General features: G+C 66.5%; 46 protein-coding genes, 1 tRNA gene and 1 pseudogene (1 of these 48 only partly in view). 31 read left to right on the forward strand and 17 right to left on the reverse strand.

Annotated elements, in window-relative coordinates:
• Window positions 1–164: 164 nt before the first annotated feature.
• Complete coding sequence (locus ACGVWT_RS12550; RefSeq protein ID WP_315462725.1) at window positions 165–3,131, forward strand: ligand-binding sensor domain-containing diguanylate cyclase; 2,967 nt, start codon at window positions 165–167, stop codon at window positions 3,129–3,131.
• A gap of 82 nt (window positions 3,132–3,213) precedes the next feature.
• On the opposite strand, the gene ACGVWT_RS12555 is transcribed toward ACGVWT_RS12550, so the two are convergent.
• Both ACGVWT_RS12555 and ACGVWT_RS12560 read right to left on the reverse strand, forming a co-directional pair.
• A complete protein-coding gene (locus ACGVWT_RS12555; RefSeq protein ID WP_116460688.1) occupies window positions 3,214–4,215 on the reverse strand; it encodes an inorganic phosphate transporter in 1,002 nt (333 codons plus the stop codon).
• A 4-nt stretch (window positions 4,216–4,219) separates the two neighbouring features.
• Window positions 4,220–4,879 (reverse strand): annotated as a pseudogene (locus ACGVWT_RS12560) (DUF47 domain-containing protein); the annotation flags it as partial.
• Window positions 4,880–5,176: 297 nt separating this feature from the next.
• Between ACGVWT_RS12560 and ACGVWT_RS12565 the strand changes: the two are divergent.
• Entirely contained in the window at window positions 5,177–5,704 is a 528-nt protein-coding gene (locus tag ACGVWT_RS12565) for a biliverdin-producing heme oxygenase (protein ID WP_315462726.1), read from the forward strand.
• Between the two features lie 143 nt (window positions 5,705–5,847).
• Window positions 5,848–6,690 carry a hypothetical protein gene (locus ACGVWT_RS12570; protein ID WP_315462727.1) on the forward strand — a complete coding sequence of 281 codons (843 nt, stop codon included), beginning with the start codon at window positions 5,848–5,850 and terminating at the stop codon, window positions 6,688–6,690.
• Here the strand turns inward: ACGVWT_RS12570 and ACGVWT_RS12575 are convergent.
• Together ACGVWT_RS12575 and ACGVWT_RS12580 are read right to left on the reverse strand one after the other, a co-directional pair.
• A complete protein-coding gene (locus ACGVWT_RS12575) occupies window positions 6,670–7,887 on the reverse strand; it encodes a diguanylate cyclase (RefSeq protein ID WP_315462728.1) in 1,218 nt (405 codons plus the stop codon). The genes ACGVWT_RS12570 and ACGVWT_RS12575 overlap by 21 nt on opposite strands.
• A 171-nt stretch (window positions 7,888–8,058) precedes the next feature.
• A complete protein-coding gene (locus ACGVWT_RS12580; protein WP_315462729.1) occupies window positions 8,059–10,239 on the reverse strand; it encodes a histidine kinase dimerization/phosphoacceptor domain -containing protein in 2,181 nt (726 codons plus the stop codon).
• Window positions 10,240–10,394: 155 nt separating this feature from the next.
• On the opposite strand from ACGVWT_RS12580, the gene ACGVWT_RS12585 reads away from it, so the two are divergent.
• Both ACGVWT_RS12585 and ACGVWT_RS12590 read left to right on the forward strand, forming a co-directional pair.
• The gene (locus ACGVWT_RS12585; protein ID WP_315462730.1) at window positions 10,395–11,495 is read left to right on the forward strand and encodes a catalase family protein; all 1,101 of its coding nucleotides are present in this window, start codon (window positions 10,395–10,397) and stop codon (window positions 11,493–11,495) included.
• 19 nt (window positions 11,496–11,514) lie between these two features.
• Complete coding sequence (locus ACGVWT_RS12590) at window positions 11,515–12,267, forward strand: metallophosphoesterase (protein ID WP_315462731.1); 753 nt, start codon at window positions 11,515–11,517, stop codon at window positions 12,265–12,267.
• Here the strand turns inward: ACGVWT_RS12590 and ACGVWT_RS12595 are convergent.
• The 4 genes from ACGVWT_RS12595 to ACGVWT_RS12610 form a co-directional block, all read right to left on the reverse strand.
• A complete protein-coding gene (locus ACGVWT_RS12595) occupies window positions 12,264–13,034 on the reverse strand; it encodes a hypothetical protein (RefSeq protein WP_315462732.1) in 771 nt (256 codons plus the stop codon). The two genes, ACGVWT_RS12590 and ACGVWT_RS12595, sit on opposite strands and share 4 nt — an antisense overlap.
• Complete coding sequence (locus ACGVWT_RS12600) at window positions 13,031–13,249, reverse strand: helix-turn-helix transcriptional regulator (protein WP_017978131.1); 219 nt, start codon at window positions 13,247–13,249, stop codon at window positions 13,031–13,033. Before ACGVWT_RS12600 ends, ACGVWT_RS12595 begins: the two co-directional genes overlap by 4 nt.
• Window positions 13,249–13,785: a DUF2975 domain-containing protein gene (locus tag ACGVWT_RS12605; RefSeq protein ID WP_315462733.1), complete on the reverse strand. Its 537-nt coding sequence runs from the start codon at window positions 13,783–13,785 to the stop codon at window positions 13,249–13,251. Before ACGVWT_RS12605 ends, ACGVWT_RS12600 begins: the two co-directional genes overlap by 1 nt.
• Window positions 13,786–13,927: 142 nt before the next feature.
• The gene (locus ACGVWT_RS12610; RefSeq protein ID WP_315462734.1) at window positions 13,928–14,536 is read right to left on the reverse strand and encodes an NAD(P)-dependent oxidoreductase; all 609 of its coding nucleotides are present in this window, start codon (window positions 14,534–14,536) and stop codon (window positions 13,928–13,930) included.
• A gap of 55 nt (window positions 14,537–14,591) precedes the next feature.
• Here ACGVWT_RS12610 and ACGVWT_RS12615 point away from each other — a divergent pair, with 55 nt between their 5' ends.
• Window positions 14,592–15,002, forward strand: coding sequence for a helix-turn-helix domain-containing protein (locus tag ACGVWT_RS12615; protein ID WP_315462735.1), 411 nt, complete (start codon window positions 14,592–14,594; stop codon window positions 15,000–15,002).
• A gap of 124 nt (window positions 15,003–15,126) precedes the next feature.
• Here the strand turns inward: ACGVWT_RS12615 and rpoC are convergent, their stop codons facing one another.
• Window positions 15,127–19,416 (reverse strand): DNA-directed RNA polymerase subunit beta', encoded by a 4,290-nt coding sequence (gene rpoC, locus ACGVWT_RS12620; RefSeq protein WP_116460700.1) that lies wholly within the window; start codon window positions 19,414–19,416, stop codon window positions 15,127–15,129.
• Between the two features lie 164 nt (window positions 19,417–19,580).
• Entirely contained in the window at window positions 19,581–23,735 is a 4,155-nt protein-coding gene (rpoB, locus tag ACGVWT_RS12625; RefSeq protein ID WP_116460701.1) for a DNA-directed RNA polymerase subunit beta, read from the reverse strand.
• 393 nt (window positions 23,736–24,128) lie between these two features.
• Here rpoB and ACGVWT_RS12630 point away from each other — a divergent pair, with 393 nt between their 5' ends.
• The gene (locus ACGVWT_RS12630) at window positions 24,129–25,322 is read left to right on the forward strand and encodes a hypothetical protein (protein ID WP_315462736.1); all 1,194 of its coding nucleotides are present in this window, start codon (window positions 24,129–24,131) and stop codon (window positions 25,320–25,322) included.
• A 46-nt stretch (window positions 25,323–25,368) separates the two neighbouring features.
• Here ACGVWT_RS12630 and ACGVWT_RS12635 read toward each other — a convergent pair whose 3' ends face one another.
• From ACGVWT_RS12635 to ACGVWT_RS12645, 3 genes are all read right to left on the reverse strand, one after another.
• Entirely contained in the window at window positions 25,369–26,436 is a 1,068-nt protein-coding gene (locus ACGVWT_RS12635; protein ID WP_315462737.1) for an NAD(P)-dependent alcohol dehydrogenase, read from the reverse strand.
• 96 nt (window positions 26,437–26,532) lie between these two features.
• Window positions 26,533–27,018 carry a Holliday junction resolvase RuvX gene (gene ruvX / locus ACGVWT_RS12640; RefSeq protein ID WP_315462738.1) on the reverse strand — a complete coding sequence of 162 codons (486 nt, stop codon included), beginning with the start codon at window positions 27,016–27,018 and terminating at the stop codon, window positions 26,533–26,535.
• Window positions 27,015–28,130 (reverse strand): DUF3089 domain-containing protein, encoded by a 1,116-nt coding sequence (locus ACGVWT_RS12645; RefSeq protein WP_315462739.1) that lies wholly within the window; start codon window positions 28,128–28,130, stop codon window positions 27,015–27,017. The genes ruvX and ACGVWT_RS12645 overlap by 4 nt, the downstream gene beginning before the upstream one ends.
• Window positions 28,131–28,370: 240 nt before the next feature.
• Here ACGVWT_RS12645 and gatC point away from each other — a divergent pair, with 240 nt between their 5' ends.
• The 6 genes from gatC to ACGVWT_RS12675 all read left to right on the forward strand — a co-directional run bounded on the left by gatC (window position 28,371) and on the right by ACGVWT_RS12675 (window position 33,205).
• Window positions 28,371–28,673: an Asp-tRNA(Asn)/Glu-tRNA(Gln) amidotransferase subunit GatC gene (gene gatC / locus ACGVWT_RS12650; RefSeq protein WP_315462740.1), complete on the forward strand. Its 303-nt coding sequence runs from the start codon at window positions 28,371–28,373 to the stop codon at window positions 28,671–28,673.
• Window positions 28,673–30,154 carry an Asp-tRNA(Asn)/Glu-tRNA(Gln) amidotransferase subunit GatA gene (gatA, locus tag ACGVWT_RS12655; RefSeq protein ID WP_315462741.1) on the forward strand — a complete coding sequence of 494 codons (1,482 nt, stop codon included), beginning with the start codon at window positions 28,673–28,675 and terminating at the stop codon, window positions 30,152–30,154. Before gatC ends, gatA begins: the two co-directional genes overlap by 1 nt.
• On the forward strand, window positions 30,148–30,564 hold the full coding sequence (locus tag ACGVWT_RS12660; protein ID WP_315462742.1) for a hypothetical protein: 417 nt from the start codon (window positions 30,148–30,150) through the stop codon (window positions 30,562–30,564). Before gatA ends, ACGVWT_RS12660 begins: the two co-directional genes overlap by 7 nt.
• Window positions 30,561–32,027, forward strand: coding sequence for an Asp-tRNA(Asn)/Glu-tRNA(Gln) amidotransferase subunit GatB (gene gatB, locus ACGVWT_RS12665; protein ID WP_315462743.1), 1,467 nt, complete (start codon window positions 30,561–30,563; stop codon window positions 32,025–32,027). The genes ACGVWT_RS12660 and gatB overlap by 4 nt, the downstream gene beginning before the upstream one ends.
• Complete coding sequence (locus ACGVWT_RS12670; protein WP_315462744.1) at window positions 32,027–32,425, forward strand: GFA family protein; 399 nt, start codon at window positions 32,027–32,029, stop codon at window positions 32,423–32,425. Before gatB ends, ACGVWT_RS12670 begins: the two co-directional genes overlap by 1 nt.
• 186 nt (window positions 32,426–32,611) lie before the next feature.
• Window positions 32,612–33,205, forward strand: coding sequence for a peptidylprolyl isomerase (locus ACGVWT_RS12675; protein WP_315462805.1), 594 nt, complete (start codon window positions 32,612–32,614; stop codon window positions 33,203–33,205).
• Window positions 33,206–33,257: 52 nt separating this feature from the next.
• Here ACGVWT_RS12675 and ACGVWT_RS12680 read toward each other — a convergent pair whose 3' ends face one another.
• Both ACGVWT_RS12680 and ACGVWT_RS12685 read right to left on the reverse strand, forming a co-directional pair.
• The gene (locus tag ACGVWT_RS12680; RefSeq protein WP_315462745.1) at window positions 33,258–33,509 is read right to left on the reverse strand and encodes a hypothetical protein; all 252 of its coding nucleotides are present in this window, start codon (window positions 33,507–33,509) and stop codon (window positions 33,258–33,260) included.
• 1 nt (window position 33,510) lies between these two features.
• Window positions 33,511–33,672 (reverse strand): hypothetical protein, encoded by a 162-nt coding sequence (locus ACGVWT_RS12685; protein WP_017978150.1) that lies wholly within the window; start codon window positions 33,670–33,672, stop codon window positions 33,511–33,513.
• A 152-nt stretch (window positions 33,673–33,824) separates the two neighbouring features.
• Here ACGVWT_RS12685 and ACGVWT_RS12690 point away from each other — a divergent pair.
• The 7 genes from ACGVWT_RS12690 (at window position 33,825) to ACGVWT_RS12720 (ending at window position 40,509) form a co-directional block, all read left to right on the forward strand.
• Window positions 33,825–33,909 (forward strand) — tRNA-Leu (locus ACGVWT_RS12690).
• 71 nt (window positions 33,910–33,980) lie between these two features.
• The gene (tig, locus tag ACGVWT_RS12695) at window positions 33,981–35,672 is read left to right on the forward strand and encodes a trigger factor (RefSeq protein ID WP_315462746.1); all 1,692 of its coding nucleotides are present in this window, start codon (window positions 33,981–33,983) and stop codon (window positions 35,670–35,672) included.
• Window positions 35,673–35,850: 178 nt separating this feature from the next.
• On the forward strand, window positions 35,851–36,792 hold the full coding sequence (locus ACGVWT_RS12700; protein WP_315462747.1) for a glycosyltransferase family 2 protein: 942 nt from the start codon (window positions 35,851–35,853) through the stop codon (window positions 36,790–36,792).
• Between the two features lie 55 nt (window positions 36,793–36,847).
• Window positions 36,848–37,537 (forward strand): ATP-dependent Clp protease proteolytic subunit, encoded by a 690-nt coding sequence (locus ACGVWT_RS12705; RefSeq protein ID WP_116460714.1) that lies wholly within the window; start codon window positions 36,848–36,850, stop codon window positions 37,535–37,537.
• Between the two features lie 112 nt (window positions 37,538–37,649).
• On the forward strand, window positions 37,650–38,921 hold the full coding sequence (clpX, locus tag ACGVWT_RS12710; RefSeq protein ID WP_017978154.1) for an ATP-dependent Clp protease ATP-binding subunit ClpX: 1,272 nt from the start codon (window positions 37,650–37,652) through the stop codon (window positions 38,919–38,921).
• Window positions 38,922–39,250: 329 nt separating this feature from the next.
• A complete protein-coding gene (locus tag ACGVWT_RS12715; RefSeq protein WP_315462748.1) occupies window positions 39,251–39,787 on the forward strand; it encodes a hypothetical protein in 537 nt (178 codons plus the stop codon).
• A 74-nt stretch (window positions 39,788–39,861) separates the two neighbouring features.
• Window positions 39,862–40,509, forward strand: a complete 648-nt coding sequence (locus ACGVWT_RS12720) for a hypothetical protein (RefSeq protein WP_315462749.1) — start codon at window positions 39,862–39,864, stop codon at window positions 40,507–40,509.
• 45 nt (window positions 40,510–40,554) lie between these two features.
• Here the strand turns inward: ACGVWT_RS12720 and ACGVWT_RS12725 are convergent, their stop codons facing one another.
• On the reverse strand, window positions 40,555–41,415 hold the full coding sequence (locus ACGVWT_RS12725) for a manganese catalase family protein (RefSeq protein ID WP_315462750.1): 861 nt from the start codon (window positions 41,413–41,415) through the stop codon (window positions 40,555–40,557).
• Between the two features lie 219 nt (window positions 41,416–41,634).
• Here ACGVWT_RS12725 and ACGVWT_RS12730 point away from each other — a divergent pair, with 219 nt between their 5' ends.
• Together ACGVWT_RS12730 and ACGVWT_RS12735 are read left to right on the forward strand one after the other, a co-directional pair.
• Window positions 41,635–42,762, forward strand: a complete 1,128-nt coding sequence (locus ACGVWT_RS12730; protein ID WP_315462751.1) for an ionic transporter y4hA — start codon at window positions 41,635–41,637, stop codon at window positions 42,760–42,762.
• A gap of 4 nt (window positions 42,763–42,766) precedes the next feature.
• The gene (locus ACGVWT_RS12735) at window positions 42,767–43,351 is read left to right on the forward strand and encodes a GNAT family N-acetyltransferase (RefSeq protein ID WP_315462752.1); all 585 of its coding nucleotides are present in this window, start codon (window positions 42,767–42,769) and stop codon (window positions 43,349–43,351) included.
• Window positions 43,352–43,397: 46 nt separating this feature from the next.
• On the opposite strand, the gene ACGVWT_RS12740 is transcribed toward ACGVWT_RS12735, so the two are convergent.
• Window positions 43,398–44,582: an acetyl-CoA C-acyltransferase gene (locus ACGVWT_RS12740; RefSeq protein WP_315462753.1), complete on the reverse strand. Its 1,185-nt coding sequence runs from the start codon at window positions 44,580–44,582 to the stop codon at window positions 43,398–43,400.
• A 151-nt stretch (window positions 44,583–44,733) separates the two neighbouring features.
• Here ACGVWT_RS12740 and ACGVWT_RS12745 point away from each other — a divergent pair, with 151 nt between their 5' ends.
• The 9 genes from ACGVWT_RS12745 to ACGVWT_RS12785 all read left to right on the forward strand — a co-directional run.
• Window positions 44,734–44,946, forward strand: coding sequence for a hypothetical protein (locus ACGVWT_RS12745; RefSeq protein WP_315462754.1), 213 nt, complete (start codon window positions 44,734–44,736; stop codon window positions 44,944–44,946).
• A 1-nt stretch (window position 44,947) separates the two neighbouring features.
• On the forward strand, window positions 44,948–45,700 hold the full coding sequence (locus tag ACGVWT_RS12750) for an A24 family peptidase (protein ID WP_315462755.1): 753 nt from the start codon (window positions 44,948–44,950) through the stop codon (window positions 45,698–45,700).
• Window positions 45,697–46,140: a hypothetical protein gene (locus tag ACGVWT_RS12755; protein ID WP_315462756.1), complete on the forward strand. Its 444-nt coding sequence runs from the start codon at window positions 45,697–45,699 to the stop codon at window positions 46,138–46,140. Before ACGVWT_RS12750 ends, ACGVWT_RS12755 begins: the two co-directional genes overlap by 4 nt.
• On the forward strand, window positions 46,137–47,552 hold the full coding sequence (locus ACGVWT_RS12760; RefSeq protein ID WP_315462757.1) for a coniferyl aldehyde dehydrogenase: 1,416 nt from the start codon (window positions 46,137–46,139) through the stop codon (window positions 47,550–47,552). The genes ACGVWT_RS12755 and ACGVWT_RS12760 overlap by 4 nt, the downstream gene beginning before the upstream one ends.
• A gap of 156 nt (window positions 47,553–47,708) precedes the next feature.
• Window positions 47,709–49,895, forward strand: coding sequence for a BamA/TamA family outer membrane protein (locus tag ACGVWT_RS12765; protein WP_315462806.1), 2,187 nt, complete (start codon window positions 47,709–47,711; stop codon window positions 49,893–49,895).
• Window positions 49,895–54,151: a translocation/assembly module TamB domain-containing protein gene (locus tag ACGVWT_RS12770; RefSeq protein WP_315462758.1), complete on the forward strand. Its 4,257-nt coding sequence runs from the start codon at window positions 49,895–49,897 to the stop codon at window positions 54,149–54,151. Before ACGVWT_RS12765 ends, ACGVWT_RS12770 begins: the two co-directional genes overlap by 1 nt.
• A 55-nt stretch (window positions 54,152–54,206) precedes the next feature.
• Window positions 54,207–55,691, forward strand: a complete 1,485-nt coding sequence (locus ACGVWT_RS12775; RefSeq protein WP_315462759.1) for an NAD(P)/FAD-dependent oxidoreductase — start codon at window positions 54,207–54,209, stop codon at window positions 55,689–55,691.
• A 474-nt stretch (window positions 55,692–56,165) separates the two neighbouring features.
• Window positions 56,166–57,395 (forward strand): EAL domain-containing protein, encoded by a 1,230-nt coding sequence (locus tag ACGVWT_RS12780; protein ID WP_315462760.1) that lies wholly within the window; start codon window positions 56,166–56,168, stop codon window positions 57,393–57,395.
• Between the two features lie 37 nt (window positions 57,396–57,432).
• Window positions 57,433–57,671 carry the beginning of an ATP-binding protein gene (locus tag ACGVWT_RS12785; protein WP_315462761.1) on the forward strand. It continues 2,161 nt past the right edge of the window, so 239 of the gene's 2,400 nt are visible here — the first part of the coding sequence; it begins with the start codon at window positions 57,433–57,435; the stop codon falls past the right edge of the window.

Consider the following 57,671-nt stretch of genomic DNA (forward strand, 5'->3'; position numbering starts at 1 on the left):
ACTGAGCGCTCGCCGCATCGCGTCGACAGCGTTGCCATCGCGATAATCCGCCAAAATGGGCACATGCGTGAAGCGGCCGGTTCGAGCCTGTTAATATCCTTGCGTTACATCGCGTTCGTCATCGACCGGAGTGGGTAGTGCGGCGCGGAGTGAGGTTTGGACGGGTGTTGGCGTTCGCGCTGATCGGCATGCTGGCGATGGCGTCGGTGGCCGTGCCGGCTGCCCCGCCCGCCGCGCATAGCGAATCGATCGAAGGATTCGCCAAGGATGCGTGGTCGACGTCTGCGGGTCTGCCGCACAATGCGGTCCATGCGATCACGCAGACCGGGGACGGATATCTGTGGTTCGCGACATGGGAAGGCGTGGCGCGCTACAATGGCGTCGGTTTCACGACCTTTTCACGCATGTCGACGCCTGCTTTGCCGGACAGCGCCATCGCGACGATCGCTGTCGACCGGTTCGGCAACCTGTGGACGGGCGATACGCGCGGCAATCTGGGGCGGCGCGATCCTGCCGGGCGCTGGCGCTTCTGGGGGCGGGCGCAGGGCATGCCGCGTGCGGCGATCAACCGGCTGGCGGTCGACCAGGAGGGGCGCGTCTGGGTGGGTTTCGACCGGCTGGGGATCGGGCGACTCGATCCCGACGGTCGCTTCACGGTGTTGCGCGGACCGATGGGGAAACCGATCACGGTCTTGCGGATCGCCATCGACGCCGAAGGGCGGCCGTGGCTGGGGACGCTCGACGGCGCGTATCGTGTCGATCGTGACGGTCGGCTGCGCGCGATGTGGGCCGAGCTGGGCCTGCCGCCGGGGCAGGCGATGCCCTTCCGTGACAAGGCGGGACGCATCTGGCTGACGGCGGGATCGTCGCTGTACCGGGTTGAGGAAGGGCATGCGGTCCTCGTGTTCCAACAACCCGACGGCAAACGCTTCAGCGACTTTCTGCACGCCACGAACGGCGACCTGTGGCTGGGCACGGAGAATGACGGTCTGCTGCGTGTGAACGGCGCACGCGTCGATCACTTTTCGACGCGCAACGGCCTGCCCGAGGGGCGGATCACCGCACTGTTTGAGGATCGCGAACACAGTATCTGGGTCGGCGCCAATGGCGGGCTGTTCCGGTTGCGCAAGGCGCTGTTCGCCAATCTGCGGGCCGAGGACGGCCTGTCCGGCAACTACGTCCGGGCGCTCGCCGAGACGCGGGACGGCAGCCTGTGGGTCGGATCGAGCAAGGGGCTGGACGTCGTGCCCCCGTCGGGCGTGCCGCGGCCGGTGCCGCTGGGTCCCGCGGCCAATCGCGTATCCGTCATGGGCCTGTCGGCCGGGCCGGACGACCTGCTGACGATCGGCACGTTCGGCGATGGCGTGCTGCAGGCGCGGGGCGGGCGGGTCGTCGCCCGCATCACCCAAGCGCAAGGTCTGCCGGCGAACCACGTCCGTGCGCTCGCGCAGGCGCAGGGCGGGGGCGTCTGGGCGGGGACGCAGCGCGGGGTGGCACTGATCGATTCCGCCGGCCGCGTCCGCCTGCCGCGCACGCATGATCTGCCGGCTGAGATCGTCTATGCGCTGTCGGAAACGCCCGAGGGGCTCTGGGTCGGCACGGTGAGCGGCGCGTGGCTGTGGAACCACAGCGGTGTGCACCGGATCGATATCATGCGCGCGGGCCAGGCCAACAGCGTCTTCGGTTTCTACCATGACCCGGAGACGGGCGACACCTGGATCAGCACCGACCGTGGCCTGTTCCGGCATCGCCGCGACGGCCAGCTGGACCATATCGGCATCGAGCGTGGCATGCCCGTCGACGGGCTGTTCCAGATGACGGTGGGGCGCGGCGGATCGGCCTGGATCGGCAGCAACAAGGGCATCGTCCACGTCTGCTTCAAGGCGTTGCGCCTGGCTGCGGACGGCCGGCTCGCCCGCATCTCCCCGGATCTGTTTACTGCGCTGGACGGGCTCGCCAGCGCGCAGAGCAATGGTGCATCGGGACCGACGACGTTGCGGCGGCGCGACGGAACGATCTGGATCGCCACGGCGGAGGGGGCGGCGTTCGTCGATCCGCGCCGGCTCGCCCATTTCCACTTCATGTCGCCGCCGGCGGTCGCGATCGAAAGCGTCGAAGCCGATGGCCAGGTGATGACGGCGGAACCCGACGGAGCGTTCGTGCTGCCGGCCGGAACGCACCGCCTGACGATCGCCTATGCAGGCCTCAGCTACCTGCTGCCGCAGGGCATTCGCTATCGCACGCAGATGGAGGGTTTCGATACCGGCTGGGTCGACCGTGAATCGCAGCGGACGGCGGAGTTCACCACGCTGCCGCCCGGCACCTATAGCTTCCGCGTCCAGGCGGCGCAGGCGCGGGGCGCCTGGGGGCCGGTTAAGACGATCACGGTGCGGCTTGAACCGTTTCTGTGGCAACGCGCGTGGTTCCAGCTAGCGTGCGGCGCGCTGGTCATCCTGGCGCTGTGGTGCCTGCACCGCTGGCGGACGCTGGCGATGGCGCGGCGCGAACGGCAGCTTGCGCGGCTGGTCGACGCGCGCACCGCCGAGCTGCGGCAGCAGAGCCATGTGCTGGAAGAGGTGGCGCAGGAGCGCGAGCAATTGCTCGATCGCCTGCGGGGGCAGGCCGACGCGCTGGAGCAATTGGCGAACGAGGACCCGCTGACCGGCGTCGCCAATCGCCGGCGGTTCAACGACATGCTGTCGGACGTTGCCAGGATCAGCGGGCAGGAGGGGCGCCATTGGTCGCTGGCGATCGTCGACATCGACCATTTCAAACTGGTCAACGACCGCCACTCGCATGTCGTCGGCGATCTGGCGCTATGCGCGGTTGCCGAGGTGCTGCGCCATGCGGCGCCCACGGATCATCTCGTCGCGCGACTGGGCGGCGAGGAATTCGCGCTGCTGATGCCCGACACCGATGCCGTGCAGGCGGCGCGTATCGGGGAGCGGATCCGGACGGCGGTGCAGCAGCGCGACTACCGGGGGATCGCGCCCGGCCTTGCCATCACGATCAGCATCGGCGTCGCGACCTGTGCGACGCGGGGTGTGGACGCCTCGGTCATCTTCCAGGCGGCGGACGCCGCCCTGTATCGCGCCAAGGCATGCGGGCGGAACCGCGTGGTGGCAGACTGATCGGACGATCGGGAAAGGGGAGGCACCCTCCCGTCCGGTAGCGCGGCGGGCGAGGCCGGCTCGCCCGCGTTGGGACGGCGCCTTACCGCCCCAGCAGCACCGCCGCTTCGTAGAAAGCCGCACCGATCAGGCCGGCGGCGGGCAGGGTGACGACCCAGGCGACGACGATGCGGCTGGCGACGTTCCAGCGCACCGCCGACAGACGCCGCGCCGAGCCGACGCCGACGATCGCGCCGGTGATCGTGTGTGTCGAGGAGACGGGAATGCCGCCCATCGTCGCCATGAACAGCGTGATCGCGCCGCCGGTTTCCGCGCAAAAGCCCTGCGCGGGCGTCAGCCGCGTGATCTTGGACCCCATCGTGTGGACGATCTTCCACCCGCCCGACATGGTGCCGAGTGCCATCGCGGCCTGACAGGAGAGGACGACCCACAGCGGGATGTTCAGATCCTTGCCGACCATGCCCTGCGAGTAGAGGAGGACGGTGATGATCCCCATCGTCTTCTGCGCGTCGTTACCGCCATGGCCGAGGCTGTAGAGCGCCGCGGAGACGAGCTGCAATTTGCGGAAGCGCTTGTCGACGCCCATCGGCGTGAGCTTGATCGAGCTCCACGCGACGACCAGCACGAGAGCGAGTGCGAGGACGAGGCCGAGGGCCGGCGACAGGAAGATCGCCGAGACCGTCTTGATGACACCCCACCAGACGATGACGTCGAACCCGGCCTTCGACATGCCCGCACCGATCAGGCCACCGATCAGCGCGTGGCTGGACGATGATGGAATCCCGAACTTCCAGGTGATGACGTTCCAGACGATGGCGCCCATCAATGCGCCGAAGATCAGCTGGGGATCGATGATCTGCGCGTCGATGATGCCTTTGCCGACCGTCTTGGCGACCGCATGGTCGAACACGGCGAAGGCGATGAAGTTGAAGAAGGCGGCCCATAACACCGCATGATGCGGTTTCAGGACGCGGGTCGAAACCACCGTCGCGATCGAATTGGCGGCATCGTGCAGGCCGTTCAGAAAGTCGAACAGCAGCGCGACGCCGATCAGCGCGACCAGCAGCGTGAAGGAGATCGTCATCGGATCACGCGTGATCGATCACGAGACCCTGGATCTCGTTTGCGATATCCTCGAACCGGTCGGCGATCTTTTCCAGATGGCTGTAGATTTCACGATCGACGATGAAGCGCATCGTCTGGTTGTCGCCGCATTCCTTGAACAGCGCGCGCAGGCCCTGGGCGTGATGCTTGTCCACCTCGCCCTCCAGCGCGACCAGTCGTTCGGTCAGCTGGTGCAGGCGGGGGGCGTTGCTGTCGAGCTTGCGCAGCAGCGGGATTGCTTCGGCGGTGACGCGGGCGGCCTCGGCGGCGAGATCGGCCATCGCGCGCATGTCGGGCGCGAATGCGGTGACGCCGTACAGGTCGATCGTCATCGCCGTCTGGTGCATCTGGTCGATCGAATCGTCCATCACGCCGATCAGGTCGGTGATCGCGGACCGGTCGAACGGCGTCACGAAGACGCGACGCACGTCCTGCAGCACCGCACGGGTGATGTCGTCGGCCTCATGCTCGCGATTCTCGATGTCCGCGATGTGCTGCGCAATCGCGCCATCGCCGCTGAACAGCTGTTGCAGGGCATCCGCACCGGCGACCAGCGTGGCGGCGTGCGCCTCGAACTGTTCGAAGAAGCGACCCTGCTTCGGCATCAGCGCCTGGAACCAGGCAACCATAAAAGACCTTTCAGTAATGGCGCGGCGCGCATGGAGCCGGGAGAGGCGGCACGCAAGCCGTTTCTGCCCGTTGCGCCGGACCGGGACGGATGGGTGACGCGCGGGGAGCGGCCACTTGTCCGGCGGAAGACACATCGGCCATGCCGAGTTTCCGTGACGATAGCATGACTCCTTGGGGATTGCGCCAGTCCGCGTGAGGGGCGGGGCCGAGGCGCCCCAAATCGGGATCGGTGACGGTTCGGCACAGCCATCGAACGGCCGCGGCTCTCATGCTCGCTCGACAAGGGCGACGGCACGGGGCAGGGCCGTGGCATGTCCTTCGTCGCCACGCTCCGCGCCGCCACCGCCGTCGATCACGAGCGGGTGGACGCCGCCTTTGGCGCGATGCGCCTCGACGAGCGCGACGATTATCGCCGCATGCTCACCGCCCATGCGCGCGCCGTGCCGGGGGTGGAGGCGGCGCTGATCCGGGCCGACCCCGCCTGGGGCTTGCCTGCCTGGACGCCGCGCACGCCGTTGCTGGTATCGGACCTCGCCGCGCTCGATGTCGGCATGCCGGATCCATTGCCCTTCGATCTGCCGGAGCAGGAGGCTGCGACGTGGGGCGCGCTGTATGTCGCGGAAGGATCGCGGCTGGGCGGGCAGGTGCTGGCGCGCGGCATCGCCGCGGGCCTGCCGCATGCCTATCTGTCGGCGCGTCATGCGCCCGGCGCGTGGCGGGCCCTGCTGGCAAGCCTCGATGCGCGCGCCACGCTTGCGCCGCCGGCATGGCATAAGGACGTCGTGGACGGCGCCAAGGCGACCTTCTCGCTGTTCATGGCCGCACAAACCAAGAGATAGCGGCGAATTGACGTAGATTTAACCGTCATTACTCATTTTGGCGTAACATAAGTCCAAAATGCTACGCTTTTGCCAGCGTACCTGTCATTCGCGAGCCGGGGTGAAAGGGGGGTCGTGGACCAATGGCGCCGAACGTCGGCAAAGTGACATTCTTGCTGGCCGAGATGCAGACGCGGATCAACGCGGCCGGCCTGCGCAGCTTCGATGGCGATGTCGATCGCTTCGCCATCTTCTCGCTGATCGTGCGCGAAAGTCTGCGCCGCAACCCGCGCGGCAAGGCGATATCCACGCACTCGCTCGCGATCTCTCTGTCGCGCTCGTTCGAAACAGTACGCCGCCATGTGATCGCGCTGACCGAAGCGGGCCTGTGCGTGCGGGGGCAATATGGCGTGCTGGTGCGCGCCGAGGTGCTGGAGCGGCCCGACATCGCCGCGATGATGCGACTGGCGCACGACAGTTTCGTCTGCTTCGTCGAGGGGCTGGAACAGCTTGGCGAGTGGACCGGCGCCCGTCCCGCCGCCAAGCCCTATGACCCGCAGGTCGGCATCGCCGCATCGGTCGATGTGATGCTGGCGGCGGTCGACAGCAATCGCAATATTCACCGCAACTGGCTGGACCTGATGCTGTTTTCGACCGTCCTTTACGCGAACCTGCAGCGCAGCCGCGCCGCGGGGCAGGCATTCGGCTTCGGTCCCGAGCATGCGGTACGGCCCGCCGCGCTCGCCGAGGCGATGAGCCTGCCGGAAACCACGGTCCGCCGGCGATTGAAGCTGCTGGTCGAAGAGGCGGGATCGCTCAAGCGTGTGCCGAAGGGCTATATTCTGTCGGATGCGTGGATGGCCCAGCCCGGCGCCGCGGAAACCAGCGCGCGGACCTATAGCAATATCCGCCTGATCGTGACGCACGCCGTGGCCAACGGCTTTCCGATCGACCGGCCGGCCAGCGCCTATATCGACGGCTGCCCGTCAGCCGTCCAGTTCGTCTGAGCGCGCGCCCGGCTGGGCCAGGATGACGCGGTTCTTGCCCCGCCGCTTGGCGAGGTAGAGCCCTTCGTCCGCGGTGCGCATCGCGCTGGCGGGATTGCCATAGAAGGCGGCCACACCGGCTGAGAAGGTCAGTTGCCCGATCCCTTCGCCCGTCGTCTGGTTGACGAGCGTACGCGCGGCGAGTGCCTCGCGCGCGATGTCGAGCCGGTCGATCGCATCGGCCGGCTCCATATCCTCGAACAGGCAGGCGAATTCCTCGCCGCCATGGCGTGCGACGAAGGCGGCGACGCCCAGTTCGCGACACAGATGCTTGCCGATCATCTTCAGCACGCGGTCACCGGCGTCATGGCCGTGGCGATCGTTGATGCCCTTGAAATTGTCGATGTCGCAGATCGCGACGCTGTGGCGGGGCTCGGCCCAGTCGATGTCGGCTTCGCCGCTCAGCGCCCGCAGGCGTGCATCGAAGCTGCGCCGGTTGGGCAGGCCGGTCAAATGATCTTCGTCCGCGGCCCGCTGCGCTTCCTTCAGCGTGGTGCGCAGCGTCTCGGTTTCGCGCCGGGTCTCGTCCAGCCGCTCGGCGAGTTGCTGCGTGCGAGCAACGGCGGCAGCGGTCAGGTCGATCAGCCGGGCAACGGTGCCGCGCGGATCGCGATCCAGACCGTCCGCCTCCGCGCTGAGCGCCGTCTCATAGTCGCGCGTCGACGCCTGGCCCTGACGGATGACGCGCTCCGAATCGCGCAGGCGCCGCGATAGCGTGTCGGCCATGGACGCCATGCGGTCGGCCTGCAGGTGGGTCTCCGCCTCGGCCTGGCCCGCAAGGCCGTCGACGAACTCCGCATCCAGGCGCCCGGCACGTGCCAGCTCGTCGTCGATCGCGCGGGTCAGCCGGCTGTCCTCGCCCAGCACGTAGCGGCGGGCGATCCGGAAGTGCGCTTCGGTCGGCGACAGATCGTGGGCCGACAGGAAATCGCCGATCTGCGCGAACAGCCGCCGCCCCGCCTCACGACGGGCGTCTTCGCCCGACCCCGCCGTGCGCGCGGCGCCCCCGGTCAGCCAGGATGACAGACGGGCCATGCGCGACGGTGCCGTATCGTGGGGCATGGCGAGCGGCAGGGCATCGATGCCGCGCGCTCCTGCGATGCGTAGCCCGGGCATCGCCGTCCCACGCGCATCGCCATGGCTCAATGGCATCGTCATCCGTCACGTTCCCGATCACCTTTACGAGAACCAATCGTAGACCAGCACAGGTGAAGTAAAGCTTAGCCGCGCCTCATTTCGGTGCGGAAACGATCGAGAAATTGGTCTTGCTGACGTCGATGTGTAGAGATGTCGTTGTATCTCAATAGTATAAACTTTAGGACGTGCGCCTCACTCTTCCGCGATCGGGGCGGTCATGATGGCGCGTAGGCCAGGCATGTTGTCGTGATAATCGAGCGTACCCGACAGGCGCTGCACCATCGCGACCATCATCCGGCTGCCGAACCCCTGTCCGTCACCACTGACCTCGCCGCGACCGCGCCCGTCGTCGGCGACGATCAGCCGCAGCCGGCCGCCATGCTGCTCCAGCGTGATCGCCAGCGGACCGGCCGCACCGTCATAGGCATATTTGGTGGCGTTGATCACCAGTTCGGTGAGGATCAGCCCGATGTTCACCGCACGATCGGTGGGCACCAGCACCGGCGCCAGATCCAGCGTCAGGTGGCGCCCCCAGTCGGCACCCAGCGAAGTGCGCATGTCGCCGACCAGTTCCTCGATATAGCGCGACAGATCGACACTCTCGACCTGATCGTCGCGATACAGGCGGCGATGAACCAGGGCGACCGCTGCAAGCCGCGCTTGCGCCTCCGCCAAGTGATCCGCGATGGCGCCCGGGCCGGCGGTCTTCGCCTGCAAACGCAGGAAGGACGCGACCAGCTGCAGGCTGTTCTGCACGCGATGATTGACCTCCTTCATCAGGACGTCCTTCTGCGCGAGCAGCGTTTCCTTTTCGCGCAGCGTCCGCGTCAGTTCCCGGTTCAGGCCGCGCAGGCGAACCTGCTGGCGCCCTTCGAACAGGCGACGACGGATGCGGTGCGCCGCTTCCACCTGTTCTTGCGACCAGCGGCGCGCGCGCCCGCGCACCGTCTCGACATAGCTGGCGAAGGATGCGCGGGGAGTGAGCGCGGCCGCGTCGTTCGCCTGCGGGCCGGCGCTGTGGCCGGGGGCCTTGTGTGGATTGCCTGCCCATTCGATCGTTTCGACCCGCTCGGCGCGCAGCCAGAGCAGTGTCGCATCCTCCTGGCGCAGCGGCATGGCGATCATGCCGCTGGCATAGGTCAGCACATCGTCCTCCACGCCCATCAGCGCCGGCAGTTCGTGCGTCGCCACGGGTTCGTTGCCCCGCTCATGCACCCAGCGGGCGATCGCGCGCAGCACCGCGTCGGGCGGGCAGCGCCCGCTGGCCTCGACATGATCGCGGGTCACCAGCGCCAGGCCGTCGGCATCCAGCATCTCGCGCAGTTCGTCGCGGGTCGCGCGGATGATCTGCGGCAGCGTGCCCTCATTGCCCAGCCGGGGCGCAAGGCCGTCCTCCACGGTGCGCAGCTGCAACCGCTCGCGATACGCCGCTGCCTCTTCCTTCGTGCGGATCTGGCGGGCGAGGGCGCTCGCCAGCGTGGCGGCCGCGCTGCGGGTCGGCGCGGGCAGCTGGCGCGGCCCGTCGTGGTGACACGCGATCAGGCCCCAGAGCAGCCCGTCCTTGACGATCGAGATAGACGCGGATGCCCCCACGCCCATGTTGCGCAGATATTGGAGGTGGATCGGCGAGACGTGGCGGAGCGCGACATCGGACAGATCGACACCGGTAAAGCCCGCCGGCCGCAGTGGGGCGGGGGTATAATCCACCGTGGGGATCGCCCGCGTCCGGTTGCGCACGTACAGCGCGCGCGCCTGCTTCGGAATGTCGCTTGCGGGAAAATGGTGATTGAGGAACGTCGGCAGATGCGGCGCGCGATCCTCGGCAACGACGACGCCGGCGCCATCGTCGAGGAACTGGTAGATCATCACCCGATCGAACCCGGTCAGCGTGCGATAGGCGGCAGCGGCCCGCGCGCACAGCGTCGTCTTGTCCGTCGCGCGTTCGAAGCTGCTCGCCACCGCGTCCAGCCACGACAGCGTCGCGGCGGCGGTGGTCGCATCCGCCTCGATCGGCTCGAGTTCGACCAGCAGATGCGTGGTCGACCGGTGCAGCGCCACCGTGAAACGCTCGTCGCGGCCGGCGATCGGCTGCGGCATCTGCGCGTTCAGCCCGCCCGACAGCCCTTCGATGAGCGGCCCCACCTCTTGCCCGATCAGCGTGGCGAGCGGTTGACCGAGCCAGTCGCTGCGCAGCCGCGTTTCCAGATCGCCGGCGCCCGCGACCACCGCATGGTCGCCCTCAATGCTCGCGATCAGCAACAGACCGTGCGGCTGGATCGCGCCCGGAATGTGGATCGGCTCACGATCGCAAATGGTGAGGTCGAGAGGCGAATCCGCCGCATCGCTGGCCCGGTTCGGGTGGGAAATCGCCATTATCACTCTGATACTATCCGCGAGACAGCATGGTCCCGCTCACAAGGCATTACAATCCACCCCGTATTAATCTGCATCAATATTGTGTGTGGGCCGCAGGATTTGGGGGAACGCGCGGGTGCCATGGCGGGTTGGCGGTACGGACTTTCAAGGACATGCCGATGCTCGCCCATACCCCGATCCGCTACAGCCCCGATGTCGAGCGGATCGAACCGGATGAGGCGGAAACGATCGCGGCGCTGAACGAAGCCTTCCGCGAGATCCTCGACACGACATCGCGCGACTACGGCCGGGCGGTCCGGTCGGTCCATGCCAAGGCGCATGGTATCGCGCGGGGCAAACTGACGATCCATGAAGGGCTGCCGACCGAACTCGCACAGGGCATCTTCGCGAGCCCGGGGACGTATGAGGCGGTGCTGCGCCTGTCGACGAACGCCGGCGATATCCTGCCCGACGCGATCGGCCTGCCGCGGGGTTTGGCGCTGAAGGTGCTGGACGTCACCGGCGAACGGCTGCCCGGATCGGACGGCGACAGCACGCAGGACTTCATCATGGTCAACGGCCCGGTCTTCACCGCGCCGGACGCGAAGGCGTTCCTCAAGAACCTGAAGCTGCTCGCCAAGACCACTGACCGGCTGGAAGGCGGCAAGGTCGTCCTGTCCAAGGTGCTTCGGGGCATCGAGGCGGGTCTGGAGGCGGTTGGGCATCCATCGCCCACATTGCAGCAACTGGGTGGTGCCCCCCACGTCCACCCGCTGGGCGAAACCTATTACTCGCAGACGCCCTATCGCTATGGCGATCATATCGCCAAGGTCGGCCTGTTTCCGGTCTCGCCCGCGCTGGTCGCGCTCGCCGGCACGACGATCGATACGTCGGATGATCGCGATGCGATCCGTGCCGCGGTGCGCAAGGAACTGATCGCGCACGGCGGCCAGTGGGAACTACGGGTACAGCTCAACACCGATCTCGAGGCGATGCCAGTCGAGGACCCGCGTGTCGAATGGGATCAGGCGGCCAGTCCGTTCGTCACCGTCGCGACGCTGGACGTACCCCCGCAGATCGGTTGGGACGACGATGCCAGCGAAGCGACCGACGAGGCGCTGTCCTACAGTATCTGGCACGGCATCGCCGCGCACCGGCCGCTCGGCAACGTCAACCGCGCACGCCGCGACACCTATCGATTCTCCGCCGATTATCGCCGGAGTTTCAACGGCTGCCCGATGCACGAGCCGGCGCGGCTTGCCGACCTCGCGTGATCCGGCCTAGCAGCGCAGCATGATACGGTTGTTTCACGTCAGCGACGTCCACTTCGGCGCGGAGGATCCTGCGGCGATCGCCTGGTTCAGCCGCTGCGTCGCCGACGAAGCGCCCGATGCCGTCGTGATGACCGGCGATCTGACGATGCGCGCCACCCGCCGCGAATTTCAGCGCGGCGGCGAATGGCTGGCGAGCCTGGGCGTGCCCGTCACGCTCGAGGTCGGCAACCACGACATCCCCTATTATTGGGATCCGTTCCGGCGGTTGTTCGCGCCGTATCAGCGTTATTCCGCGGTCGAACGGATGATTGAGCGCGAGCTCGATCTGCCGGGCGTGACCATCGTGCCGCTGAAGACCACGGCGCGCGCGCAATGGCGGTGGAACTGGTCGAAGGGGAGGGTGAGTTCGGGATCGCTACGGCGTGCGCTGACGATGATGGCGGAGGCGCCCAAGGGCAACGTCATCCTGGTCGCCGCGCATCACCCGCTGATCGACGGTGGCGCCAAAGGCACCGCCAAGACGCATGGCGGTGACGCGGCGCTCGGTGCACTGGCGGAGGCCGGCGCCCATGCCGTCCTGTCGGGCCACGTCCACGACCCCTTCGACCTGCCGATCGAGCGCCACGGCCGGATCGTGCGGATGATCGGCGCGGGCACGCTGTCGAAGCGGACGCGCCATACGCCGCCTGCCTTCAACGAAATCCGCGTCGCGGACGGTGCGTTTGAGACGATCGTGCGGCGGATGGGCGAGGCACCGGCGCCCGCGGCTTAGCCGGGATAGCGCGCTGCTACGACAGGGCGGGCGACGTCTGCCGCTCCCGACGGGCTTAGCGCACTACCGGAGAGCGCGATGGCACGCATCGCGACGACATAGTTGCTCGCCGCCATGACCGCGCACAACCAGCCGACCAGCAGCGCATCGACGGTCAGGATCGGCCAAAGCCACACGCGTGGTGCCATGATCGCCGCGGCGCCCAGCATATAGTGCGGGATCATCAGCGGCAGCATTGCCACGATCGTAAAGGCAATCGTCCACGGCAGCCGCCGCGCCATGATCCGAACCGAGGCGACGGGACCGATCGTCGCATCGCCCAGCGTCGCCGCGACGGTCCAGGCGACCAGCAGGCACTGGACGATCAGGCCGCCCGCCAGGCCGGCAAGCAGCGCCCCCGGCGTCTGCGACAGGCCGAACAGTTGCGCCGCCGACAGCGCCATGTGGACTGCCACCACGCCTGCGAACAGCCGCATCGCCAGCGGATCGCGCTGCGCCGCGAACCGGGGGTCGCGTGTATGGACGAAGCGTGTGATCCAATAGGTGGGAACCAGCAGTGCCAGTACCTTCACCATCCCCAGTGCCATTCGCAGCGGATGATGCTCCAGTGCCTTGGCGGCGGCGATGCTGTCGTACATCCCGATGTGCACCTCGGCGACGTGCTGAAGCAGCTCGAAGACGACCGGCACCAGCGCGAGCAACGGACAGGCGGCGAGGAAGGCGAGGCTGCCGCCATAGCTCGTCCGAAGGCCCTTCCAGAAGGTCATGGTTCATCTCCCTGGTGCGTGAACGTGAGGATATCGCCCGGCTGGCAGTCGAGGACGGTGCAGATCGCCTCCAGCGTCGAAAAGCGGATCGCCTTGGCCTTGCCCGTCTTGAGGATGGAGAGGTTGGCGAGGGTGATGTCGACGCGTTCGCTGAGCTCGGTCAGCGTCATGCGCCGGGCGTGCAGCATGTCGTCCAGATGGACACGCACCGGCATCAGACGGTGCCGTCCAGATCGTCGCGCATCGCCGCGCCCCGTTCGAACACCTGCGCCAGGACGAAAGCGATCAGCACCGCGAGCCAGCCGGTGAAGCTCGGTTGCCAGTCGAGATAGTCGATGTGCAGTGCGTTCGCCGCCACGCGCGCCAGGCCGAAGCCGAGATCGGCGAGCTGGATCACCAGCAGCATCCATCCGATCGTCCGCACCCGCGCGGCATTGGTGCGCGCGAAGGGATCGCCCTGCTCGACCGTGCGCAGGATCGCCCGCAACGCCTTCAGTAGCCGCTCAACCGCCACGCCGACGGGGATGCCGACCAGCATGGTCAGTTGCATGAACGCGATCACCGCGGCGGTGTCGATACGGCCATGATATTTGCGGACCAGCAGCCGCTCGATCAGCTCGGCGCCGGGCAGCGTCGCAATCAGCACCGCGATGAAAAAGGCGATCGCGAGGGCATTGGCGATCCGGAACGCCTGCACCGCACGGACCGACCAGACCAGCAGGCGAGGGGGCTTGGACTTCGCATCTTCCATCAGCGGATAATGCGCGTGATATTGAAAAACGGCAAATGATTCGTTGAAAAACGATATGCCGGGCGCCTCGGTGGGATCGGTGCGGCTCGCCAGCCACTACCGCCCTTTCCGAATTGCAGAAGCGCCCGTCGGCCTCGTCGTCCTAGTAGGCTGCGGTGAAGCGGGCATGCGGATGACGGTGCTGTTCCAGTTCGTCGACCATCGCGATCGCATAATCGGCGAAGCTGATCCGGCTGTTCCCGGCGTCGTCTGTCACCAGCGCGTCGTTGCCCAGCCGGTAGTGCCCGGTGCGGGGGCCCTCGAAAATGTCGGCTGCGGGCGAGAAGAAGGTCCAGTCGATGTCGCGTTCGCTGCGCAGGGCATTGAGGAAGGCCACGCCGCCCTCGGCAAAGGCCTTCCATTCCTGTGGGAATTCCGGTGTGTCGATCAGCGCGACACCCGGCGCCACCTCCAGGCTGCCCGCGCCTCCGGTAACGAGCAGCCGCCGTACCCCGGCCTGGCGCAAGGCGGACAGCAGCATGTCCGCGGTCACGTCGAAGTGGAGCGCGCTGATGACAGCGTCATGGCCGTGCAGCAGCGTGGCGAGAGCGGCAGCGTCGTGTGCGTCGCCCGCAACCCGCGTGATGCCCTCGGCCGCGGGAATGCGATCCGGGTGGCGGGCGATCGCCGTGACCCGATGACCGCGCGCCGCCAGTTCCTTCGTAATCTCCGATCCCGCGCGACCGCTCGCGCCCAATACCGCCACCTGCATGATCATCGTCCTTGATGGTTTCCGATGGTGACCATCTCGGCTACGACCCGATGCCATGCAAGACGGCACCTTTATGTTACCCGGTCACCTGCAGGTGATCGACCGCGGCAATGTCTATGCGCGCGACTGTCCGGCGCGGAAGCTGCTCGACCGGATCGGCGACAAATGGAGTGTCCTGATCTTGCTGCTGCTGGGAGATGGCGAACTGCGCTTCAGCGTGTTGAAGCGGCGTATCGATGGCATCTCGCAAAAGATGCTCAGCCAGACGCTGCGTTCGCTGGAGCGCGATGGCCTCGTTTCCCGCCGCGTCGAACAGAGCGTTCCGGTGTCCGTATCCTATGCGATCACTCCACTGGCCCGGGGATTGCTGACGGCCATGCAGGGGATGATCGACTGGGCCGAAACGGCGATGCCGCTGGTCGAGACGGCGCAGCTACAGTTCGACGATCGCCTACAGCGTATGTGAGTGTCGCGGACACCCGAGTTGAGCGGTTGTCCGATCCATTCCAATCGCAAGCCACGAAAAAGCCGCCGCCCGGCATCCCGGACGGCGGCTTTTCTGTCAGGTCAGGCCGGGACCTGAGCCGGGATTACTCCCGGTTCAGATATTCGCCCGCGGCTTCGTCGCTGCCGTCGCCCGAAGGGACGACCTCGGCGAGCGGATCGCTGCCCGTGCCGGCATCGTCCCGCACCGAACGCTGCTGTTCGGCAGCGCGCAGTTCCGCGGCCGAGGCCGGGGCAACGATCGCCGCCTGCAACGCACGCTGCTGGACGCGGAGCGCCGCATCGCGCGAGGAGGCTGCGACGCGCAGGCGGTTCATGCCTGCGCCGGTGCCGGCCGGGATCAGACGGCCGACGATGACGTTCTCCTTCAGGCCCATCAGCGTGTCCTGCTTGCCCTGGACCGCCGCCTCGGTGAGGACGCGGGTGGTTTCCTGGAACGACGCCGCCGAGATGAAGCTGCGGGTCTGCAGCGACGCCTTGGTGATGCCGAGCAGCACGGGCTTGCCCTGCGCACGGACCTGGTTCGCGTCGAGCTTGTCGTTGATCGCGTCCATTTCCTCGCGATCGACCTGCTCGCCCTTCAGCAGCGTGGTGTCGCCGCCGTCGGTGATCTCGACCTTCTGCAGCATCTGACGAACGATCGTCTCGATGTGCTTGTCGTTGATCTTCACGCCCTGCAGTCGATAGACTTCCTGGATTTCGCTGACGAGATATTCAGCCAGCGGCTCGATCCCCATCGTTTCCAGAATGTCGTGCGGGTTCGGCGAACCGCCGATCAGGTTGTCGCCACGCTTGACGTAGTCGCCTTCCTGAACGTCGATCACCTTCGACTTCGGCACCAGATATTCGACGATATCGCCGCCGTCCTCCGGCTGGATGCCGATCTTCCGCTTCGCCTTATAGTCCTTGCCGAACACGACGCGGCCCGAAACCTTGGCGATGATCGCCGCTTCCTTCGGGATACGCGCTTCGAACAATTCGGCGACGCGCGGCAGACCGCCGGTGATGTCGCGGGTCTTGGCGGACTCGCGGCTGACACGGGCGAGAACGTCGCCGGCCTGCACTTCGGCATTGTCGTCGACCGACAGGAACGCACCGGGTGCCAGCATGTAGCGGGCCGCCTCGCCGTCTTCCGACGTCGTCAGGGTCAGGCGCGGACGCAGATCCTCCTTCGACTTGGACGAGGTGCGATATTCGATCACGACGCGCTGGGCGATACCGGTCGCTTCGTCGGTCTGTTCGGTGAGCGTCTTGCCCTCGATCAGGTCCTGATACTTCACGATACCGGAGTTCTCCGTGATCACCGGCATGGTGAACGGATCCCACTCCGCCATGCGATCGCCCTTCGACAGCATGTGGCCGTCGTCGAACATCACATAGGCGCCGTACGGGATGCGGTGCGTCGAGAGCTCGCGACCGTCCATGTCGACGATCATGATTTCACCCGAACGCGACAGCACCACGCGACGACCACGCTGGTCGACGATCAGGCGCAGGTCCTTGAACACCGCGGTGCCGTCGACCGGCGCCTCGAGGTTCGACTGCTCGTTGAGCTGCGCCGCGCCGCCGATGTGGAAGGTACGCATCGTCAGCTGCGTGCCCGGCTCACCGATCGACTGCGCCGCGATGACGCCCACCGCTTCACCGATGTTCACCGGCGTACCGCGAGCGAGGTCACGCCCATAGCACTTGCCGCAGACGCCGATCTTCGATTCGCAGACCAGCGGTGAGCGGATCTTCATGCCCTGGATGCCCATGGCTTCGATCTGCGCGACCATCGCCTCGTCCAGCAGCGTGCCGATCGGGATCACCACCTGGTTGGTCTTCGGATCGACGACGTCTTCAGCCGTGGTGCGGCCGAGGATGCGCTCGGCGAGCGACGCGATGGTCGAACCGCCCTGCACGATCGCCTTCATCTCGAGCGCGCGCTCGGTGCCGCAATCCTCTTCGATGATGACGCAGTCCTGCGACACGTCGACGAGGCGGCGGGTGAGGTACCCCGAGTTCGCGGTCTTCAACGCGGTGTCCGCGAGGCCCTTACGAGCGCCGTGGGTCGAGTTGAAGTATTCAAGAACGGTCAGACCTTCCTTGAAGTTCGAGATGATCGGCGTTTCGATGATCTCGCCCGACGGCTTGGCCATCAGGCCGCGCATGCCCGCGAGCTGCTTGATCTGCGCGGGGCTACCACGGGCGCCCGAGTGCGCCATCATGTAGATCGAGTTGATGTCCTTCTCGCGGCCGACCAGCGGGCCGTCCTCATAGTGACGGACCGCCTTGATCTCGTTCATCATCGAGTTCGCGACCTGGTCGCCGCAACGGCTCCAGGCGTCGATCACCTTGTTGTACTTCTCCTGCTGCGTGATCAGGCCGTCCTGATACTGCTGCTCGAAGTCCTTCACCTGCTCGCGCGTCTCGTCGACCAGACGATCCTTGTCCGGTGCGATGATCATGTCGTCCTTACCGAACGAGATGCCGGCGCGGAACGCGTGGCGGAAGCCCAGTGCCATGATCGCGTCGGCGAACAGCACGGTCTCCTTCTGGCCGGTGTGACGATACACTTCGTCGATCACCTCGCCGACGTCCTTCTTGGTCAGGACGCGGTTGACGGTGTCGAAGGGCACCTTGTGGCTCTTCGGCAGGCACTCGCCGAGCAGCATGCGGCCCGGGGTCGTCTCGTAGCGCTTGAGGTACTGGTTACCGTTCTCGTCGGTCTGCGGAACGCGGCTGACGATCTTGGTGTGCAGCGTCACCGCGCCGGCGAAGAGGGCCTGATGCACCTCTTCCATGTCGGCGAGCAGCATGCCTTCACCCGGCTCCTTCTCCTTCTGGAGCGAGAGGTAATACAGGCCCAGCACCATGTCCTGCGACGGCACGATGATCGGCTTGCCGTTGGCGGGCGACAGGATGTTGTTGGTCGACATCATCAGGACGCGCGCTTCCAGCTGCGCCTCGAGGCTCAGCGGAACGTGCACGGCCATCTGGTCGCCGTCGAAGTCGGCGTTGAACGCGGAGCAGACCAGCGGGTGAAGCTGGATCGCCTTGCCCTCGATCAGCACCGGCTCGAACGCCTGGATGCCCAGACGGTGAAGCGTCGGCGCGCGGTTCAGCATGACCGGGTGCTCGCGGATCACCTCGTCCAGGATGTCCCAGACTTCCTTGCGCTCCTTCTCGACCCACTTCTTGGCCTGCTTCAGGGTCATCGACAGACCCTTGGCGTCCAGACGGGCATAGATGAACGGCTTGAACAGCTCGAGCGCCATCTTCTTCGGCAGGCCGCACTGGTGCAGCTTCAGCTCCGGCCCGGTCACGATGACCGAACGACCCGAATAGTCGACGCGCTTACCCAGAAGGTTCTGACGGAAGCGGCCCTGCTTGCCCTTCAGCATGTCGGACAGCGACTTCAGCGGACGCTTGTTGGCGCCCGTGATCGTGCGGCCGCGACGGCCGTTGTCGAACAGCGCGTCGACCGCTTCCTGCAACATGCGCTTTTCGTTGCGGACGATGATGTCCGGCGCACGCAGCTCCATCAGGCGCTTCAGGCGGTTGTTGCGGTTGATGACGCGGCGATACAGGTCGTTGAGGTCCGACGTCGCAAAGCGACCGCCGTCCAGCGGCACCAGCGGGCGCAGTTCGGGCGGGATGACCGGGACGACTTCGAGGATCATCCACTCCGGACGGTTGCCCGATTCCAGGAAGCTCTCGACGACCTTCAGGCGCTTGATGATCTTCTTGGGCTTCAGCTCCGACTTGGTCGTCGCCAGCTCTTCCAGAAGCTGCACCTTCTCGCCCTCGAGGTCGAGGTTCTCGAGCATGATGCGCACCGCTTCCGCGCCGATGCCGGCGGAGAAGGCGTCTTCACCGTATTCGTCCTGCGCTTCGAGCAGTTCGTCTTCGGTGAGCAGCTGGTACTTTTCGAGCGGCGTCAGGCCCGGCTCGATCACGATATACGCCTCGAAGTACAGCACGCGCTCGAGCTGCTTCAGCTGCATGTCGAGCAGCAGGCCGATGCGGCTCGGCAGCGACTTCAGGAACCAGATGTGCGCGACGGGGGCGGCCAGTTCGATATGGCCCATGCGCTCGCGGCGCACCTTCGACACCGTGACTTCGACACCGCACTTTTCGCAGACGATGCCCTTGTACTTCATGCGCTTGTACTTGCCGCACAGGCATTCGTAATCCTTGATCGGACCGAAGATGCGCGCGCAGAACAGGCCGTCACGTTCCGGCTTGAACGTACGGTAGTTGATCGTCTCGGGCTTCTTGATCTCGCCGAACGACCACGAACGGATCTTGTCGGGCGATGCGATACCGATCTGGATCTGGTCGAAGGTTTCCGGCTTCGCGATCGGATTGGCGAAATTGGTCAGTTCGTTCATAGGTATGAACCTCTTTTGAAACTCAACTCCTCTCCCATCGGGAGAGGAAGGGGCCCGCCAGCGAAGCTGGTGGGAAGGTGAGGGCAGGGCAGACCGCTGCCCTCACCCTTCCGGCGCGTTTCGCGCCTCCCTCCCTCTCCCGCCGGGAGAGGGAAGGCCGTGGCTTACTCAGCCGCCTCGGCGAGGCCGCCTTCGTCTTCCAGGTCCTGCATGGACTTGAGGTCGACGTTGAGACCCAGCGAGCGCATTTCCTTGACGAGCACGTTGAAGCTCTCGGGGATGCCGGCCTCGAACGTGTCGTCGCCCTTGACGATCGCCTCGTAGACCTTGGTGCGGCCGACGACGTCGTCCGACTTCACCGTCAGCATCTCCTGCAGTGTATAGGCAGCGCCATACGCCTGCAGCGCCCAGACCTCCATTTCGCCGAAACGCTGGCCGCCGAACTGCGCCTTACCGCCCAGCGGCTGCTGGGTGACGAGGCTGTACGGCCCGATCGAACGTGCGTGGATCTTGTCGTCGACCAGGTGGTGCAGCTTCAGCATGTAGATGATGCCCACGGTCACGCGCCGGTCGAACTTGTCGCCGGTGCGGCCATCGAACAGCTCCGACTGGCCCGACGTGTCGAGACCCGCCAGCTCCAGCATCGCGGACACGTCGCTTTCACGCGCGCCGTCGAACACTGGGGTGCCCATGGGCACGCCGGTACGGATGTTCTTCACCAGCTCGGCGATTTCTTCCGGCTCGCGGCTCTGAATGTCTTCGGCATAATGATCGCCATAGACTTCGACGAGGCGCGTCTTGACCGCGTCGGGCATGTCACCCGCCTTGGCGTCCGGATTGGCCTCACGCCACTCTTCGAGCTGCGCCGCGACCTGCATACCCAGGTTGCGTGCCGCCCAGCCGAGGTGCGTTTCGAAGATCTGACCGACGTTCATGCGCGACGGCACGCCCAGCGGGTTCAGCACGAGATCGACCGGCGTACCGTCCGCGAGGAAGGGCATATCCTCCTGCGGCAGGATGCGGCTGATGACGCCCTTGTTGCCGTGACGGCCGGCCATCTTGTCGCCCGGCTGCAGCTTGCGCTTCACCGCGACGAAGACCTTGACCATCTTGAGCACGCCCGGCGGCAGCTCGTCGCCCCGCTCCAGCTTCTCGCGACGGTCATGGAACTTGTCCGTGATCCGCTTGGCCGCTTCGTCATACTGCTGCTTGACGGCTTCCAGGTTCGACTGAACCGCATCGTCGGCAACGGCGAACTTCCACCATTCGTGGCGGTCGACGCTGTCGAGCAGGTCCATGTCGATGGTCGAGCCCTTCTTGACGCCCTTCGGCGCCGCGGTCGCGACCTGATCCAGCAGCATCTCGCGCAGGCGGCTCCACGTCGCCCGGTTGAGGATCGTACGCTCGTCGTCCGAGTCCTTCTTCAGGCGCTCGATCTCCTCGCGCTCGATCGCCATCGCGCGCTCGTCCTTGTCGATGCCGTGGCGATTGAAGACGCGGACGTCGACGATCGTACCGGCAACGCCCGGCGGCAGACGCAGCGAGGTGTCACGCACGTCGCTGGCCTTTTCCCCGAAGATCGCGCGGAGCAGCTTTTCTTCCGGCGTCATCGGGCTTTCGCCCTTCGGCGTGATCTTGCCGACCAGGATGTCGCCCGGCTCCACCTCGGCGCCGACGTAGACGATGCCCGCCTCGTCGAGGTTGCGCAGCGCTTCCTCGCCGACGTTCGGGATGTCGCGGGTGATGTCCTCCGGCCCGAGCTTCGTGTCGCGGGCCATCACTTCGAACTCGTCGATGTGGATCGACGTGAACACGTCGTCCTTCACGATCCGCTCTGAGATCAGGATGGAGTCTTCGTAATTGTAACCGTTCCAGGGCATGAACGCGACGAGCGCGTTGCGGCCCAGCGCCAGCTCGCCGAACTCGGTCGACGGGCCGTCGGCGATCACGTCACCGGCGTTGACCACGTCGCCGACCTTCACCAGCGGACGCTGGTTGATGCAGGTCGACTGGTTCGAGCGCTGGAACTTCATCAGCGTGTAGATGTCGACGCCCGACTTGCCCGCGTCCACGTCACCGGTGGCGCGCACAACGATGCGGCTGGCGTCGACCTGGTCGACGATGCCCGCACGCTTGGCGGCGATCGCCGCGCCCGAATCCCGCGCGACGGTCTCTTCCATGCCGGTGCCGACGAAGGGCGCTTCCGCCTTTACCAGCGGCACGGCCTGACGCTGCATGTTCGAGCCCATGAGCGCGCGGTTGGCGTCGTCGTTTTCCAGGAACGGAATGAGCGAGGCGGCGACCGAGACGAGCTGCTTCGGGCTGACGTCCATCAGCGTGATCGTTTCGGGCAGCGCCATCAGGAACTCGCCCGCCTGACGTGCCGAGACGAGGTCTTCGGCGAAGCTGCCGTCGTCCTTCAGCTCGGCCGACGCCTGCGCGATCGTGTGCTTGGCCTCTTCCATCGCCGACAGATAGACGACGTCGTCGGTCACCTTGCCGTCGATGATCTTGCGGTACGGCGTTTCGATGAAGCCATATTTGTTGACGCGGCTGAACGACGCCAGCGAGTTGATCAGACCGATGTTCGGGCCTTCCGGCGTTTCGATCGGGCAGATACGGCCATAATGCGTCGGGTGAACGTCGCGAACTTCGAAGCCCGCGCGCTCACGCGTCAGACCGCCCGGCCCGAGCGCCGAGACGCGACGCTTGTGCGTCACTTCGGACAGCGGATTGGTCTGGTCCATGAACTGCGACAGCTGCGACGAACCGAAGAACTCGCGGACCGCGGCGACCGCAGGCTTGGCGTTGATCAGGTCGTTGGGCATGACGGTCGACACGTCGACCGACGACATGCGCTCCTTGACCGCACGCTCCATGCGCAGCAGGCCGACGCGATACTGGTTCTCCAGCAGCTCGCCCACCGAACGCACACGACGGTTGCCGAGATTGTCGATATCGTCGATCTCGCCCTTGCCGTCCTTCAGGTCGACCAGCGTCTTCACCACGGCGAGGATATCCTCGGTACGCAGCGTGGTCACCGTGTCCGGGCAGTCGAGGTCGAGGCGCATGTTCAGCTTCACGCGACCCACGGCCGACAGGTCGTAGCGATCGGGATCGAAGAACAGGCCGGCGAACAGCGCTTCGGCGGTTTCGAGCGTCGGCGGTTCGCCGGGGCGCATGACGCGATAGATGTCGCTGAGGGCCTGCTCGCGCTCTTCGGCCTTGTCGGCCTTCAGCGTGTTGCGGATCCACGCGCCGGTCGACACGTGGTCGATGTCGAGCAGTTCGATGCGGTCGATGCCCGCCTTGTCGAGCTTTTCGAGGTTTTCCGCGCCGATTTCGTCGCCCGCCTCGACGTAGATCTCGCCGGTCGCTTCGTTGATCAGGTCATAGGCCGAATAGCGGCCGTAGATTTCCTCGGTCGGGATCAGCAGCTCGGTCAGGCCGTCCTTAGCCGCCTTGTTGGCCGCGCGGGGGCTGATCTTCTGCTGCGCCGCGAACACGACTTCGCCCGACGAGGCGTCGACGATGTCGAACAGCGGCTTCACGCCGCGCCAGTTCTCGGCCGCGAACGGAATGCGCCAGCCGCCTTCGCCGCGGACATAGGTCACGCGGTTGTAGAAGTGGTTGAGGATGTCCTCGCTGGTCATGCCCAGTGCATAGAGCAGCGCCGTCACCGGCAGCTTGCGCTTGCGGTCGATGCGGACGTTGACGATGTCCTTGGCGTCGAACTCGAAGTCCAGCCACGAGCCGCGATACGGGATCACGCGCGCGGCGAAGAGATACTTGCCCGAGGCGTGGGTCTTGCCGCGGTCATGGTCGAACAGCACGCCTGGCGAACGGTGCATCTGGCTGACGATGACGCGCTCGGTGCCGTTGATGAAGAAGGTGCCGTTCTCCGTCATCAGGGGCATGTCGCCCATGTAGACGTCCTGCTCCTTGATATCGATGACCGACTTGGCTTCGGTGTCCGGATCGACCTCGAACGCGGTCAGGCGCAGCGTGACGCGCATCGGCGCGGCATAGGTGATGCCACGCTGGCGGCATTCCTCGACGTCGAACTTGGGGGGTTCTAGGACGTAATCGTCGAAGTCGAGATAGGCGGTGCCGGCGAAATCCTGGATCGGGAAGACGCTGCGCAGCGTCTTTTCCAGACCCGAGACGTGGCCCGTCGACTTGTCCGAGCGCAGAAACTGCTCATAGCTTTCGCGCTGAACCTCGATCAGGTTCGGCATCTGAATGACTTCGTGGATATCCCCGAAGATCTTGCGGATGCGCCGCTTGGCGGTGCTGCCCTGGATCGCCTTGGTGGCCATGAGCGTTATCTGTCCTCAAGTCGCTGGCGAGGCCCGGATGGGACCCGCCGGAATGTCGTGCCCGGAAACCCCCGGACCGGACGCACGAAGCGACGCAAAAAAGCCGATCGCATGATACTGCGTCGGCCTTTGGCGTCTGAAACCGCAACCCTCTATCCGTACGAAGCGCTGCGCGACGGCGCTTCATGTCCCGAAAAGCTGTGGTGAGCCGCCCATATAGGGGCGGTGTTGGATGCTGTCAAAGGGCGGACGTCCAACAGCGATCCAACACGGGCTTCAGCTTGGTTGCCGGTTCGGCCGGTCGCCTTGGCGGGGCGGTTCGTCGCAGCGCGACTGGCGGTCGTCGCTGCATGCCGCAGGAGCGGGGCTTATCTTTGGAAGAGTTCCGCACCGATGACGAGTTTCCGGGGTGTGCGTCGGCGCACGATCCCCTTCCTGATGGCGACCGCCGTTGCGCCCGTGACGATCGTTCCGGCCGCCGCGCAGACCGGCAATGGCAGTGCCGCGCAGACGTTGCCGGGGCTGGACAATTTCAGTCTGCCGCCCTCGCAGCCGACACCCACGCCGAGCCCAACGCCGGCTCCGGTCATCGCGCCTTTGCCGACCCCCGCGGCATCCCCACGTGCGACCCCGACGCCGCGCGTGACTCCGCGTGCCACGCCGACGCCGACGCCGCGCGTGACGGCAACCCCGACACCGCGGGCGACCGCATCGCCTACGCCCGCCGTCACGCCGACCGTGATGACGGTGCCGACCCCGACCCCGACGACGACGGCGAGCCCCGTCATCGCGTCGCCCACGCCAGTTGAGGCGGCTACGCCGTCGGCCGCGGCCGTACCGGCAACCGCGCCGGACGGCGGTTCCGATTACGGTTGGCTGATCGGGCTGGCAGTCGTGCTGGGCCTTGGTGGGGCAGGGGCCTGGTGGTGGCGCCGCCGCCGCGCCGACCCCGCAGACGAGCCGGTTGTCCCTGTTGCGCCCGCGCCGGCTCCGAAGCCGCAGCCGGTCAGGCCGCGCACACCGGCCGCATCACCCGCCACGCCGCCGGCGCCCGTACCCGCGCCAATACCCGCACCCGTCGGGGATCGCGGGCGGCTGTCGCTGAGCCTCCACCCGCGCCGCGCCGGCCTGAATCTGCTCAGCGCGACGGTGGAGGCCGAGTTGGTCGTCCGCAATGACGGCAGCGAGCCTGCGCAGGCGATCCGTATTGGCGCGGCGCTGATCGGCGCGACACCGGGGCAGGGCGACGAGATCGCGCCCGTGTTCGACCAGCCCGTCATCCGCCCCGCGACCCCGCCCTTTGCGCTTGGCCCCGGCGAGGAGCGGCGGATCCGTCTGGTCGTCGCGCAGGCGCGGGCGGATATCGTACCGCTCACCGCAGGCGGGCGGACGTTGTTCGTCCCCGTCGTCGCGGTCAACGCGCTGTACGACGCCGGGCCGGGTATCGCCGGGCAAAGCGCGCGCGGCTTTGCGGTCGGCGTCGAGCGCGTCGACAGCGCCAAGCTCGCACCCTTCTGGCTCGACCAGCCTGCCCGCATGCACGAACAGCTCGGCGTCCGGCCCTATGGCGCCGGCGTAGAGCGCTAGCCGACACCGCCCGTCCGGCACGAACCGGACGGGCGGGCGAGGGGGGTCAGGCCGCTGCCTTCAGCGTCGCCATGTCGATGACGAAGCGATACTTGACGTCGCCCTTCACCATCCGGTCGTACGCCTCATCGATCTGCTCCATGCGGATCATCTCGATATCGCTGGTCAGGCCGTGCTCCTTGCAGAAGTCGAGCATCTCCTGCGTTTCCTTGATCCCGCCGATCAGCGAGCCCGCCAGTGCGCGGCGGCGGAAGACGAGGTTGCCGACCGAGGGCGCCGGGTGCGGCTCCGCGGGCACGCCGACGAGGCACATCGTGCCGTCGCGCTTCAGCTGGACGAGCAGCGCGTCAAGGTCGTGGGGGGCGGCGACGGTGTTCAGGATGAAATCGAACGAGCCCTCGTGTGCCGCCATCTGATCGGCGTCTTTTGAGACGATCAGGTCCTTTGCGCCCAGGCGCTTGGCGTCCTCGCGCTTGCCCGGCGAGGTCGAGAAGACATAGACCTCTGCGCCCATCGCCGCGGCGATCTTGACGCCCATATGGCCAAGGCCGCCGAGACCCACGATGCCGACCTTCTGGCCGGGTCCGACCTTCCAGTGATGCAGCGGCGAATAGGTGGTGATGCCGGCGCAGAGCAGCGGCGCGACCGCGGCAAGATCCTGCTCGTCATGGCCGATGTGGAGGACGAAATCCTCGGTAACGACGATATGATCGGAATAGCCGCCGAAGGTGTGGCCGCCCATCGCCTCGTCCGGGCCATTGTAGGTGCCGACGAAGCCGGTCGTCTCGCAATATTGCTCTTCGCCGTCATTGCAGGAGGGGCAATGGCCGCAGCTGTCGACCATGCAGCCGACGCCGGCGATGTCGCCGACCTTGAACTTCGTCACGTCGCTGCCGACCGCGGTCACGCGGCCGACGATCTCGTGACCGGGTACGCAGGGATAGAGCGTGCCGTCCCACTCTCCGCGCGCGGTATGGAGATCGGAATGGCAGACGCCGCAATAGAGGATGTCGATCGCGACATCCTTGGCACCGGGATCGCGGCGTTCGAAGCTGAAGGGCGCGAGCGGCGCGTCGGCAGCCTGGGCGGCATAGCCCTGGGTGGCAGTGGGCATCGGAAATTCCTTAAAGAAACGAATGGGGTTCGGAGCGCGCTGCAACGCAGCACGATCGCGTCGGCTCCCGATCATTCCTTCGATCAGTCCGATCGCTTACGTCGATGGCGCGTCGGGTGCCGGCACCATCACCAGCGCGTCGATCGCCGCCTGCAGGATGTGTGCGGCGGCGAGATTGTCGATCCGTTCGGCGCGTTTGGCGCGGCTCATATCCTGTTCGATCATGGTGCGTTCGACCGCGACCGTGCTCCAGCGTTCGTCCCACAACAGAATGGGGACGGCGAGATCGGCGCAGTTGCGGGCGAAGGCGCGGGTCGACTGGCTGCGCGGGCTTTCGGTCCCGTCCAAATTAAGCGGCAGGCCCAGCACGATGCCGCGGACGTGCTGGGCAGCGATCAGCTTGGCGATCGCCGCCTTGTCCGCGGTGAATTTGGTGCGGCGGATGAGGTCGGCCGGGCTCGCGAAGCTCCAGCCGGCGTCGCACAGGGCGGTGCCGATCGTCTTGGTGCCGAGATCGAGCCCGATCAGGCGGCCGCCTTGCGGCAAGGCCGCGCGGAAATCGGCGCGATCGAGGGTAATCATGCGCTGGCTCCGAACGCGGCGAGGCGACGCGCGGCGTCGGCGCGGACGTTGGCCCAGAACAGGCTGTAGTCGTACACGTGGTAGTTGTTGCCGGGGAGAACGTAACCGCCGACCTCCGGCGGTGTGCCGACGAGCAGGAAGCCGCGCGGGTCGCAGCGCGCGGGCACCTTGCCGGGTTGGATCGTCGCCGTGCTGAGATCGGCGCTCGGGAAGAGCGTGCCGCGGTTGGCGCCGGCCGGTGCGGCGGCGCCTGCGGTGCCGGTCAACGGGTTTGTGCAGACCATCGGGCTGCCCTTGCGCGGGCGGCCGTCGAAGCCGGTCGTCGTGTCGTAGAGGTCGGTGATGAGCGACGGGTCGGCGGGCTCGGCAAAGCTCTGCCACGACAGCAGGCAGCGCGCCTGATCGGGGCGGGTGCATTCGGGCAGGCCCAGCGCTGCCAGGTCCGTGGTCCGCGACACCGGCCAGCCGACGGCATAAGCGGCAACGATACGGCGCGCGATCGGCTTGCCGGCGATCTTTTCGCGGAGCAGCCGGGTGAGGTGGAGCGCGCCCTGGCTATGGCCGGCAAGGATGATCGGGCGCTTCGGGTCGACCTGCGCGACGAACGCATCGAAGGCGGCGGCGACGTCGCGATAGGCGAGGTCGAGCGCTTGGTTGGCGCTGGCCTCGCTGGTCAGGAACGCGCCGAATGTCGCCTGACGATAGCGCGGCGCCCAGATGTCGCCGCTGTCGTTGAAGGCACTCGCCTGGCCGCGCAGGAAGATCGCGGCGCGGGCGTTGGTTTCCGTATCGTCGAGCGCGGCATTCCAGTGCGCGCGGCCGATGTATGACGTCGGGTGGATGAAGAAGACGGCGGCCTTCGCCTGCCCGGCGGGCGCGGGGGTGTAGCCGGCGGGTGTCCACAGCGCCGGGTTGCCCGGAATGTCGGGGCGGGCGATCCACATCTTGCGCTCTGCGTAGACGCGGGGATCGACGCTCGCCTGCGCCTGAAAAGTCTCGCTCGGCACCAGCGCCATGCGCAGGATGCGGTTGCCCGCGAGGCGATAAGCGATCGCCCCGGCGATCACGAGCGCGATCAGGATGGCGAAGACATAGAGGAATTTACGCGCCAAGCGAGGCTCCCGGTTCGATGGGGATGCTCTGCCCGATGCGAGGCGGCGGGGCAATGCGGGGTGGGCCGAGCGCGTCAGGATGGCCTGGGCGGCCGTGATTCCCGTCACCCCGGACTTGTTCCGGACTGACAAGAGGGAGGGATGGCACGTGGCGTTCGCAAACCGGACCCCTATCAAGGGACAATGCCCGACGCGCGAAGCTGTTGCGCCGCAGCGCGGGCTTGGTGTAGCCGCATCGGCATGTCCGTAGACACCGCCACCGTAAAGAAGGTCGCCGCGCTCGCGCGCATCGCGATCACCGACGAGGACGCCGGCCGCCTCGCCCCCGAACTCAGCAACCTGCTCGGCTGGATCGAGCAATTGGGTGAGGTGGATACCACCGGCGTCGAGCCGATGACCGCCGTCATCCCCAACAGCCTGCGCCTGCGCGACGACGTGGTGAATGCCGATCCGCTGACCGGCGGCGGCATCCGTGACGACCTGATGGCCAATGCGCCGCAGGCGGAGCACGGCTTCTTTACCGTTCCCAAGGTGATCGAATAATGACCGACCTGACCGATCTGGGTATCGCCGCGATCCGCGACGGCGTGCGCGCCGGCAGCTTTTCCGCGGTCGAGGTTGCCGATGCCTTCGTGGTGAAGGTCGCCAAGGCCAAGCCGCTCAACGCCTTCCTGGTCGAGACGCCCGATCATGCGCTCGCCGCCGCCAAGACCGCCGATGCCGCGCGTGCCGCCGGCGAGACGCTGAAGCCGCTGGCCGGCGTGCCGATCGGCATGAAGGACCTGTTCTGCACCAAGGGCGTGGCCACCACTGCGGCGAGCCATATCCTGGAAGGCTTCACGCCGACCTATGAATCGACCGTGTCGCAGAACCTGTGGGACGCGGGCGCGGGCATGCTCGGCAAGCTCAACATGGACCAGTTCGCGATGGGCTCGTCGAACGAGACGAGCGCGTTCGGCAATGTCGTGTCGCCGTGGCGCAAGCCGGGCAGCGACGCGCCGCTCGCCCCCGGCGGATCGTCGGGCGGCAGCTCCTCGGCGGTCGCCGCGGGCCTGTGCCCGGGTGCCACGGGCACCGACACAGGCGGATCGATCCGCCAGCCCGCCGCCTTCACCGGCATCAGCGGGATCAAGCCGACCTATGGCCGCTGCTCGCGCTGGGGCACGATCGCCTTCGCCAGCTCGCTCGATCAGGCCGGGCCGATGGCGCGGGACGTGCGCGACTGCGCGATCATGCTGGAGGCAATGGCGGGCTTCGATGCGAAGGATGCAACCTCGCTACAGCTCGACGTACCCAAGTGGGAACAGGGTCTGACAGGCAACCTCGCCGGCAAGCGCGTCGGCATCCCCAAGGAATATCGCGTCGACGGCATGCCTGCCGAGATCGAGGCGCTGTGGCAGGCCGGCATCGACTGGCTGAAGGACGCGGGCGCCGAAATCGTCGAGGTGTCGCTGCCGCACACCAAATATGCGCTGCCGGCCTATTACATCATCGCGCCGGCCGAAGCCTCGTCGAACCTCGCGCGCTATGACGGCGTACGCTACGGCCTGCGCGACCTGCCCGACGGCGCGGGGCTGCAGGACATGTATGCCGCGACGCGCGCTGCGGGCTTCGGCGCCGAGGTGAAGCGCCGGATCATGATCGGTACCTATGTGCTGTCCGCCGGCTTCTACGACGCCTATTACACGCAGGCGCAGAAGGTGCGGACGCTGATCGCGCGCGATTTCGAGCGCGCGTGGGAACAGTGCGACGTTCTGCTGGCACCGACCGCGCCGTCGGCGGCGTTCGCGCTGGGCGACAAGTCGGCCGATCCGCTGGCGATGTACCTCAACGACGTGTTCACCGTGCCGTCGAGCCTTGCAGGCCTGCCGGCGATGAGCGTGCCGGGCGGACTCGACAAGGACGGCCTGCCGCTGGGCTTGCAGATCATCGGCAAGGCGCTGGACGAGCAGGGCGTGCTGAACGCAGGGCTCGCGATCGAGGAGCGTGCGGGCTTCGTCGCGCGGCCGGGATCGTGGTGGTAACCGACCGGACCTTCACGACACGCAACGTCGCGATGCTGCGCGAGGCGCAGGCCGCGCTCAACGTCGCGTTCGGGGCGATCCTCAGCGCCTATGTCGGTATCTCGCTTGCCGAGATCGACAACCATCCGTTCGACCACCATGTGCTCGCGCGGTTCTTCATCGCGCTGGCGGTGTTCATCCTGGGGCTGTCGGTCGGCAACAGCCTGATCCTGCGCGGTGAGTTCCGGCTGAGCGCGATCTTCCTGATCCTGGCGCTGATCGCCGCGGTCTACGCCCACCACGAAGGCACAGTGCTGCGCTTCGAGGGCGCGATCCTGCGCATCCTGGCCGGTTGCTGGGTCGTCGCGCTGCTCGGCAGCAACGTCGTGCTGACCGCGATCAACTATCTTCATCATCGGAATCGAACATGAGCGACTATCGCATCCAGGGCGCCACCGGCGAATGGGAGGTCGTGATCGGCCTGGAAGTCCATGCCCAGGTCACGTCCAACGCCAAATTGTTCTCGGGTGCCGCCACCGCGTTCGGCGCGGAGCCGAACACGCAGGTCAGCCTGGTCGACGCGGCGATGCCGGGCATGCTGCCGGTGCCGAACATGGATTGTATCCGCCAGGCGGTGCGTACCGGCATGGCGATCGATGCCAAGATCAATCGCTGGTCGCGGTTCGATCGCAAGAACTACTTCTACGCCGATCTGCCGCAGGGCTATCAGATCAGCCAGCTGTACCATCCGCTGGTCGGCGAAGGCGCGGTGGAGATCGCGCCGGACGACAAGAACCCGGACGCCACCAAGACGATCGGCGTCGAGCGCATCCACGTCGAGCAGGACGCGGGCAAGCTGATGCACGATCAGCATCCGACGCGGTCTTATGTCGACCTCAACCGCTCGGGTGTGGCGCTGATGGAGATCGTCAGCCGGCCGGACATGCGATCGCCGGCCGAAGCAGGGGCGTATCTCACCAAGCTGCGCTCGATCCTGCGCTATGTCGGCAGCTGCGACGGCAACATGGACCAGGGGTCGATGCGCGCCGACGTCAACGTCTCCGTCCGCAAGCCGGGCGACGAATTCGGCACGCGCACCGAAACGAAGAACGTCAATTCGGTCCGCTTCGTGATGCAGGCGATCGAGCATGAGGCGCTGCGTCAGGTCGAGGTGCTGGAGAGCGGCGGCAAGATCGTTCAGGAGACGCGGCTGTTCAATCCGGACACCGGCACGACGCGGTCGATGCGGTCCAAGGAAGACGCGCACGATTACCGCTATTTCCCGGATCCCGACCTGCTGCCGCTCGAGCTGGACGAGGCGTTCCTGGCGGACTGCCGTGCGAGCCTGCCCGAGCTGCCCGACGCCAAGCGTGCGCGTTACGAAGCCGCGGGTATCTCGCCTTATCAGGCGGGCGTGCTGACCGCCGAGGTCGAGGCGGCGCGCTGGTTCGATGCGCTGCTCGACGCGGGAGCGAAGCCGGTCGCGGCGGCGAACTGGACGACGTCGGAACTGTTCGGCGCGCTCAACCGCGTCGGCAAGGGCATCGCCGATTCGCCGGTGTCGCCGACCCAGGCGGCCGAACTGCTGGCGCTGGTTGCGGACGGCACGCTGTCGGGCAGCCTGGCGAAGCAGGTGTTCGAGGTGATGCTCGAAACGGGCGATGCGCCCGCGAAGATCGTCGAGGACCGCGGTCTGAAGCAGACGAGTGATACCGGCGCGATCGAGGCGGTGATCGCCGAGGTGCTGGCGAAGAACCCCGGCCAGCTAGAGCAGTATCGCGGCGGCAAGGAGGCCTTGTTTGGCTTCTTCGTCGGCCAGACGATGAAGGCGATGGGCGGCAAGGCCAATCCGGGCGTCGTCAACGAGCTGCTGAAGAAGGCCCTCGCCGGCTGATGACCAAGCGGATCGCCCGGTGCCGGTGTGGACAATTGTCCGCGACCTGCACGGGCGATCCGGTTCGCGTGTCGGTGTGCCATTGTCGCGGGTGCCGACGACTGACCGGCGGCGCTTTTTCCGCGCAGGCGCGCTTTCCCGCTGAGGCGGTGACGCTGACAGGCGCGTTCCGGACATGGGAGCGCGTTGCCGATAGTGGTCGTCGCGCGTGGTTTCGCTGGTGTCCGAACTGCGGCGCCACCGTGCTGTTCGTCAACGAAGGCTATGAGGAGATGCCGGCGATCCCGATCGGTGCCTTTGCCGATGACGATGCGCCGACCCCGACACTGTCGATCTTCGAAGAGAGCAAGATGCCGTGGGTCGCGATCACGGGTGAGGGGATCGAGCATTTCGCCTGATCTGCGCATGGTAAGGCGGTGCCGTTGCCCCAGGTCCCCCCGGGCTTGTTCCCGGGAGCACGGTTGGGCAGAACCATCGATTGATAGACACGCGGAACGGCGAAGCCCGGAAGAGTCCGGGGTCGCGGAGCGCGTGGGGTTGGCGTGGAGAGACGTATGAAGGCGGCTTGGCTTCTGGCATTCGCAATGGCGACCGGCCCCGCGCTGGCGCAGGACGCGCTCTTGCCGCCGCTCCCCCGCGTCGCGCTCGACACCACCGCGGGCCGCATCGTCATCGAAGCCGACACGCGGGCCGCGCCGATCACCGCCGGCAATTTCCTGAAATATGTCGACGGCAAGCGGCTGGATGGCGTCGTCTTCTACCGGGCGGTCAAGGTCGCGGACAAATTCGGTTTTGTGCAGTTCGGCGCTAACGGCGATCCCAAGCGGGTACTGCCGCCGATCAAGCATGAACCCACGACGCAGACCGGACTGCATCACACCGACGGCGCCTTGTCGGTCGCGCGGTTCGCGCCCGGCACCGCACGCGGCGACTTTACGATCAGCGTTGGCGATCAGCGCGCCTCGCTCGACGCCGATCCGTCGAAACCCGGCGACAATCTGGGCTATGCCGCCTTCGGTCGTGTGGTCGAGGGGATGGATGTGGTGACGAAGATCATGGACGGGCCCGTCTCTCCCACCGCGACGATCCAGGGGTCGTTCAAGGGCGAGGTGCCTGTGGTGGCCGTGAAGGTCATCACCGCGCGGCGGGTGCCGGTGGGGATTGCGGCCAAGCCTTGACGCGGCGGCGGTGACCCGAGGGGCGGTCGAAACGTCGGCCGCCCCAGTTGCCTTATTGTTGCGTCAGGTCTTGGTTCTTGACCTCGCCGCCAGTCCCGCTGTTGCCGTCGAACTCTCCGGTGTCGGTAAAGCGCACCGGTTCCGAACCGCCTTCGCCGCGCGCGACCGCATCGGCGCGGGCCTCGACCGCTTGTTCGATATCGCTGCGCTCGTCTTTGCGGGCGTCTGCACGCAGCGCGTCGGGATTGTTCTCCGACGCGTCGTCCGGCAGCGCCTCGACCGTGTCGTTGTGCCGATCGGTCATATCAGATCTCCGCCGGTTGCGACGTACCGGGATCGCCGGCGGGCGTGGTGGGCGAAGGGATATCGACGTCGGGCGTCGGCGGCGTGATTTCGGGCGGCGGCGCGCTCGGCTGGACCGGCTGGCTGGGCTGGGCGGGCGTTTCGGGTGGGGGCTGGGTGGCCATGGTGACACTCTCCTTCACCCCGCCAAACGTCCCGCACGCCAGCGGGTTGCGGCGCCCCTTGCTTGCACGCGCCGTGCTGGTATAGACGCGCGCCCAAGGGAATGCCCTTCGAAGTACCGCTTCGATGGGATTCCTATCGGCGGGTCCTTCGTGCGGGCGTGGCGGAATTGGTAGACGCAGCAGGTTTAGGTCCTGCCATCGCAAGATGTGGGGGTTCGAGTCCCTTCGCCCGCACCAGTCCCGCCGCTCCGAGCGCGGGACGGCAGCTAAAGATTTTTCGTCAGATTTCTCAAGATTGAAGGCCGGATATGCAGACTGTCGAGACGTTGAACGAGGGCCTGAAGCGCACCTACACGCTGACCATCACGCCGAAGGACATCGATGCCAAGGTCGATGCCGAAGTGAAGCGCGTCGCGCCGCAGGTGAAGATGCCCGGCTTCCGTCCCGGCAAGGTGCCCGTGAACCTGGTGCGCAAGATGCATGGCGAGGCGCTGGCCGCCGACGCGCTCAACAGCGCGATTCAGGAAGGCGTGCAGTCGCTGATCGCCGACAAGCAGCTGCGTCCCGCGATGCAGCCTTCGGTCGCGCTGAACGACGATTATGCGCCGGGCAAGGACGCGGTCGTCACCGTCGAGATGGAAGTGCTGCCCGCGGTGCCGACGCCGGCGATCGACGCGCTGAAGCTCGAGCGTCTGACCGTGCCGGTCGCCGACGAAGCGGTGGACGAGCAGCTGCAGAAGTTCGCCGACCAGTCGAAGAAGTGGGACGATGCGGCCGAGGACAAGGCGGCCGAGATGGGCGACCTCGTCACCGTCGACTTCGTCGGCAAGACCAGCGACGGTGTTGCGTTCGACGGCGGCACCGGCACCGACATGGGTGTCGAGCTCGGCTCGGGTCGCCTGATCCCGGGCTTCGAGGACCAGCTCGTCGGCGTGAAGCTGGGCGAGGAAAAGACGCTCAACGTCACCTTCCCGGAAGATTATGGTGCCAAGGAACTCGCCGGCCAGCCCGCGACGTTTGACATCACCGTCAAGAAGATCCAGGTCGCTGGCGAGAGCAAGATCGACGAGGATCTCGCGAAGAACCTCGGCCTCGAAAGCCTCGAGCAGCTGCGCGGCCTGATCAAGGGTCAGATCGAGCAGGAGCATAACGGTCTCACCCGCACGCACATGAAGCGCAAGCTGCTCGACCAACTCGCCGAGGGTCACGATTTCGAAGTGCCGCCGTCGATGGTCGAGGCCGAGTTCGCGCAGATCTGGCAGCAGCTGGAGCATGAAGCGACGCACGAGGAAGACCCCGCCGCGGCGATGGCCGAGATGGAAGCCGAGCGCGACGATTACCGCAAGATCGCCGAACGTCGCGTACGTCTGGGCCTGCTGCTGTCGGAAATCGGCCAGGCCAATGGCGTCGAAGTGACCCAGCAGGAAATGAACCGCCTGATCGGTCAGGCTGCGCAGCAGTATCGTGGCGAGGACCAGCGGCGCTTCATCCAGTACATCCAGCAGGAGCCGATGGCGGCTGCCCAGCTGCGTGCGCCGCTGTATGAGGACAAGGTCGTCGACTTCCTGTTCGGCAAGGCCGAAGTGACCGACCGCGAAGCGACCCGCGAAGAGCTGGAAGCCGCTATCGAGAGCGAAGACGGCTTCGCGACCGGCACGCACAGCCACGACCACGACAACCACAAGCCGCGCAAGTCGGCGAAGAAGGCTGACGCGGGCGCCAAGGACGAAGGCGGCGAAGCCAAGCCCGCCAAGAAGGCCGCGGCGAAGAAGCCGGCCGCCAAGGGTGAAGACGCCGGCGCGGTCGAAGCGCCTGCGGGCGACGAGGCCGCTCCCGCAAAGAAGCCGCGCGCCAAGAAGGCCGCCGCTCCTGTCGAGGCGGAAACCGCGGTGACCGAATCGTCCCCGGAAGCCGCCGAAGCGGCCGAGGGCACCGAAGCAGCCGACGCCCCGGCGAAGAAGCCGCGCGCGAAGAAGGCCGCGGCGAAGACCGAAGGCTGATCTTGATCGGGGAGGGGGGCTGCGGCTTCCTTCCCCTCTTCGTCATCCCGGCGAACGCCGGGATCCATGGACGCGCGCGGCTGGCGGTGGATCCGCTCCCGATGTTCCGCATCCATGGATCCCGGCGTTCGCCGGGATGACGAGTATGTGGGGTGTACGGCTCCGTGAGGGTGGAGGCATGAGCATCGTGACGCAGCCGACGATCGCAGTCCTGCTGCCCTGTTACAACGAGGCCGCGGCGATCGGTCAGACGGTTGCCGGCTTCCGCGCGGCGCTGCCGGATGCGGCCATTTACGTCTACGACAACAATTCCACCGACGCCACGATCGCCGTCGCGCGTGAGGCTGGCGCGGTCGTTCGTACCGAACGTATCCAGGGCAAGGGCAACGTCGTCCGCCGGATGTTCGCGGACATCGATGCCGACGTCTATGTAATGGCCGACGGCGACGCGACCTATGACGCTGCGTCGGCCCCCGCGCTGGTCGCGCGATTGCTGTCCGAGCAATGCGACATGATCGTCGGCAGCCGGGTCAGCCAGGTGCAGGAAAGCTATCGCCGCGGTCATCGCTTCGGCAATGCGTTGCTCACCGGCATGCTCGCGCGCCTGTTTGGTCGCAGCTTCACCGATATCCTGTCCGGATATCGCGTCTTCTCGCGCCGTTTCGTCAAGAGCTTCCCCTCGCTGTCGTCGGGCTTCGAAATCGAGACCGAGATCAGCGTCCACGCGCTCGAGCTGAAGATGCCCTGCGCAGAGATCGAAACGCCTTATTATGCGCGCCCCGAAGGCTCGGCGTCGAAGCTCAGCACTTATGGCGACGGCTTCCGCATCCTCAACACCATTCTGACGCTGTACCGGATCGAACGGCCGTTGCTGTTCTTCGGTGCGATCGGCGCACTGTTCGCGGCGATGGCGGTCGTGCTCGGCATACCGCTGGCGATCACGTACATGCACACGCATCTGGTGCCGCGTTTCCCTACCGCCGTCCTCATCACCGGGCTGATGATCATCGCCGCGCTGTGCGGCTTTGCGGGGCTGATCCTCGACACGGTGGTGCGCGGTCGGCGCGAGGTGCGCCGGCTTGCCTATCTGGGACACAAGGCGCCCCAAAGCGGGGCTTGAACTCCCTCGCGCGAGCGCCGATGTTGGCGGCCTCAAGGGCATAAGAGAGACTTTCATGCACAATCCGTTCGAGACCGGCGATTTCGCGAACCATCTGGGGCGCGCAGGCCTTGGCTTGCAGCAGACCCAGGCGGGCCTCGTGCCGATCGTCATCGAACAGTCGAACCGCGGCGAACGCTCGTTCGACATCTTCAGCCGCCTGCTCCGCGAGCGGATCATTTTCGTCACCGGCGGGGTGGAGGATGGCATGGCCAGCCTGATCACCGCGCAGCTGCTCTTCCTCGAGTCCGAGAACCCGAAGAAGGACATCTTCATGTACATCAACTCGCCGGGCGGTGTCGTCACGGCGGGCATGGCGATCCACGACACGATGCAGTACATTCGTCCGCGCGTCGGCACGGTGTGCATCGGTCAGGCGGCGTCGATGGGCAGCTTCCTCCTCGCCAGCGGCGAACCCGGCATGCGTGTCGCGCTCACCAACGCGCGGATCATGATCCACCAGCCGTCGGGCGGCGCGCAGGGCATGGCCAGCGATATCGAAATCCAGGCCAAGGAAATCCTGCGCATCCGCAAGCGGATGAACGACCTGTATGCGCAGTACACCGGCCAGCCGCTCGAGGAGATCGAGCGTCGCATGGACCGCGACACGTTCCTGGAAGCCAATGAAGCCAAGGATTTCGGCCTGGTCGACGAGGTGTTCGACAAGCGTCCGACCCCGGCCGAAGACGTCGCCCAAGCGGCCTGAGAACACGCCTGGGCGTGACTTTAGTGACTTTTCGACGTTGTGATATGCGTACCGGCCGGTCTACCATGACCGGCCTCACCAGCGGGGAAGCCCCCGCGACAAGGAAGTGTGAATGACGAAATTGAGCGGTGGCGACTCGAAGAGCACCCTCTATTGCTCGTTCTGCGGCAAGTCGCAGCACGAGGTGCGCAAGCTCATCGCGGGACCGACCGTGTTCATCTGCGACGAGTGCGTCGAGCTGTGCAACGACATCATCCGTGAAGAGACGAAGTCGGCACTCGTCAGCAAGAAGGACGGCGGCGTCCCCACGCCTCAGGAAATCTGCAACGTCCTGGACGATTACGTCATCGGCCAGAAGCAGGCGAAGCGCGTCCTGTCGGTGGCGGTCCACAACCACTACAAGCGCCTGAACCACGGCGCGAAGGGCGCCGACGTCGAGCTCGCCAAGTCGAACATCCTGCTCGTTGGCCCGACCGGCTGCGGCAAGACGCTGCTCGCGCAGACGCTCGCGCGCATCCTCGACGTGCCCTTCACCATGGCCGACGCGACGACGCTGACCGAAGCGGGCTACGTCGGTGAGGACGTCGAGAACATCATCCTGAAGCTGCTGCAGGCGTCCGATTACAACGTCGAGCGGGCGCAGCGCGGCATCGTCTATATCGACGAGATCGACAAGATCAGCCGCAAGGCGGAGAACCCGTCGATCACGCGCGACGTGTCGGGTGAGGGCGTCCAGCAGGCGTTGCTGAAGCTGATGGAAGGCACCACCGCGAGCGTCCCGCCGCAGGGTGGCCGCAAGCATCCGCAACAGGAGTTCCTGCAGGTCGACACGACGAACATCCTGTTCATCTGCGGCGGCGCGTTCAGTGGTCTCGAAAAGATCATCGGCGACCGCTTGCAGGGCAAGTCGATCGGCTTCGGCGCCTATGTCGCGGCGCCGGAGGAGAAGCGGACCGGCGAGTATCTGCGCCAGACCGAGCCGGAAGATCTGCTCAAGTTCGGCCTGATCCCCGAATTCGTTGGCCGTCTGCCGGTGATCGCGACGCTGGAGGACCTCGACGTCGAGGCTCTGGTCAAGATCCTGAAGGAGCCGAAGAACGCGCTGGTCAAGCAATACCAGAAGCTGTTCGAGATGGAGCAGGTGGAGCTGGGCTTCACCGACGACGCGCTGGTCGCGGTCGCCAAGAAGGGCATCGAGCGCAAGACCGGCGCTCGCGGCCTGCGGTCGATACTGGAGGGCATATTGCTCGACACGATGTTCGACCTGCCCGGCATGGACGGCGTCGACGAGGTGATGATCGACAAGGACGTGATCGAGGGCCGCAAGGAACCGATCCGCGTCTATGCCGAAAAGAAGAAGGACGGCGCCGGCGCGGCGGCGTGAGATTTTTGATACGGTAAGGGAAGGGGCGTCGCGCGAGCGGCGCCCTTTCTAGTTTGGGATTGTGAGCGGTGGCGTGTGTCGGGCAAGGTCTGCCTCCCCACGGCGTCACCCCGGACTTGGTCCTGGGGCCACCCGCGGCGAGGGGAAGGCCAGAGGCTCTCTTGGCACCTTTGCGGCTCGGGGACCCCGGAACCAGTCCGGGGTGACGAGGTGGGATGGATATGTCGCGCATCCCAAAGGACCCGCCGCGCCCCCCAAGGACCCGCCGCCCACACCCGTCGTTAACGCCCTGTCCGCCATAACCGGCGCCGACGACACAGGAGCAATGCGTGGTAGGAACCCGGATCGAGACGGCACCGGCCCAGAGCCCCGGCTGGCGCGGCGGTGCGGGGCCGCTCGCCATCCTGCCGCGCGTGCTGTTCCGCGACGAACGGCCGTGGCTGGCGATCCTGGTCGGCTGGCTCCTGACGATCGCGGGCAGCACGCTGATCGGCTGGATCGTCGCCCGTATCGCGCCCGACAATAGCGGTCCCGACTTCGGCGACGTCTCGGGGGCCACCAAGCTGTTCCTGATCGCGCTATTCAGCCCAGTGGTGGAGACGCTGATCATGGCGGGCGTCCTCAGCCTGCTGCTCCGCTTCCTGCGGCCGTGGCACGCCGTCGTCGCCAGCGCCTTGCTATGGGGCATCGCGCACAGCCTGTCCTCGCCCTGGTGGGGCGTGGTGATCTGGTGGCCGTTCCTGATCTTCTCGACCCTCTACGTCACCTGGCGTCCCCACGGCGCCTGGCGCGCAATGGGCATCGTCGCCCTGGTACATATCCTCCAGAACCTGTTCCCAGCGCTTCTGATCGTTATAGGAAAGTAAACATGACGTACCGTCGCCGCTGGTGATGGGCCGCAAACTCGCATAGGATCGTTTAAACCCTTGCGAGCAATGACATGTCCTCCTTCTCGGCCACCTATCAGAGCGACGGCTATGTCGCTTTACCTGCCCTTTTTCCGCCAGAGGTGCTGCTCGCCTTTTACCGTATGATGCAGGGCGATCTTCAGGCTGCCGGACGCCCCCTGCAAAGCTTTAGCGCTCGCGGGCCCTTGCTCCGCCAGCCGGCGATTGAGGTCTATGCATTCCAATATACGCCGATGCTGACGTTCCTGTGGGGACTGACCCCGCGCGTTGCGGAGGTGGTAGGCCGGCCATTGCTGCCGACCTACGCCTACTTCCGAGCCTATCAGCAGGGCGACGTGTGCCGCATCCATTCCGATCGTCAGGCCTGCGAGCACAGCCTGTCGCTCACTATCGCCTATGGGGACGACCGCCCTTGGGCATTGTCCGTTGCGACCGAACGGACAGAGGTGCCGCAACCCATCGTCGCCGACAACTTCGGCGACCAATCCTATGGATCAGTGGCTATGCAGCCGGGGGACGGGGTTCTGTACCAAGGCACGCACCATCGCCATGGTCGGCTCGACCCCAATCCGAACAGTTGGTCGGCACATCTGTTTCTGCACTGGGTAGAACGGGACGGACGCTATCGAGATCAGGCGTTCGACCGGCCGGCGCAAGAGCGGGCGGCGCAGGCCCGTTGAGACGTCCCCGGCGGCGTGTCGTCGCCGCCGGTCGTGTTCTGGGTGTCAGGCTTTGCCGATCTGGTCGGTCTGTGCCCCGCTGTCGGGGCGGGCGGGGCCGAGGCGGGGTTCTTCGCCCAGGGGTTCGTTGCGGAAGACGGTGAATTCGCCCTTGCCGTCGACGGACGGGCCACTGGTCCAGCGCCCTTCCGGCACGGCGCCGTCGAGCGACGTGACGTAGTAATTGTAGTTGTTCTGCTGGTCCTCCTGCGCCTGCGGGAAGCTGTTGGGGATGGGCATCTGCGCGGTCACGCCGCCGAGCTCTTCGACCACAGCCATCCACTGGTTCTGATGCATCGTGTCGCGCGCGATCATGTAATGGAGCATCTTCTTCATGCCTTCGTCGTGCGCGGCGTTGAAGAGGCGTACGGCAAGCACGCGGCCCGTGCTCTCGGCGGCGACATTGGCGAACATGTCGGCGGCGATGTTGCCGCTGGCATAGATATGACTCATGTCGAACGGCACGCCGTCGGAATCGATCGGCATCGCGGCAAGGCCGCTCGACAGCAGATTCTTGTGGATCATGCCTTCGATGACGTGGCGCGGGCGTTCGCCCCCCATCACGGCGCCGACGATACCGTCCGCGGCGCCTTCCTCCTGTAGCGAGGCAGGCGCCTTGTCGAGGTTGAGGGCGACGGCGGTGGCCAGCATCTCGATATGGCCGATCTCTTCCGTCGCCGTGTTGAGCAGCATGTCGCGATAGCGCGGGTCGGGCGAGCGGTTGCCCCAGGCCTGGAAGAAATATTGCATGCAGACGCGGATCTCGCCCTCCACGCCGCCGATCGCCTGTTGCAGCATACGCGCGAACTGGGGATCGGGCGCATCGACGGTGACGGGATATTGCAGGCGCTTGTCGTGGTAATACATGGCGGGCGTCTCCGCTGACGGTGGAATACGATCGCCGGCGATGTGCCGACACCATGCCAACCGTCGGGCGCGCCCGAGGTTTATTGCGCACGGATAACAAAGGCCAATAATCGTAATAACTTAGATTGGTTGTCGACCGGGCCGATCCGGACGAGGCGCTCGTCATGGGGAGCTTTCCCGACGCTGGAGCATTGGCTTTGCGTAACGAACCGGGAGGCGATGACAGACGTGGCAGGGGCAACGAACGACAGCACGGTGCCGCAGGGTGCCAAGGGGTGGCTGGGATTGCCCCTGTGGTCGCTGGCGTTTCCGATCGCGGGCGTGCCGGCGGTACTCGTATCGCTCTATGCCATGGGGACAATCGGGCTGATCGCCGCGGCGGTAACCCTGATCGGGGCGGTCGTGTCTGCGGTGCATCAGGCCGAAGTCGTCGCGCATCGCGTCGGCGAGCCCTTCGGCACGTTGGTGCTGGCGGTCGCGGTGACGGTGATCGAGGTATCGCTGATCGTATCGCTGATGGTGTCGGGATCGGGCGACGTTTCGGCGCTGGCGCGCGACACGGTGTTCGCCGCGATCATGATCATCCTGACCTTCATCATCGGGCTGTGCCTGCTGACCGGCGGGGTGATGCACGGCGAGCAACGCTTTACGCTGCGCGGGATCAGCGCCGCGCTGGCGACGCTCGCTGCGCTGACCGTCCTCTCGCTGATCCTGCCCAATTACACCACCAGTGCGGCGGGGCCGACCTATGCGCCGTCGCAGCTGATCTTCGTCGCGGTGGTCAGCCTCGTCCTCTACGGCACGTTCGTGTTGGTGCAGACGGTGCGGCACCGCGACTATTTCCTGCCCGCCGGGGATATCGAGCCGGAGGCGCATGTCGCGCCGCCCGGCGACAAGACCGCATGGGCGGCGTTCGGCGTCCTGCTCGTCGCGCTGGTGGTTGTCGTGTTGCTCGCCAAGGGGCTGTCGGCGAAGATCGAGCAGGCGGTGCTCGCAGCGGGGCTGCCGCTCGCCGTGGTCGGCGTGATGATTGCGGGACTGGTGTTGGCGCCCGAGAGCCTCGCGGCGTTCAATGCGGCGCGGCGCGACCGGTTGCAGACCAGCCTGAATCTCGCGCTGGGATCGGCGCTGGCGACGATCGGCCTGACCATTCCGGCGGTCGCGATCGTCAGCTTGGTGTTGGGATTGCCGCTGGCGCTCGGCATCGGCGCCAAAGCGATGACGCTGCTGGCGCTGTCGCTGTTCGTGACGACGATCTCGCTGGGGACAGGGCGGACGACGATCTTGCAGGGGGTCGTCCACCTCGTCATCTTCGCCGCCTATCTGTTCACGACGGTGGTGCCCTGACGTCATGCGGCTTGCGACGGGACGCGATGGGAATGCGGTTGCCGGCATGCTGGCGCGCGCCTTTCAGGACGATCCGGCGTTCGGATATATCTTCCCCGATCCGGCGACGCGGGCGCGGCAGCTGCCGCGGCTGTTCAAGCTGCTGTACGACAGCGACGGTACCGCTGGGATGCGTCTGGTGAGCGAGGGTGGCGAGGCGGCGACGCTGTGGCGCGGGCCGGGGCGGGCCGCCATGGGGTGGGGCGAAATCGTCCGCCACCTGATACCATTCGCGGGCGCCCTGGGGACGGCCATCCCGCGCGCGCTGCAGGTCAGCGGTGCAGTGGAGGCGCATATGCCGCAGGGCGACTTCTGGTATCTGCACATCGCCGGATGCGATCCCGCGGCGCAGGGCAGGGGCTTTGGTCGACGCGCGCTGCTGGCCGGGTTGGAGCGGGCGGCGGGGCGAACGCCCTGCTATCTGGAAACCGCGACCGAACGGAATCTGGGCTTCTACGCCACTGTGGGGTTTGCGGTGACCGACGAATGGCGGGTCGGACGCAACGGTCCGCGCTTCTGGTCGATGCTGCGGCCTGCCGATCGGCGGTGACGGGGCGGAGCAAGCGTCTGGCTTGCCCCGCCCGAGACCTTTGCCGTTACAGCAGCTCCACCGCCATCGCCGTCGCTTCGCCACCGCCGATGCACAGCGATGCGAGGCCGCGCTTTTGGCCCGTCGTCTCCAGCGCCGACAGCAATGTCGCGAGAATGCGCGCGCCGCTCGCGCCGATCGGGTGGCCCAGCGCGCAGGCGCCGCCATGGATGTTGAGCCGCTCGGGGTCGATGCCGAGATCGTGGATCGCGATCATCGAGACGGCGGCGAACGCCTCGTTCACCTCGAACAGGTCGATGTCGTCGCGGCCCCAGCCGGCGCGCTCCATCGCCTTGCGCATCGCGAAGACGGGGGCGGTGGTGAACAGGGCAGGCGCATGCGCGTGCGCGGCATGGGAGACGATGCGCGCGATCGGGTTCAGCCCCAGTCGCTCGGCGACGCTGGCGCGGGTCAGCACCAGCGCGGCGGCGCCGTCCGAGATCGACGAGGCGTTGGCCGCAGTGATCGTGCCGTCGCGCGAAAAGGCGGGCTTCAACGTCGGGATCTTGGCGATGTCGCCCTTGGCGGGCTGTTCGTCGAGCGCGACGGTGGTCGAGCCCTTGCGCCCCTTCACCTCGACGGGGACGATCTCGCGATCGAACGCGCCAGAGGTCTGCGCCGCCTGCGCGCGGGTGAGCGAGCGGATCGCATAATCGTCCATGGCGGCACGCGTGAACTGATAATTGGCCGCGGTATCTTCGGCGAAATTGCCCATCAGCTTGCCGGGTTCGTACGCGTCCTCAAGGCCGTCGAGATACATGTGATCGAGCAGGCGATCATGGCCGATGCGCGCGCCGTTGCGATGGGCCTTGGACAGATAGGGAGCGTTGGTCATGCTCTCCATGCCACCCGCGACGAGCATGTCGACCGATCCGGCGGCCAGCGCTTCGGCGCCCATGATCGCGGTCTGCATACCCGAACCGCACATCTTGTTGACCGTCGTCGCTTCGACATGCGTGCCGAGGCCCGCGCCGATCGCCGCCTGTCGTGCGGGAGCCTGGCCGAGGCCGGCGGGCAGGACGCAACCCATATAGATGCGCTCGATCGCCTCGGGCGATGCGCCTGCGCGCTCGACGGCGGCCTTTACCGCGGCCGCGCCCAGCTCCGTGGCGGTGGCACCCGACAGCGCGCCCTGGAACGAACCCATCGGCGTACGGGCGTAGCCGAGGATGACGACGGGATCGGTGGACATAGGCTCTCCTGCATTTCTACTTGGCAGGTGATCTAGAGGGTGGGAAGACCAGGGGCAATGATCGCCGCACGGATACAAACACCGCCCGGCGCTTTGTGGCGGGGTGGAAGAATTTATCGAGCCTTTACGGTGGTTTGCGTCGATCAGCGGGATGATCGCTGCGGCCGTCGTGGCCCTCGACTGGGGGCGGCGCGACACCGGCTGGGCGATGGCGCTGTTCTGCCTGTCGGCGATCGCGTGGATCACCGGTGCGGTGCTGATGCGCGACTGGGCGCTGGGATCGCAGAATGTCGTGCTGCTCGGCATCGATCTGCTCGGGGTCTACCGCTACCTCATTCGCAGTCCGGAGCCCGCGGAGGAGTGACGTGACTGCGGCCCTTTGGCCACTGGGGCTGGGTATTCTCGGCGCGATCCTGGGCAGTTTCATCGCGGCGCTCGCGATCCGCTGGCCGGAGGGGCGCTCGGTGATGCGGGGGCGATCCGCATGCGACTCCTGCGGGGCGACGCTGACCCCGCGCGAGCTAATACCGGTGATGAGCTATGTCCTGCAGCGGGGCCGCTGCCGGCGGTGCGGGGCGCGGATCGATCCCTGGCATCCGGGCGTGGAGCTGGCGGGAGTGGCGATCGGCGTGCTGGCGGGGTTCTCAGCGCCGGGGTGGGACGGCGTGGCCGGCGCGGTGTTCGGCTGGTTGCTGCTGGCGCTCGCGGCGCTCGACGTGCGCGCCTTCTGGTTGCCCGATCGGCTGACCGGTCTGCTCGCCCTAACGGGTCTTGCCGCTGGTTTGGCGGGCGTTGCGCCGGCGCTGGACGATCGGCTGATCGGCGGCATTGCCGGCTATGGTTCGCTTGTCGCGATCGCCTGGGGCTATCGCCGCTGGCGGGGACGCGACGGGATGGGCGGCGGCGATCCGAAGCTGATGGGCGCGATCGGCCTGTGGCTTGGCTGGCGCATGTTGCCGGCGGTGCTGGTGATCGCGAGCCTGATCGGCCTGGGTGTCGCACTATTTGCCCGCGCAAGAGGCGCGAAGGTCACGGCGGATATGCCGCTGCCGTTCGGCGCTCTGCTCGCTATCGCGGCTTACGCAGCGTGGCTCGCCATGATAGCATTTGCGGCATGATGATCGCATCGTTGCTTGCCCTCGCACTACAGGCGGCCGCGCCGGCCGTTCCGCCCGTCGTTTCAACGGCGTCGCCATTGTTGGGGCCGATCGGCCAGCAGGCGCTGCCGGCCAAGGGCTGCGCGGCCTATCTGTGGAGCACCGCCGATCGCCAACTGGTCGCCATGGCGAGCGTGGACCGTGCGACGCTGCGGGTGTCGGTGGGGGGCAAGACGCTGGATCTGGCACGCAGCGCGGTCAGCGGTACGGCGCCGCTGGGGTTTGCGGCGAGCACCGAATATCGGGGCGAGGGCATGAGCGCGCGGCTGACGATGGACGTGGTACAGCAGGAGGGGCTGACCGCGGGCGCGCGCGTGCCGAGCGGTGCGTTGCAGATCGATCGCCCCGGCGCCGACGGCGTCGTGGTGCCGGTCGCAGGCCTGATCGGATGCGCGGCATGACGCTGACGGACATCCTCGCGGCGCAGCGCAGCGCCTTTACCGCGGAGCTGCCGGTCGATGCCGCAACCCGCAAGGACCGCCTGCGCCGTGCGGCCGCGATGATCCGCGACCATGGCGACCAATTCTGCTCGGCGATGAGCGAGGATTTCGGCCATCGCAGCCCCTACCAGTCGATGGTCACCGACATCGCCGGCTCGATCGCGCCGATCGCCAATGCGCTGAAGCACGTCGATCGCTGGATGCGCCGCGAAAAGCGCAAGCTGGAATTCCCGCTGGGCCTGTTGGGCGCGCGGGGCTGGATCGAATATCAGCCCAAGGGCGTGGTCGGCGTCATCGCGCCATGGAATTTCCCGGTCAATCTGGTGATGGGACCGATCGCGGGTGCCTTTGCCGCGGGCAATCGGGTGATGGTGAAGACCAGCGAGTTCACACCCGCAACCGGGGCGTTGTTCGAAGAGGTGGCGCCGCACTATTTCGCGACCGACGAGCTGGCGTTCGTCAGCGGTGACGCCGATGTCGGCCGGGCCTTCGCCGCGCTGCCGTTCGATCACCTGCTGTTCACCGGCGCGACGGGGATCGGCCGCCACATCCTGCATGCCGCTGCCGACAATCTGACGCCGGTGACGCTGGAACTGGGCGGCAAGAGCCCGGCGATCATCGGCAAGGGCGCCGACCTGCCCCGCGCCACCGAGCGGATCGCGATGGGCAAGATGCTGAACGCAGGGCAAATCTGCCTCGCGCCCGATTATGTGCTGGTACCGGAGGCACAGGAGCAGGCGGTCGTCGACGGCCTGACCCGCGCCGCGGGTACGCTCTATCCGACCCTGCTCGACAATCCCGACTATACCGCCATCATCAACGACCGGCATCACCAGCGCCTGACCGACTGGATCGAGGATGCCCGCGCCAAGGGTGCGCGGGTCGAAGTGGTCAATCCGGCGAACGAGGCCATCGCGGCCGCCAACGGGCGTAAGATGCCGCTGCATATCGTTCGGGACGTCACCGACGACATGATCCTGATGCAGGAGGAGATTTTCGGCCCGGTGCTGCCGATTGTCCGGTACGACGGGATCGACGCCGCGATCGACCGGATCAATCGTGGGGGACGGCCGCTGGGTCTGTATCATTTCGGCGGGGACGCCGCCGAACAGCGGCACGTGCTAGACCGGACGATCTCGGGCGGCGTGACGCTGAACGACGTGGTCTTTCACGTGTCGATGGAGGATCTGCCGTTCGGCGGTGTCGGCCCGTCGGGCATGGGCAGCTACCACGGCATCCACGGTTTCCGCACCTTCAGCCACGCCAAGGCGGTGTTGCGGCAGCCGCGGATCGACGTCGCCAAGCTCGCCGGGATCAAGCCGCCGTATGGCAAGGCGATCCCCGCCGCGCTCAAGCGGCAGATGCAGGTCTGACGTCGTTACCGGCGGCCTGTCGAGATAAGTCTGGTTCGCTGCCGGAAACAGCGACGGGCCGGGCAACCAAAATCGGCTTTCGGCGTTGTCCAAGACCTTGGGGGTGCATTCGAACGCGAACGCTCTCGAAAAGGGGGGCGTTAGCGCGTGCGAGTACTGACCGGACGACATTATTGGCTGGCCGTCGCGCTGCTCGCCGCGACGCCCGCATCCGCACAGTTCAATCAGCAGCAGGGCACGGCGCCCGCTCGGGGGCCTGACGCGCCAAAGGCCAAGGATCAGGCGATCCCGACGACCGCAGACGATCCTGCGGTGGATACCGGGCCGATCATTCCCGATTCGGCGTTCGACGCCGCCTTGCCGACGCTGAGCGGCGACATCAACGCGCCGCTGGAACCCATGCCGAAGGATGCCGCCAAGACGTCTGGATCGGTACAGGTTCAGCCCGTCGGGCAGGCGGGCGCCGGTCAAGCCGATACGACGCTGCCCCCTGCCGCGGCGGAAAATCCCGAACTGGCGCAGCCGCTGATCCCGCTGACGCAATTCGATACGACGCCGCTGCAAACCGCTGCCGACGTCAAGAGTGCGAACGCACCCGAAATCCGATACGACACGGTGCTGACCGGCTTGCAGAAACTGGGGCTGGAGGACGAATTCAAGTCGTTGTCCGCCTTGCAGGAAGGCAAGGGCAAGGCGGCGAATGCGACACAGGTCGCAGCCCGGGCGCGCGAGGACGAGGGGCTGGCGGTGCGACTGATGAAGTCGCTCGGCTATTATGACGGCACCGCGATTTCGCTGATCGAGGCGGAGCCCGGCACGGACGGCAAGCCTTCCGGCCGCTTGCGCGCGACCGTCACGGCCACCCCGGGGCGGCTGTATCGCCTGTCGTCAATCAAGGTCGAAGCCCAGCCGGTCATCCCGGCCGACCTCATCACGCACAATTTACCGCTGAAGGTCGGCGATCCGATCGAGGCTGCGCGCATCCAGGCGGCGGAGGCGAACGTCAGCCTCGTCCTGCCGCAGCAGGGCTACCCCTTCGTCAAGGTCGGCGACCGCGACATCCTGCTCGATGATCAGTCGGACAAGGCGACCGGCGCCTATACGCTGCCGGTCGATACCGGCCCGCGCGCGCGCTTCGGGCAGTTGGTGACCACCGGGGATCCGGTGTTCGGTCTCGACCACCTCAACGTCTTCCCGCGCTTCAAGAGCGGCGACCTGTACGACAGCCGCAAGACCGACGATCTGCGCGACGCGTTGGTCGCGACGGGGCTGTTTTCCAGCCTGTCGGTGCAGCCGGAAAAGACCGGGCGCGTCAACGCCGACGGCACCGAGGCGGTCGACCTGCTCGTCCGGCAGACCGAAGGGCCGGCACGTAGCCTGGCGGGCAGCGCGGGCTATTCGACAGGGCAGGGCTTCAAAGCCGAGGGCAGCTGGACCCACCGCAACCTGTTCCCGCCCGAGGGCGCAGTGATCGGGACGATCGTCGCCGGTACACAGGAACAGGGTCTGTCGGCGACCTTCCGTCGCTCGAATGCGGGCAAGCGCGACAAGACTTTCCTTGCCTTCGCCAGCGCCAACCACAATAATTACGACGCGTTCGAGGCCTATACCGCGACCATCTCCGGCCGCTGGAGCTATGTGTCGACACCGATCTGGCAGAAGCGCTTCACCTATTATTACGGCGGCGAGCTGGTCGCGACCAACGAGAGCGTCTTCGACTTCGCCCGCGGTGACCGGGTGCGGCGCAACTATGGCATCTTCGCGCTGCCGGCGCAGGTCGAATGGGACACGTCGAACAGCCTGCTCAATCCGACCCGCGGCTATCGCCTGCGCCTGAACCTCAGCCCCGAAGGTGCAGTGAGCGACGGCGTGCGCCCGTACGTCCGCACGATGATCGAGGGGACCTTCTATTATCCCGTGTCGAACAGCCTGGTGATCGCCGGGCGCGCGAAGGCAGGATCGATCCAGGGCATCGATCGCGATGCGCTGGCGCCATCGCGCCGCTATTATGGCGGCGGCGGCGGGTCGGTGCGCGGCTATGGATACCAACGGCTCGGGCCACTCGATCCGCAGGGCAATCCGGTCGGCGGACGTTCGCTCAACGAATTTTCGATCGAGGCGCGCTATCGCTTCGGCAATTTCGGGATCGTGCCGTTCCTCGACGCCGGTAACAGCTATGAATCGAGCCTGCCGAAGGGCACCGACCTGAAGTTCGGCGCGGGTATCGGCGGCCGCTTCTACACCAATTTCGGGCCGATGCGCATCGACGTCGCAACGCCGCTCAACCGGCGACCGGGCGATGGCCGCGTCGCGCTCTACATCTCGATCGGGCAGGCATACTGATGAGCGACGACACGCCCGTGCCTGCCACCGAACCTGCCGTCGCCGAACCCGCCGTGATCGCGCCTGCGCAGCGCCCGCTGTGGCAGCGCATCCTGAAGTGGCTGCTGGTCGCGATCCTCGCGCTCGTCGTGCTGGTCGGCGTCGTGGTGCTGGGGATCAATACCGATCCCGGCCGCCGCTTCGTCGCCAACCGCATCGGCGGTTATACGACGGCGTCGGGCCTCAACATCAAGGTCGGGCGGATCGACGGGTCGCTCTACGGCAAGATGGTGCTGAGCGACGTACGCGTCGCCGATCCCAAGGGCGTATTCCTTACAAGCCCGCGGCTCGACGTCGACTGGCGGCCGTTCGCCTTCGCCAGCAACCATGTCGATGTACGGGGGCTGTCGACCGATCTCGTCACGCTCGCGCGCCGGCCGGAGCTGAAGGCGACGCCGAGCGATCCGAACGCACCGCTGCTGCCCGACCTCGATATCGACGTGAACCGGCTGCACATCGGTCGGCTGGTGCTGGCAAAGCCGGTGACGGGCGAGACGCATGTGCTGCGTATCGATGGCGCCGTGCATATCGCCGATCGTCGCGCGCAGCTGGTTGCGGATGCCGCGGCGTTGCGCGGGCCGGGCATCGCCGGTGGCGACCGACTGCGGTTGACGCTGAATGCGGTCCCCGATCGCAACATGCTCGACGTGAACGCCAAGCTGTCGGCGCCGGTCGGCGGCGTGGTGGCCACGATGACGTCGCTCAAGGCGCCGCTGACCGCAAGTGTCGACGGGCGCGGGAGCTGGCAGGCGTGGCAAGGCCGCGCGCTGGCGACGTTGGGGCAGGGGCAACTCGCCAACGTCGGCATCACCGCCAAGAATGGTCATATCGAGCTGCGCGGCTTTGCCACCCCGGGCCTGTACCTGACAGGTCCGGTCGAGCGGCTGACCGCGCCCCGGCTAGACCTGGCGATCGACACGACGCTGAACGACCGCAAGGCGGATACGCGGATGACGCTGAAGTCCGACGCGCTGGCGGTGGATGCTGGCGGCCTGCTCGATCTGGCCAATAGCCGCTTCGGCAATTTTGCGGTCAACGCGCGGCTGCTGACACCCGGCGCGATCGCGCCCAACCTGCGCGGCCGTGACGTGATGGCGCGGCTGGTGCTGGACGGTGCCTTCGCGACGCCGACGGTGGATTACAAGGTCAGCGCGGCAGCGCTGGGCTTCGGCACGACGACGGTCGAGACCGTCTATGCCGAGGGGCTGGCGCGGGTGAATGCTGATCGCATTCTGGTGCCCGTGAATGCGCGCGCGCGCCGCGTCACCGGTCTGAATGCGGCCGTGGGTGGCCTGACGAACAACGTGCGGATCAATGGCGATTTCGCCATTTCGATGCCCAATATCCTGTCGGACAATCTGCGCATCCGCTCCGACAATATCGACGCGACCGCAGTGGTCGTCGCGAACGTGCAGACGGGCCGCTACACCGGCGCGCTGAAGGGGCGGGTCAACAATTACCGCGTCGAGAGCATCGGCATCATCGACCTGACCACCGACGCACGCCTTGTGCCCGGTGCGCGCGGCGGGTTCGGCATCACCGGCCGCGTCGTCGCGCAGACCAAACAGCTGTTCAACAGCGGCGTGCGTGATTTCCTGGGCGGCAATGCGATCGTCCGCAGCGATATCGGCTATAGCCCCGAAGGCATCGTCACCTTCCGCAACTTGCGGATGAATGCGCCACAGTTCCGCATCACGCGCGGTGAGGGACGGTTCGATCCTGGTACGGGGGCCGTCGCAGTCAATGCCGATGCCTATTCGGCGCAATATGGCCCCGTCACGGCGCGCGTCACCGGCACAGCTGACGCCCCCATCGTCGTATTGCACGCGGCGCGGCCGGGGCTGGGCGTCGGATTGGTGAATGTCGATGCGCGGATCGTCGGGCGGGGCGGCGCCTATGCCGTCACCGCGAAGGGCGGCACCGATTATGGCCCCTTTACCGCCGATGTGCTCGTGCGGCCCAGCCCGCGGCTGACGGTGGACGTCAACCGCCTCGTCTTTGCCGGGATCGTCGGACAGGGCCGGATCGCCGCCACCCCGGCGGGCCCATTCGCTGGCGCGCTGCAGTTCGCGGGACGCGGCATCACCGGCAATGTGCGTCTGGCCGATCAGGGCGGCTATCAGCGCGCCGATGTCGCCGCGCGCGCGTTCAACGCCACCATCCCCGGCCAATCCGACTTCACGATCGGTCGCGCGATCGTCAACGCCAGCGTCGTGATGGTCCCCAAGGCACCGCAGGTGGTTGCCGACGTGCAGGTGGGCGATACGCGCTACAATGCCTTCGTCATCCAGGCGATGCGCGCCAAGGTGAACTATGCGGGCGGTCGCGGCACTGCGCAGGCGGTGCTCAACGGATCGAGCGGCGTGCCGCTGCGTCTGGCGATCAACGCACGCCTGTCGCCCGACGCCTATCTGGTCGCGGCACAGGGGCAGGCGAACGGCATCCCGTTCCGCACCGGCACGCCGGCACGGATCACCGCAGCGCGTGGCGTCTATACGCTGGCCCCGACGCGGATCGATTTCGGCCAGGGCACCAATGCCGGTGCGGCGCGCCTGGCGGGATCGTTCGGCGGCGGCGTCACCGCGGCACAGGCGCGGCTCGACTCGCTCAACCTGTCGATCCTGTCGGCGTTCGTGCCGAACCTCGGCGTATCGGGCGCCGTCACTGGCAGCCTCGACTATCGTCAGCAGGGGCAAGCGATCCCGGCGGCCGACGCGCGCCTGACGATCGCCAATTTCCAGCGCACCGGCCTGTCGGCCGTGTCCGAACCGGTCGACGTGCAGGTCATCGGCAAGCTGCTGCCTGATGGTGGCGAGATGCGCGCGCTCGTGAAGCGGGGGCCGATGGCCATCGGTCGCCTGCTCGCGACGCTGCGGCCGCTGCCGCCCGGCGCCGGGTCGTGGACGACGCGGCTGATGCAGGCGCCGCTCGGTGGCGGCATCCGCTACAACGGTCCATCGGCGGTGCTGTTCAGCCTTGCCGCGCTGCCCAACCAGCAGCTCTCCGGACCGATCGCGGTTGCCGCGGACTTTTCCGGTCGCGTCTCGGCGCCGCAACTCAACGGCCTGATCCGTGCCGACAATCTCACCTACGATAACGAGACCTTCGGCACGCGCCTGTCGCAAATGAAGATCGCTGCCCGCTTCAACAACGATCGCCTCGAGCTCACCGGCCTTACCGCACGGGCGGGCAGCGGCACGGTGCAGGCCCAGGGCACGATCGGCCTGGCGGCGGATGCCGGCTTCCCGGTCGACGTACGCGCGCGGCTGGACAATGCTCAGCTCGCGAAGAGCGATGCGGTGGCGGCGACCTCGTCGGGCACGATCCGCTTCACGCATGGTCGTGACGGCGGGCTGTTGCAGGGCAACCTCACCATCCCAGAGGCGCGCTACCAGATCATCCGTCAGGGCGCGGCCGAAGTGCCCGAACTGACGGGCGTGCGGCGCAAGAGCCAGATCGTCACGCCGCGGCCCACCGACCGACCGACGCCGGCACCGGTCAGCACGATCCGCCTCGACCTCAACGTCAGTGCGCCCAACCAGCTGTTCGTGTCGGGCATGGGCCTTGAATCCGAATGGCAGATGAAGCTGCACGTCGGCGGCACGTCGGCGGCGCCGGTAGTGACCGGTGGGCTTGATCTCGTCCGCGGCACCTATTCGTTCGCGGGCAAGAGGTTCGAGGTCAATCGCGGCACGATCCGCTTCAACGGCGGCGCGCTGAGCGATCCCGACATCAACATCCAGGCGACGACCACGGTCAACGGCATCACCGCGGTGATCCAGATCACCGGCACCGGTCAGCGTCCGCAGATCACCTTCACCTCGACGCCCGCCTTGCCGCAGGACGAGGTGCTGAGCCGCCTGCTGTTCGGCACCAACCCCGAAAATCTGTCGGCGACCGAGGCGATCCAGCTGGCGAGTGCGCTCAATTCGCTGCGTGGCTCGGGCGGCGGGCTCAACCCGCTCGGCAAGCTGCGTTCGGCGACGGGCTTCGACCGGCTGCGCGTGCTCGGCGCCGATCAGGCGACCGGGCGCGGCACCAGCCTGGCGGCGGGCAAATACATCACCGACAACATCTATGTGGAGATCGTCACCGATGCGCGCGGCTATACCGCGACGCAGTTGGAGATCGCGCTGACCCGCACGCTTAGCCTGCTGACCGCGACGGGCTCGCAGGGCGGATCGGACGTCCGCCTGAAATATTCGCGAGACTATTGACGCGACCTAAGGTAGCCTCTCCGCAAATCCGAACAACGGGTATGCGGAGAGAGCGGTGGCCGAGCATTTTGACGTCGTCGTCGTGGGTGCGGGAATTTCCGGGGTAGGGCAGGCGTATCACCTGCAAAAACGCTGCCCCGATCGCAGCTATGTGATCTTGGAGGGGCGGGCTGCGCTGGGGGGTACGTGGGACTTGTTTCGGTATCCCGGTATCCGATCCGACAGCGACATGCACACGTTGGGCTTCGCCTTCCACCCGTGGCGCGCGGCGAAGTCGATCGCCGACGGTCCCTCAATCCGTGCCTATGTCGAGGAAACGGCGCAGACCTATGGCATCGATCGCCACATCCGCTTTCGGCATCACGTGACCGCCGCCGCCTGGTCGACCGCCGACGCGCGCTGGACGGTGGAGGCGACCGGCCCGGACGGCGAGCCGCTGACCTTCACCTGCAATTTCCTGTGCATGTGTTCGGGCTATTACAAATATGCCAACGGCTACACGCCGCATTTCGAAGGCGCGGACAGCTTCGGCGGTCGGATCGTCCACCCACAGCTCTGGCCCGAAGACCTGAGTTACGACGGCAAGCGCGTCGTCGTGATCGGCAGCGGCGCGACGGCGGTGACGCTGGTGCCTGAAATGGCGAAGCGCGCCGGCCACGTCACGATGCTGCAGCGGTCACCCACTTATGTCGTGTCGCGTCCGGCGGAGGATCGCTTCGCCAACTGGCTGCGCGACCGGCTGCCGGCGAAGCTCGCTTACGGCACCACACGCTGGAAGAACGTGCTGACCGGCATGGTCTTTTACCGGATTGCGAAGAAGCGGCCGCAAAAGTTCAAGGAGCGGTTGATCGGCATGGTGCGCGAGCATCTGGGTCCGGACTATGACGTCGATACCCATTTCACGCCGCGCTACAATCCGTGGGACCAACGGCTGTGCCTGGTGCCGGATGCCGACCTGTTCGATGCGATCAAGCGCGGCGATGCATCGGTGGAAACGGGGACGATCGATCGTTTCACGCCGACGGGTATCCGACTGTCATCGGGCAAGGAATTGCCCGCCGACATCATCGTCACCGCGACCGGGCTGGAGCTGCAATTGCTCAGTGGGGTACGCTTCAGCCAGGATGGCATGCCGATCGATCTCAGCAAGGCGCTGCAATACAAGGGCATGATGTTCTCGGACGTGCCGAATCTCGCCTATACGTTCGGCTATACCAATGCCTCGTGGACGCTGAAGGCGGATCTGGTCGCGACCTATGTCTGTCGCCTGCTCAACACGATGACAAAGCGCGGGGTGCGCCAGGCGACGCCGCATACCGACGATACGACGATGACGACCGAACCGTTCGTCGACTTCAGCTCGGGCTATATCCAGCGCGCCGAGCGCGACCTGCCCAAGCAGGGCTCGCGCAAGCCGTGGAAGCTCAACCAGAATTATGCGCTGGACGTCCTGGCGCTGCGCTTCGGGTCGGTGGACGACGATATGGTGTTCAGCAATCCGGCGCGTGGGCGCAGGGGGACCGACAGCATCGCGGCCTGAGCGCGGTGCGCTGACCTGCGTTGGGCCATGCTGATGGGATGAAGGCGGGCGGCTGGCTTCGGACTATGCGCCGAAGCGGCGATGTCACCCGACACGATCGGGCTCAGTACAACCGATAAAGAAACGCCGGCGCTACACGTGCCGCAACGGATCCGGTTCGGGATGGCTGGCGGCGTAGCCGCCGCCGTCCCGAACCGGTCGTGATTACCAGGGCTTGATGTCGACGGTGATGGCAGCGGCGACGATCGCGAAGAACAGTTCCAACATGCTAATCTCCCTTGTGGTCGCACCGCGAGGATGCCCATTAACCTTAACAGTACATTAAGGATTACTCAATCTGGCATTCAGGGAGTTGCGGGCACGGGGACGATTAACGCTATCTTCAGCGATCTGGCGTAGCCCGGACCCGTCATGACGCGCGCGCCCCGCACGAAAAACGAGCAAAATCCGAAGGATGGAGCGTATAGCTCGCCCTTGCCGACGGCTGTTCCGCAGCGCTTTCACCTGCTGGTCGCCATCGCCAACTTCGCCGATCTGCGCCGCCGGGTCGGCTGCGCGCGCGCGGAAGGGATCGCATCGATCGCGGCGGCCCGAATCAGTCGGTTGCTGCCCGATGCCACGGTCGCGGTGCTTGGCCGCGACCAACTGGCCTGCACGTTCCTCGACGACGATCCCGCGGCGATCGATATGCGGACCGCCGCCATTGCTGCCGGGTTTCGCGAACCGTTCCTGATCGGCGATGCGAGCGTCTTGTTCTCGCTCGATTTCGGTGCGGCCTCCGCGCCCGCGTCGAACGTCGACGAAGTGGCGCTGGTCGAAGCGGCCGAAGCGGCGCTGGCCCGCACCCGTCTGTCGCGTGACCTCGCCCCATCCGCCTTGCCCGCGGAGCTGATCGCGCTGGGCGACGAATTCAAACGGGCGATCGCCTGCGACGAGCTGATCCTCCACTATCAGCCCAAGGTGCACGTCCGGCGGCAGGAGATCACCAGCGCCGAGGCGTTGGTTCGCTGGCGCCATCCGACCCGCGGGCTGGTGATGCCCAACGATTTCATCGCAGCGGCGGAACAGTGCAATCTTATCGGCGCGATGACGCTATGGACGATCCGCCGCGCCATCGCCGATCAGCGCGACCTCGTATCGCGCGGCCACGACCTGCGGTTGTTCATCAACATCTCGGGCCAGCTGCTGGCCGACGACGCCTTCGTGCGCGAAGCCTGCGTGCTGGTGGGGGACAGCGATGCCCGGCTGGGGTTCGAGATCACCGAAACGTCGGTGATCCGCGACCCTGCCAGCGCGATCGCCAACCTTCAGATCTTTGCCGATTTCGGCATCGTCATCTCGATCGACGATTATGGCGCCGGCCTGTCGTCGCTGGCCTATCTAAAGCAATTGCCCGCCCGCGAGCTGAAGATCGACAAATTGTTCGTGACGCAGCTCACCAGCTCCAACCGCGATCCGCTGATCGTGCGATCCACCATCGACCTGGCCCATGCGCTGGAAATGGAGGTCGTGGCGGAGGGCGTCGAAACGCATGCTGCGCTGGCGCTGCTGACGGTGATGGGGTGCGATATGGTGCAGGGCTTCCTGCTCAGCCGTCCGGTGCCGCTCGACGCACTGGTCCAATATATGGATGACGGGCTTCATCGCCTCGTCCGACCGCAGCCGCTTGCCGCCTTTGGTGGCTTGCAGGTCCAGCGGCGCTGACATGGCCACGCACCGGCCTGCGTCGCGGCCGGGCCGCATGATGCTCGCTGCCGTTGCTTTGACGCTGGCGACGCCCGTCGCGGCGGCCCAGACCGGCGACCGGTTCGATGCGTTGATCGCAGACGCCCGTGCGGCGATGCTCACCGATCCGCATCGGACGGTTGATCGTGCGCGTGAGGCCGAACGGATGGCCGCCGGTGCCCCGACCGCATCGCAACGCGCGATGATGCAGGCGACGGCACAATGGTTGCGGGGCGAGGCGCTGCTGCGGCTCAA

It is taken from the genome of Sphingomonas sp. S6 (genome assembly GCF_043498045.1).
GTDB lineage: Bacteria > Pseudomonadota > Alphaproteobacteria > Sphingomonadales > Sphingomonadaceae > Sphingomonas.

Bases quoted from the DNA above. Each gene is read 5' to 3' on its own strand.
- ACGVWT_RS12590 (WP_315462731.1), top strand. From the start codon at position 11,515: ATGATACGGTTGTTTCACGTCAGCGACGTCCACTTCGGCGCGGAGGAT.
- ACGVWT_RS12605 (WP_315462733.1), bottom strand. From the start codon at position 13,785: ATGGAAGATGCGAAGTCCAAGCCCCCTCGCCTGCTGGTCTGGTCGGTC.
- ACGVWT_RS12675 (WP_315462805.1), top strand. From the start codon at position 32,612: ATGGCGACCGGCCCCGCGCTGGCGCAGGACGCGCTCTTGCCGCCGCTC.
- gatA (WP_315462741.1), top strand. From the start codon at position 28,673: ATGACCGACCTGACCGATCTGGGTATCGCCGCGATCCGCGACGGCGTG.
- ACGVWT_RS12720 (WP_315462749.1), top strand. From the start codon at position 39,862: ATGTCCTCCTTCTCGGCCACCTATCAGAGCGACGGCTATGTCGCTTTA.
- rpoB (WP_116460701.1), bottom strand. From the start codon at position 23,735: ATGGCCACCAAGGCGATCCAGGGCAGCACCGCCAAGCGGCGCATCCGC.
- ACGVWT_RS12615 (WP_315462735.1), top strand. From the start codon at position 14,592: ATGCAAGACGGCACCTTTATGTTACCCGGTCACCTGCAGGTGATCGAC.
- clpX (WP_017978154.1), top strand. From the start codon at position 37,650: ATGACGAAATTGAGCGGTGGCGACTCGAAGAGCACCCTCTATTGCTCG.
- ACGVWT_RS12580 (WP_315462729.1), bottom strand. From the start codon at position 10,239: ATGGCGATTTCCCACCCGAACCGGGCCAGCGATGCGGCGGATTCGCCT.
- ACGVWT_RS12610 (WP_315462734.1), bottom strand. From the start codon at position 14,536: ATGCAGGTGGCGGTATTGGGCGCGAGCGGTCGCGCGGGATCGGAGATT.
- ACGVWT_RS12575 (WP_315462728.1), bottom strand. From the start codon at position 7,887: ATGACGATGCCATTGAGCCATGGCGATGCGCGTGGGACGGCGATGCCC.
- ACGVWT_RS12595 (WP_315462732.1), bottom strand. From the start codon at position 13,034: ATGACCTTCTGGAAGGGCCTTCGGACGAGCTATGGCGGCAGCCTCGCC.
- ACGVWT_RS12585 (WP_315462730.1), top strand. From the start codon at position 10,395: ATGCCGATGCTCGCCCATACCCCGATCCGCTACAGCCCCGATGTCGAG.
- ACGVWT_RS12740 (WP_315462753.1), bottom strand. From the start codon at position 44,582: ATGTCCACCGATCCCGTCGTCATCCTCGGCTACGCCCGTACGCCGATG.
- tig (WP_315462746.1), top strand. From the start codon at position 33,981: ATGCAGACTGTCGAGACGTTGAACGAGGGCCTGAAGCGCACCTACACG.
- ACGVWT_RS12555 (WP_116460688.1), bottom strand. From the start codon at position 4,215: ATGACGATCTCCTTCACGCTGCTGGTCGCGCTGATCGGCGTCGCGCTG.
- ACGVWT_RS12670 (WP_315462744.1), top strand. From the start codon at position 32,027: ATGACCAAGCGGATCGCCCGGTGCCGGTGTGGACAATTGTCCGCGACC.
- ACGVWT_RS12700 (WP_315462747.1), top strand. From the start codon at position 35,851: ATGAGCATCGTGACGCAGCCGACGATCGCAGTCCTGCTGCCCTGTTAC.
- rpoC (WP_116460700.1), bottom strand. From the start codon at position 19,416: ATGAACGAACTGACCAATTTCGCCAATCCGATCGCGAAGCCGGAAACC.
- ACGVWT_RS12760 (WP_315462757.1), top strand. From the start codon at position 46,137: ATGACGCTGACGGACATCCTCGCGGCGCAGCGCAGCGCCTTTACCGCG.
- ACGVWT_RS12565 (WP_315462726.1), top strand. From the start codon at position 5,177: ATGTCCTTCGTCGCCACGCTCCGCGCCGCCACCGCCGTCGATCACGAG.
- ACGVWT_RS12685 (WP_017978150.1), bottom strand. From the start codon at position 33,672: ATGGCCACCCAGCCCCCACCCGAAACGCCCGCCCAGCCCAGCCAGCCG.
- ACGVWT_RS12735 (WP_315462752.1), top strand. From the start codon at position 42,767: ATGCGGCTTGCGACGGGACGCGATGGGAATGCGGTTGCCGGCATGCTG.
- ACGVWT_RS12630 (WP_315462736.1), top strand. From the start codon at position 24,129: ATGACGAGTTTCCGGGGTGTGCGTCGGCGCACGATCCCCTTCCTGATG.
- ACGVWT_RS12600 (WP_017978131.1), bottom strand. From the start codon at position 13,249: ATGCCGGTGCGTGTCCATCTGGACGACATGCTGCACGCCCGGCGCATG.
- ACGVWT_RS12680 (WP_315462745.1), bottom strand. From the start codon at position 33,509: ATGACCGATCGGCACAACGACACGGTCGAGGCGCTGCCGGACGACGCG.
- gatC (WP_315462740.1), top strand. From the start codon at position 28,371: ATGTCCGTAGACACCGCCACCGTAAAGAAGGTCGCCGCGCTCGCGCGC.
- ruvX (WP_315462738.1), bottom strand. From the start codon at position 27,018: ATGATTACCCTCGATCGCGCCGATTTCCGCGCGGCCTTGCCGCAAGGC.
- ACGVWT_RS12635 (WP_315462737.1), bottom strand. From the start codon at position 26,436: ATGCCCACTGCCACCCAGGGCTATGCCGCCCAGGCTGCCGACGCGCCG.
- ACGVWT_RS12730 (WP_315462751.1), top strand. From the start codon at position 41,635: ATGACAGACGTGGCAGGGGCAACGAACGACAGCACGGTGCCGCAGGGT.
- ACGVWT_RS12745 (WP_315462754.1), top strand. From the start codon at position 44,734: ATGATCGCTGCGGCCGTCGTGGCCCTCGACTGGGGGCGGCGCGACACC.
- ACGVWT_RS12725 (WP_315462750.1), bottom strand. From the start codon at position 41,415: ATGTATTACCACGACAAGCGCCTGCAATATCCCGTCACCGTCGATGCG.
- ACGVWT_RS12705 (WP_116460714.1), top strand. From the start codon at position 36,848: ATGCACAATCCGTTCGAGACCGGCGATTTCGCGAACCATCTGGGGCGC.
- ACGVWT_RS12770 (WP_315462758.1), top strand. From the start codon at position 49,895: ATGAGCGACGACACGCCCGTGCCTGCCACCGAACCTGCCGTCGCCGAA.
- gatB (WP_315462743.1), top strand. From the start codon at position 30,561: ATGAGCGACTATCGCATCCAGGGCGCCACCGGCGAATGGGAGGTCGTG.
- ACGVWT_RS12755 (WP_315462756.1), top strand. From the start codon at position 45,697: ATGATGATCGCATCGTTGCTTGCCCTCGCACTACAGGCGGCCGCGCCG.